Annotated in this window: 48 protein-coding genes, 1 pseudogene and 1 riboswitch; of the genes and pseudogenes, 21 read left to right on the top strand and 28 right to left on the bottom strand. The window is 70.3% G+C overall.

Features of this window, described 5'->3' with window-relative positions; genetic code table 11:
- The 3 genes from M878_RS84925 to M878_RS84915 all read right to left on the bottom strand — a co-directional run.
- On the bottom strand, positions 1–359 hold a 359-nt coding region (locus tag M878_RS84925), incomplete at its 3' end, for an EamA family transporter (RefSeq protein WP_023552295.1).
- Between the two features lie 189 nt (positions 360–548).
- Positions 549–1,553 (bottom strand): EamA family transporter, encoded by a 1,005-nt coding sequence (locus M878_RS84920; protein WP_023552292.1) that lies wholly within the window; start codon positions 1,551–1,553, stop codon positions 549–551.
- 70 nt (positions 1,554–1,623) lie between these two features.
- Positions 1,624–2,202 (bottom strand): Clp protease N-terminal domain-containing protein, encoded by a 579-nt coding sequence (locus tag M878_RS84915; protein ID WP_245238267.1) that lies wholly within the window; start codon positions 2,200–2,202, stop codon positions 1,624–1,626.
- Positions 2,203–2,438: 236 nt separating this feature from the next.
- On the opposite strand from M878_RS84915, the gene M878_RS84910 reads away from it, so the two are divergent.
- Together M878_RS84910 and M878_RS84905 are read left to right on the top strand one after the other, a co-directional pair.
- The gene (locus tag M878_RS84910) at positions 2,439–2,633 is read left to right on the top strand and encodes a hypothetical protein (RefSeq protein WP_167345787.1); all 195 of its coding nucleotides are present in this window, start codon (positions 2,439–2,441) and stop codon (positions 2,631–2,633) included.
- Between the two features lie 114 nt (positions 2,634–2,747).
- Positions 2,748–3,176, top strand: a complete 429-nt coding sequence (locus M878_RS84905; RefSeq protein ID WP_023552284.1) for a type II toxin-antitoxin system Rv0910 family toxin — start codon at positions 2,748–2,750, stop codon at positions 3,174–3,176.
- Positions 3,177–3,335: 159 nt separating this feature from the next.
- On the opposite strand, the gene M878_RS95260 is transcribed toward M878_RS84905, so the two are convergent.
- The 4 genes from M878_RS95260 to M878_RS84890 all read right to left on the bottom strand — a co-directional run bounded on the left by M878_RS95260 (position 3,336) and on the right by M878_RS84890 (position 7,423).
- Positions 3,336–3,962 carry a PadR family transcriptional regulator gene (locus M878_RS95260; RefSeq protein WP_031226750.1) on the bottom strand — a complete coding sequence of 209 codons (627 nt, stop codon included), beginning with the start codon at positions 3,960–3,962 and terminating at the stop codon, positions 3,336–3,338.
- A 482-nt stretch (positions 3,963–4,444) separates the two neighbouring features.
- Complete coding sequence (locus M878_RS92545; protein WP_245238438.1) at positions 4,445–5,074, bottom strand: tetratricopeptide repeat protein; 630 nt, start codon at positions 5,072–5,074, stop codon at positions 4,445–4,447.
- Positions 4,959–6,902: a tetratricopeptide repeat protein gene (locus tag M878_RS84895; protein ID WP_023552278.1), complete on the bottom strand. Its 1,944-nt coding sequence runs from the start codon at positions 6,900–6,902 to the stop codon at positions 4,959–4,961. The genes M878_RS92545 and M878_RS84895 overlap by 116 nt, the downstream gene beginning before the upstream one ends.
- Before the next feature lie 71 nt (positions 6,903–6,973).
- Positions 6,974–7,423: a hypothetical protein gene (locus tag M878_RS84890; protein WP_023552277.1), complete on the bottom strand. Its 450-nt coding sequence runs from the start codon at positions 7,421–7,423 to the stop codon at positions 6,974–6,976.
- A 354-nt stretch (positions 7,424–7,777) separates the two neighbouring features.
- Between M878_RS84890 and M878_RS84885 the strand changes: the two genes are divergently transcribed.
- On the top strand, positions 7,778–8,341 hold the full coding sequence (locus M878_RS84885; protein ID WP_031226746.1) for a DinB family protein: 564 nt from the start codon (positions 7,778–7,780) through the stop codon (positions 8,339–8,341).
- 811 nt (positions 8,342–9,152) lie between these two features.
- Positions 9,153–10,205: pseudogene (locus M878_RS84880) on the top strand (IS256 family transposase); the annotation flags it as partial.
- Between the two features lie 36 nt (positions 10,206–10,241).
- On the opposite strand, the gene M878_RS84875 reads toward M878_RS84880, so the two are convergent.
- A complete protein-coding gene (locus M878_RS84875; RefSeq protein WP_031226744.1) occupies positions 10,242–10,715 on the bottom strand; it encodes a hypothetical protein in 474 nt (157 codons plus the stop codon).
- A gap of 399 nt (positions 10,716–11,114) precedes the next feature.
- On the opposite strand from M878_RS84875, the gene M878_RS84870 reads away from it, so the two are divergent.
- Both M878_RS84870 and M878_RS84865 read left to right on the top strand, forming a co-directional pair.
- Complete coding sequence (locus M878_RS84870; RefSeq protein WP_023552267.1) at positions 11,115–11,930, top strand: class I SAM-dependent methyltransferase; 816 nt, start codon at positions 11,115–11,117, stop codon at positions 11,928–11,930.
- Between the two features lie 242 nt (positions 11,931–12,172).
- Positions 12,173–12,715, top strand: coding sequence for a hypothetical protein (locus M878_RS84865; protein WP_023552265.1), 543 nt, complete (start codon positions 12,173–12,175; stop codon positions 12,713–12,715).
- 87 nt (positions 12,716–12,802) lie between these two features.
- Here the strand turns inward: M878_RS84865 and M878_RS84860 are convergent, their stop codons facing one another.
- Positions 12,803–13,168, bottom strand: coding sequence for a MerR family transcriptional regulator (locus M878_RS84860; RefSeq protein ID WP_023552264.1), 366 nt, complete (start codon positions 13,166–13,168; stop codon positions 12,803–12,805).
- 117 nt (positions 13,169–13,285) lie between these two features.
- On the opposite strand from M878_RS84860, the gene M878_RS84855 reads away from it, so the two are divergent.
- Both M878_RS84855 and M878_RS84850 read left to right on the top strand, forming a co-directional pair.
- Positions 13,286–13,741, top strand: coding sequence for a hypothetical protein (locus M878_RS84855; RefSeq protein WP_023552262.1), 456 nt, complete (start codon positions 13,286–13,288; stop codon positions 13,739–13,741).
- A 45-nt stretch (positions 13,742–13,786) separates the two neighbouring features.
- Complete coding sequence (locus M878_RS84850) at positions 13,787–14,599, top strand: PhzF family phenazine biosynthesis protein (RefSeq protein WP_031226741.1); 813 nt, start codon at positions 13,787–13,789, stop codon at positions 14,597–14,599.
- 8 nt (positions 14,600–14,607) lie between these two features.
- Here M878_RS84850 and M878_RS84845 read toward each other — a convergent pair whose 3' ends face one another.
- Together M878_RS84845 and M878_RS84840 are read right to left on the bottom strand one after the other, a co-directional pair.
- A complete protein-coding gene (locus M878_RS84845; protein ID WP_023552258.1) occupies positions 14,608–15,408 on the bottom strand; it encodes a CPBP family intramembrane glutamic endopeptidase in 801 nt (266 codons plus the stop codon).
- A 172-nt stretch (positions 15,409–15,580) separates the two neighbouring features.
- The gene (locus M878_RS84840; RefSeq protein ID WP_023552256.1) at positions 15,581–17,116 is read right to left on the bottom strand and encodes a glutamate-cysteine ligase family protein; all 1,536 of its coding nucleotides are present in this window, start codon (positions 17,114–17,116) and stop codon (positions 15,581–15,583) included.
- Positions 17,117–17,687: 571 nt separating this feature from the next.
- Here M878_RS84840 and M878_RS84835 point away from each other — a divergent pair.
- Both M878_RS84835 and M878_RS84830 read left to right on the top strand, forming a co-directional pair.
- Entirely contained in the window at positions 17,688–18,287 is a 600-nt protein-coding gene (locus tag M878_RS84835) for a hypothetical protein (RefSeq protein ID WP_023552254.1), read from the top strand.
- A 290-nt stretch (positions 18,288–18,577) separates the two neighbouring features.
- Positions 18,578–18,784 carry a DUF5999 family protein gene (locus tag M878_RS84830; RefSeq protein WP_023552252.1) on the top strand — a complete coding sequence of 69 codons (207 nt, stop codon included), beginning with the start codon at positions 18,578–18,580 and terminating at the stop codon, positions 18,782–18,784.
- Between the two features lie 121 nt (positions 18,785–18,905).
- Here M878_RS84830 and M878_RS84825 read toward each other — a convergent pair whose 3' ends face one another.
- The 3 genes from M878_RS84825 to M878_RS84815 are packed head-to-tail and all read right to left on the bottom strand — an operon-like array spanning position 18,906 to position 22,032.
- Positions 18,906–19,736 (bottom strand): carbohydrate ABC transporter permease, encoded by an 831-nt coding sequence (locus M878_RS84825; protein WP_031226738.1) that lies wholly within the window; start codon positions 19,734–19,736, stop codon positions 18,906–18,908.
- Positions 19,733–20,728 (bottom strand): carbohydrate ABC transporter permease, encoded by a 996-nt coding sequence (locus M878_RS84820; RefSeq protein ID WP_023552248.1) that lies wholly within the window; start codon positions 20,726–20,728, stop codon positions 19,733–19,735. Before M878_RS84820 ends, M878_RS84825 begins: the two co-directional genes overlap by 4 nt.
- 8 nt (positions 20,729–20,736) lie before the next feature.
- On the bottom strand, positions 20,737–22,032 hold the full coding sequence (locus tag M878_RS84815) for an extracellular solute-binding protein (RefSeq protein WP_023552246.1): 1,296 nt from the start codon (positions 22,030–22,032) through the stop codon (positions 20,737–20,739).
- A 276-nt stretch (positions 22,033–22,308) separates the two neighbouring features.
- Here M878_RS84815 and M878_RS84810 point away from each other — a divergent pair, with 276 nt between their 5' ends.
- The 3 genes from M878_RS84810 to M878_RS84800 all read left to right on the top strand — a co-directional run bounded on the left by M878_RS84810 (position 22,309) and on the right by M878_RS84800 (position 26,404).
- Entirely contained in the window at positions 22,309–22,839 is a 531-nt protein-coding gene (locus tag M878_RS84810) for a universal stress protein (protein ID WP_023552244.1), read from the top strand.
- A 780-nt stretch (positions 22,840–23,619) separates the two neighbouring features.
- Positions 23,620–24,177, top strand: coding sequence for a hypothetical protein (locus tag M878_RS84805; protein ID WP_023552242.1), 558 nt, complete (start codon positions 23,620–23,622; stop codon positions 24,175–24,177).
- Between the two features lie 271 nt (positions 24,178–24,448).
- Positions 24,449–26,404, top strand: coding sequence for an APC family permease (locus tag M878_RS84800; protein ID WP_023552240.1), 1,956 nt, complete (start codon positions 24,449–24,451; stop codon positions 26,402–26,404).
- A 59-nt stretch (positions 26,405–26,463) separates the two neighbouring features.
- Here the strand turns inward: M878_RS84800 and M878_RS84795 are convergent, their stop codons facing one another.
- Positions 26,464–27,045: a DUF1707 SHOCT-like domain-containing protein gene (locus M878_RS84795; RefSeq protein WP_023552238.1), complete on the bottom strand. Its 582-nt coding sequence runs from the start codon at positions 27,043–27,045 to the stop codon at positions 26,464–26,466.
- Positions 27,046–27,170: 125 nt separating this feature from the next.
- Here M878_RS84795 and M878_RS84790 point away from each other — a divergent pair, with 125 nt between their 5' ends.
- Entirely contained in the window at positions 27,171–27,566 is a 396-nt protein-coding gene (locus M878_RS84790) for a TOBE domain-containing protein (protein ID WP_031226737.1), read from the top strand.
- A gap of 79 nt (positions 27,567–27,645) precedes the next feature.
- Here M878_RS84790 and M878_RS84785 read toward each other — a convergent pair whose 3' ends face one another.
- On the bottom strand, positions 27,646–29,256 hold the full coding sequence (locus M878_RS84785; protein ID WP_023552235.1) for a helix-turn-helix domain-containing protein: 1,611 nt from the start codon (positions 29,254–29,256) through the stop codon (positions 27,646–27,648).
- Between the two features lie 211 nt (positions 29,257–29,467).
- Here M878_RS84785 and M878_RS84780 point away from each other — a divergent pair, with 211 nt between their 5' ends.
- Both M878_RS84780 and M878_RS84775 read left to right on the top strand, forming a co-directional pair.
- On the top strand, positions 29,468–30,292 hold the full coding sequence (locus tag M878_RS84780; protein WP_023552233.1) for an FAD binding domain-containing protein: 825 nt from the start codon (positions 29,468–29,470) through the stop codon (positions 30,290–30,292).
- Positions 30,289–33,027, top strand: coding sequence for a molybdopterin-dependent oxidoreductase (locus tag M878_RS84775; protein WP_023552231.1), 2,739 nt, complete (start codon positions 30,289–30,291; stop codon positions 33,025–33,027). The genes M878_RS84780 and M878_RS84775 overlap by 4 nt, the downstream gene beginning before the upstream one ends.
- On the opposite strand, the gene M878_RS84770 is transcribed toward M878_RS84775, so the two are convergent.
- Complete coding sequence (locus tag M878_RS84770; RefSeq protein WP_023552230.1) at positions 32,942–33,430, bottom strand: molybdopterin-dependent oxidoreductase; 489 nt, start codon at positions 33,428–33,430, stop codon at positions 32,942–32,944. The two genes, M878_RS84775 and M878_RS84770, sit on opposite strands and share 86 nt — an antisense overlap.
- A 205-nt stretch (positions 33,431–33,635) precedes the next feature.
- Between M878_RS84770 and modA the strand changes: the two genes are divergently transcribed.
- The 4 genes from modA to M878_RS84750 are packed head-to-tail and all read left to right on the top strand — an operon-like array spanning position 33,636 to position 36,898.
- Positions 33,636–34,466 (top strand): molybdate ABC transporter substrate-binding protein, encoded by an 831-nt coding sequence (gene modA / locus M878_RS84765; protein WP_023552229.1) that lies wholly within the window; start codon positions 33,636–33,638, stop codon positions 34,464–34,466.
- A complete protein-coding gene (gene modB / locus M878_RS84760) occupies positions 34,463–35,323 on the top strand; it encodes a molybdate ABC transporter permease subunit (RefSeq protein ID WP_023552228.1) in 861 nt (286 codons plus the stop codon). Before modA ends, modB begins: the two co-directional genes overlap by 4 nt.
- 41 nt (positions 35,324–35,364) lie before the next feature.
- Positions 35,365–36,450 carry an ABC transporter ATP-binding protein gene (locus M878_RS84755; protein ID WP_031226734.1) on the top strand — a complete coding sequence of 362 codons (1,086 nt, stop codon included), beginning with the start codon at positions 35,365–35,367 and terminating at the stop codon, positions 36,448–36,450.
- A 28-nt stretch (positions 36,451–36,478) separates the two neighbouring features.
- Positions 36,479–36,898, top strand: a complete 420-nt coding sequence (locus M878_RS84750) for a TOBE domain-containing protein (RefSeq protein ID WP_023552226.1) — start codon at positions 36,479–36,481, stop codon at positions 36,896–36,898.
- Between the two features lie 55 nt (positions 36,899–36,953).
- On the opposite strand, the gene gcvP is transcribed toward M878_RS84750, so the two are convergent.
- Positions 36,954–39,839 carry an aminomethyl-transferring glycine dehydrogenase gene (gcvP, locus tag M878_RS84745; RefSeq protein ID WP_023552225.1) on the bottom strand — a complete coding sequence of 962 codons (2,886 nt, stop codon included), beginning with the start codon at positions 39,837–39,839 and terminating at the stop codon, positions 36,954–36,956.
- Between the two features lie 169 nt (positions 39,840–40,008).
- Positions 40,009–40,103: riboswitch (glycine riboswitch) on the bottom strand.
- Between the two features lie 119 nt (positions 40,104–40,222).
- Here gcvP and M878_RS84740 point away from each other — a divergent pair.
- Positions 40,223–40,597: a PRC-barrel domain-containing protein gene (locus tag M878_RS84740; protein WP_023552224.1), complete on the top strand. Its 375-nt coding sequence runs from the start codon at positions 40,223–40,225 to the stop codon at positions 40,595–40,597.
- Here M878_RS84740 and M878_RS84735 read toward each other — a convergent pair.
- The 10 genes from M878_RS84735 to clsA form a co-directional block, all read right to left on the bottom strand.
- Positions 40,519–42,078, bottom strand: coding sequence for a DNA polymerase IV (locus tag M878_RS84735; RefSeq protein WP_023552223.1), 1,560 nt, complete (start codon positions 42,076–42,078; stop codon positions 40,519–40,521). The genes M878_RS84740 and M878_RS84735 overlap by 79 nt on opposite strands.
- 112 nt (positions 42,079–42,190) lie before the next feature.
- Positions 42,191–42,835 (bottom strand): MerR family transcriptional regulator, encoded by a 645-nt coding sequence (locus M878_RS84730; RefSeq protein WP_078630478.1) that lies wholly within the window; start codon positions 42,833–42,835, stop codon positions 42,191–42,193.
- A 228-nt stretch (positions 42,836–43,063) separates the two neighbouring features.
- The gene (locus M878_RS84725; RefSeq protein ID WP_026253112.1) at positions 43,064–43,537 is read right to left on the bottom strand and encodes a bifunctional nuclease family protein; all 474 of its coding nucleotides are present in this window, start codon (positions 43,535–43,537) and stop codon (positions 43,064–43,066) included.
- A gap of 86 nt (positions 43,538–43,623) precedes the next feature.
- A complete protein-coding gene (gene ftsR, locus M878_RS84720; protein ID WP_031226731.1) occupies positions 43,624–44,361 on the bottom strand; it encodes a transcriptional regulator FtsR in 738 nt (245 codons plus the stop codon).
- A gap of 43 nt (positions 44,362–44,404) precedes the next feature.
- Positions 44,405–45,235: a zinc-ribbon and FHA domain-containing protein gene (locus M878_RS95255; RefSeq protein WP_209445583.1), complete on the bottom strand. Its 831-nt coding sequence runs from the start codon at positions 45,233–45,235 to the stop codon at positions 44,405–44,407.
- Between the two features lie 190 nt (positions 45,236–45,425).
- Positions 45,426–46,256 carry a DUF881 domain-containing protein gene (locus tag M878_RS84710; protein ID WP_023552219.1) on the bottom strand — a complete coding sequence of 277 codons (831 nt, stop codon included), beginning with the start codon at positions 46,254–46,256 and terminating at the stop codon, positions 45,426–45,428.
- Between the two features lie 5 nt (positions 46,257–46,261).
- Positions 46,262–46,594 (bottom strand): small basic family protein, encoded by a 333-nt coding sequence (locus M878_RS84705; protein ID WP_003988855.1) that lies wholly within the window; start codon positions 46,592–46,594, stop codon positions 46,262–46,264.
- A complete protein-coding gene (locus M878_RS84700) occupies positions 46,591–47,508 on the bottom strand; it encodes a DUF881 domain-containing protein (protein WP_031226728.1) in 918 nt (305 codons plus the stop codon). Before M878_RS84700 ends, M878_RS84705 begins: the two co-directional genes overlap by 4 nt.
- Before the next feature lie 122 nt (positions 47,509–47,630).
- Positions 47,631–50,126 carry a mannose-1-phosphate guanyltransferase gene (locus M878_RS84695; protein WP_023552217.1) on the bottom strand — a complete coding sequence of 832 codons (2,496 nt, stop codon included), beginning with the start codon at positions 50,124–50,126 and terminating at the stop codon, positions 47,631–47,633.
- Positions 50,127–50,240: 114 nt separating this feature from the next.
- A complete protein-coding gene (gene clsA / locus M878_RS84690; protein WP_023552216.1) occupies positions 50,241–50,849 on the bottom strand; it encodes a cardiolipin synthase ClsA in 609 nt (202 codons plus the stop codon).
- Between the last annotated feature and the right edge of the window lie 107 nt (positions 50,850–50,956).

Raw genomic sequence — 50,956 nt, 5'->3', positions numbered from 1 at the left:
ATGAGCACCGGGCCCGCGCCGAGGGTGACGACGGTGGCCACGGCCAGTCCGGTGGACTCCACGGCGGCGAAGTAGGCGGTCTGGAACACCGCGAGCCCGAGGCCGGTGGCCAGGACCCGGCCGGCCCTGCGGGCCAGGGGTTCGGTGGTGGCCGGGCGGACGCGTGGGCGCAGCCCCCGTCCGGCGAGCAGCAGGAGCAGGCCCAGCGCGCAGCGCCAGAAGGACAGCCCGAAGGCGCCCATCTCGCTGGTCCGGTAGACCAGGGAGGCGGCGGCGCCGGCGGTGCCCCAGGCGGCGCCGGTGATGATCAGATAGAGCAGGCCACGCCCGACGGGCAGGCCGGAAGCAATGTTCGACAAGGGAATTTCTCCGCAGAAGCGCACACGACGGTACGGAAGTTCGAGGGCGACCCGTTTGAGCGGGGCGCGCGGACTTCATCTGCGGGCAGCACCGTCCGGCCCGGCGCACTTGCGCCGGGCGGGTGTCCCGGAGGCCCGCCTCAGGCGGCCGGGGGCGGGAGAACGAGCGTGGACGGCATGACCGGCACCTTAGGCAGCCGTACCGCGCGCTGACAACTCCCGCTCCGCGCCGCCCGCGGCCACCGGCTCGGCGGAACCCTTGACGGGCGCCGAGGACTGGGCGATGAACGCGCCGAGCAGGACGACGGCGCCGCCCGCCATCTGCGGCAGGGACAGGTGCTCGCCGAGCAGCACCCAGGCCAGCACGGTCGCGATGACCGCCTCCAGGCAGGCGACGACGCCGGCGACTTGCGGAGACAGCCGCCGCACGGACAGCACCCCGGTGACGTACGCGACGACGGTGGCGATCAGCACGATCCAGCCCAGCAGGGCGAGGGCCGGTACGGCGGTGCCGTTCATGTCCGCCGAGCCGGTCAGCACCGACCAGCGCATGGTCCAGGGGCGGGCGACGACCGTCAGGACGAGGGCGCCGACGAGCAGACCGTAGGCGATGACGCCGAGCGGGTCCGGTGCCTCGTCGCCCGCGTCACCGCCGTGGTCGGCCAGGACGAAGTAGCCGACCTGGCAGCAGGCGGCGCCGAGCGCGAGCAGCAGGCCGAGCGCGTCGAAGCTCAGCCCGGACCAGACCTCCACGACACAGGCGAGGCCGCCGGCCGCGAGGACCACGCCGAGCGCGGCGGCACGCGTCACGGGCCGCCGTTGCACGAACCGCACCCAGCCCAGCACGAGTGCGGGAGCCAGGTACTCGATGAGCAGGGCCACACCCACCGGGATCCGGGAGAGCGCGGCGAAGTAGCAGGCCTGGACACCGGCGACGGCGAGCAGTCCGAACCCGGCGAGCAGCGCGGGACGGCGGCGCGGCAGCGCGCGGTGCCGCACCGCGAGCGGCAGCATGACCACGGCGGCGCCGGCCACTCGCAGCCAGACCACGTGGAGCGGGTCGAGGCCCGCCTCGATCAGCGGCTTCGCGGCCACTCCGGACCCGCCGAACGCGAGTGCCGAGGCGAGCGCGAGACCGAGCCCGACGCCCTTGCCGCGGCTGCCCTGACTGCTCTCTGACGTCTGCACCGGCACATGATGACAGGCGGCGACATGAGCGTCATCCCCTATGACACCTGTCTCAGGGGCTGGACGTGCGACGCCGTCAGCGCACCGGATCGCCGTCGCCGGCGCACTCCTCGGCACCGGCCGCGAGCCGGGTGTTCAGGTCGCGGATGCCGGCGCGTTCGAGCACCTCGACGGCCCGGGACCCCGGGTCCGCGGTGAGCGCGGCGAGGAGATCGACGCCGGTGACGCGGGACTCGCCGCGAAGGCGCACACGCTCACGGGCGCCGGACAGTGCGGCGGCCGCGGCGGGCGACCAGCCGGCGGTGTCCTTGGGTTCCCGTGCGCCGGCGCCAGCCGTGGCGGACAGGACGGCGAGCGCGCCGGAGTCCTCCACGCTGCCCTGCCAGCGCAGTCCGTAGCCGATGCTGCGCTGCACCAGGTAGCCCAGGAGCCGGGCGAGCTGCGGCGGACCGCCGACGGCCGCGCGGACCTCGGGGTCGTGTTCCAGGAGGGAGTGCAGCAGATGGGCGGTGTCGATCTGCCGGTCCCCGTCCCGCACGGCCCGCCGGCGGGCACCGGCGACCACCGCCGCCAGCTCTGCGCCGAGCGCGGCATCGTCGTCCAGGTGCGCGGCCACCTCGTCATGGGCGGTCCGGCGGGCAGTACGGGGTTGCACATCCCCCACCCCATCAGCCTCAACGGGCCGAGTCATCCACGACGGGAACCATCTTCGCGTCCCACACAGAGTGGACATCGACGATCTGCATCTCATCCTTACGGAGGAGATTTGGCCTTACGGAGGAGATTTGGCCTTACGGAGGAGATTCAGCCGATCCCGGCCGGGGGGCGCGCGTCGCCTTGCCATGCGCCCCGCACGCAACCGCCCCGCGCGCCCGCACGTCCCACACCGACATGAAGAACGTGTGCGCGTGCTGGCTCGTGGCGCTGCCGGCGGTCGACGGCAAGCAGTACGTGTACCGGGTCTACGCACCCGCGGACGCCCTGCTCGCGGACCTGTTCTGGGAGGCCTGGCACTGCCACGACGAGAGCGCCCTGCCGCGCGCGTGGGATCTGTTCGACGCGGCGGTGATACGGCGGGTGGGCTGACCCGGGTCAGCCCACCGCCATTCTGACGGTTCATCAGTATTGAATGTTCGCGCCCCTGCGGCTACGTTCCGCGACACCGTAGCCCGCTACGCCCGATTCCGAAGGGGTGGTCGCATGGCCGAAGTCAGCGCGGAGGCACGCATCCAGGCGCCGGCCGAGAAGGTGTGGGCCCAGCTCACCGACTGGTCGTCGTACGGGGAGTGGAACGCCACCCACACCAGCTTCCCCAAGGGCGGCCCGGAGACCCTGGCTGTGGGCGGGACGTTCCAGGAGAACATGAAGCTGATGGGCTTCCCGGCCGAGGTCGACTGGATCATCGAGGAACTGGAGCCGGCGCGGGTGTTCGCCATCCGCGGCAAGGGCCCGATGGCGGTGACGGTCGCCACCCGCTACACCCTCACCCCCGACGGCGACGCCACGTCCGTGCGCATCGACGGCGAGTTCACCGGCGCCGCCGTCTCCCTGATGGCGGGCAAGCTGAAGGACTCGGCGACGGCCGCCCTGAACGAGTCGCTGCGCAAGCTGGCCGGCCTGGTGGTCTGAACCCGGGCGGGCCGGGCATACGACGGCACCCCGGCGGGCCGGCCATGCGAAGGTGCCCCTGGCGGTCCCGGCCGCGCGAAAGCGCCCCTCGCGACCTCGGGCACGCGAAGGCGCCCCGCACGGATCACCGTGCGGGGCGCCTCACCGCGCCCGCGAGCCTCAGTGCTCGTCGGCGAGGATCAGGTACAGCTTCTTGCGGGCCTCGTTGATGACGGCCAGCGCCTTCTCGCGCTGTTCCTTGCTGCCGGTCTTCCAGACCTGGCCGAAGGCCTCCATCAGACCGAAGCCGGCCTGGCGGATCTCACTCAGGGCCTCCCAGTCGACCCCGCGCGAGGCCTCCTCCCAGGGCGCGTCCGGCCCCTCGTCGGCGGCGGTGCGCCCGTCCTCGGTGAGGGCGAACAGCTTCTTGCCGCCCTCGGTCTCGCTGGCGATCAGGCCCTCGTCCTCCAGCAGCTGGAGCGTCGGATAGACCGAGCCGGGGCTCGGCTTCCACGCACCGCCGCTGCGTTCGGCGATCTCCTGGATCATTTCGTAGCCGTGCATGGGGCGGTCCTTGAGCAGGGCCAGGATCGAGGCCCGGACGTCACCGCGCCGCGCCCGACCCCGCGGGCCACCACGTCCCCTGGGCCCCCAGGGGCCAGGCCCGAATCCGGGTCCGCCGGGACCGAACCCGGGACCACCCGGACCGAAGGGCCCGAAGGCGGCCCGTCGCCCGTCGAATCCACCCATGCCCCGCATCCCGGGGCCCTCGTGCCGATGTCCACGCTCGAATCCGTGGGTACGCATCGCGATCACTCCATTCCATCGCTGATCTGTCACGTCTGCATCGCGTATCGTTCGCGATGCCTCAACGATATATCGGAACCGATCGCATGACAACACCCTTCCAGGAGCCCGTCGTGTCCCATCTCCATCGCGCTGGTCCCCGTCTCAAGTGACCTGGTCCGATTTCGTCATAGCGGACCAGGTCACCCGAGACGCTGTCTGGGCATGGGAATCAGCGGTGGGCGTTGATCATTCCGCCGACTCGCAGGCCAGGTCAGCATGGGCGTACCGGAGGTCTTGCCGAGCGCGGTCCGGCCGCCCTTCAGTTCGGGCACGTACGGGTTCGGGGGCCAGGAGGTCGTCGTTGCCGGACGGTTGCGTGGCCCGGGAGTGTACGGGAAACGGCGGTGCCCGAGTTCTTGAGCACCAGGCCTCTTTGACACCGATTCTCGGGGCGCGTTCCGGGCTCCAGCGAGCCCGGAACGGCTGTTTACCGATCTTGTTCAGGAATCGGTCGAATCCTCAACGCCCGAAGCGCCACTGCCTTCTTCGGCTTCCAGGTTGGTCAGGTGCTCGGATGCGGCCTTCGCCTCGGCCGCGCCGAGGCGGCGATAGATGCCGACGGCTTCGCGTAGTTCCTCCAAAGCGGCCGTGCGGTCACCAAGGCGCTCGTGGCATCCGGCTGCCCCTTCCAGTGCCCGCGCCTCGTCCAGCGGACTGCGGATCTGACGGGCCAGCTCCAGCGCCTGCCGGTACGCGGTAAGGGCCTCTTGCGGTCTGGTGGACTCGGCCAGGAGAGCGCCCAAACTGTTCAGTACCTCCGCCTCCCCCTGACGGTCGCCAACCTCCCGGAACAAGGCCAGGGCCTGCCCCAGCGGGCGGGTGGCCTGCTCGTAGTCGCCAGTCAGGCACCACACGCGGCCCAGATCATTGAGGGCGTGGGCCTGCCCGTACCGGTTGCCGAGCTCCTCATAGAGGGCCAGAGCCCGCTCCTGGAGGCGGGTCGCTTGCACGTAGTCACCGGTCGCGTACCGCACACGGCCCAGATCGTGGAGGGCATGGGCCTGCCCGAGCCGGTATCCGAGCTCTTCGAACAGGGCCAGGGCCCGCTCCTGAAGGCGGGTCGCTTGCACGTAGTCGCCAGCCACGTATCGCACGCGGCCCAGATCGCGGAGGGCGTGGGCCTGCCCGAGCCGGTATCCGAGCTCCTCGAACAGGGCCAAGGCCCGCTCCTGAAGGCGGCTGGACCAGCTGATAGTCGCCGGTCAGATATCGCACGCGGCCCAGATCGTTGAGGGCGTTGGCCTGTCCGAGCCGGTTGCCGAGCTCTTCATACAGGGCCAGAGCCCGCTCCTGGAGGGGGGTGGCCTGCACGTAGTCGCCGGCCATGTACCGCACGCGGCCCAGCTCGTTGAGAGCATTGGCCTGTCCGAGCCGGTTGCCGAGCCCTTCATACAGGGCCAGAGCCCGCTCCTGGAGGCGGGTTGCTTGCTCGTAGTCGGCAGCCAGGTACCGCACACGGCCCAGATCATGGAGGGCGGTGGCTTCACCGAGCTGGTCGTTGTTGTGGTGAGCCGTGGCGGCGGCGCGCTGGTGGAGGGTGGCGGCCTGGGGCCAGGGGCCGTCCTGGAGCAGGAAGGCGGCGATGGCGGCCGTCAGGTGGACTGCGCGGGGTGCCTGCTGGTGGGTGGCGGTGTCGATGCAGGCGAGGAGGTTGTCGCGTTCGGTGCGTAGCCAGGCCAAGGCGGCGGCCCGGTCGGGAAGATCAGGCGCCGTGGCTTGCCGTTCGGCAGGTGGGCTGCCGGGGCGGGAGGTACGGGCCAGGTGCTGGTCGGCACTCTGCGCGGTGTGCTGGTAGTACTCCAGGAGGCGGTCGATCGCCTGGGCGCGGTTGTCGGGCGTGTCGTGTTCGGTGGTGAGGGTGCGGGCGTAGGCGCGGAGGAGGTCGTGGGACTGGTAGCGGCCGGGGGCGGTCTCGTCGAGGAGGTGGGCGGTGTAGAGAGCTTCCAGGCGGCGCCGGGTGGCGGCCAGGGGGGCGTCGTCAAGGGCGGCTGCCGCGTAGGCGTCGATGTCGGGTCCGGGGTGCAGGCCGATGCGCCGGAAGAGGCGTTGCTGGTCGGCGGGGAGGTCCCGGTAGGAGAGGGTGAAGGCGGTGTACACGGCGCGGTTGTCGCCGTCATCGAGTTCGCCCAGGCGGTCCTGAGCTTCGGCGAACTCGGCGGCGAACCGGGCGAGGGACCACGTGGCCGGGTCCTTGTGGCGCAGCCGGCCGGCGAGCAGGACGATCGCCAGCGGCAGATACCCGCACAGGCATACCGTCTCGGCGACCGCGTCCTGTTCGCTGCTGTCGGTGGGGGCGCGGCGGGAGCGGCTGGTGAACAGCTCGGCCGCCTCGTCCGGGGTGAGCGGGGCGAGGGACACGGGGTCGGCTCCGTCCAGGGCGATCAATCGGCGGCGGCTGGTGACCAGGGTCAGGCAGCCGGGACTGGCCGGCACGAGCGGCTGGATCTGGGCGTGCCCGGCCGCGTCATCGAGCACCAGCAGCACCCGTTTGCCGGTCAGCTGGTCACGCCACAGGTGCGAGCGGCCCTCCAGGCTGCGGGGCAGGTGGCGTGGGGCGATGCCCAGGCCGGTCAGCAGCACCGCCAGCACGTCGACGGGTTGCGCGGTGGGCAGATCGGGGGTGTGGGCATGCAGATCGTAGAAGAACTGCCCGTCCGGGAAATGCTCGGCCAGCAGGTGCGCGGCGCGAGTGACCAGGGCGGTCTTACCCACCCCCGGCATCCCGTCCACGGTGTGGATGTTCACCACCCGTCCCGGCCCGGCAGCCGCCAGCAGCCGCTCCAGCTCACGCCGACGCCCGGTGAAACCCACCACATCCTGGGGCAGGCCGCGGGTAACCACCGGCCGGGCTGGCAGCGGCGCCTCCTGCCGGTACAAGTACAGGTCGCGGGCCGGCATGTTGAGCTCCCCCGGCCCGGCGATCGTGGCGTGCTGCTCGACGTGCGCGGATGGCGGCTGCCCGGGCGGGGTCAGGCTTTTGGGTCCGTGGCGCCCGTCGTGCCACGGTTGTCGTTGATGTTGATGGTGTGTCCGGCCACGTAGTGGCCCGTGCCGCCGTGCACGGTCTGGACGACCTTGTACGCTTCCCGCTCACCGGGCTCCAGCGCCGGGAGCAGTTGCTCGTCCAGGATCCGCCGCAGCTGAGCCGCCGCCTGCGGGTCGCGTTGCAGCAACGCACCGAGCTGTGCCCGCCACGTCATCTCCAGCCCTCGCAGCATCTCCGCCGGGGCGTCCTCCGCGCGGGCGTCCAGGACCTGGGTGTGCAAGGTCTCCAACTCGTTGCCGATCCTTTCGGCGCGTTCCGGACGTACCCTGCGCCACAGGGCGACCAGGCCGTCGCGGGCCTGCTGCCAGGCATCGGTGGCCATCGCCCCGACCAGAGCCGACGACGCCGCTGTCGCCAGCGCGATCTCGTCCATCCTCATCCCCCCGGATCCCGCACGCCGTCGTGGACTACGGCCAGTGTGCCGCAGTACTACCTGTTGGGCCACGAGCCAACAGGCATCGAACACAGCCCGAACAGCCCCACCCCGAAGCACACCGGGCCTCCGCCGCCCGTCGGTCGACGCAGACAACGGCCCCGCTCACGGACCAGATCAATTGAGACAGGACACGTCGTGACCTGTGTCAGTGGGTGTTGATCGATTGCCAGCGAAGGCCGATCAATTGACTTCTGTGCCCATTAGGGATGACTGACTGCGGGGTTTGTGACAGTGGAGGATGACCGCAGACGGCGACGATCACTCTGCTCGACGGGTCTGTAGTGTGCGGCAATGACAAGAAGCGAGCGGCTCGCGGAGCAGTTGGACTGGTACTGGCGCAAGAACCTGCGGCCACGGCTGGACGGCATTACCGACGAGGAGTACCTCTGGGAGCCGGTGCGCGGCTGCTGGAGCATCCGCCCACGTGGCACGTCGGCCGCACCGGTGTCGGAAGGTTCGGGGGAATGGACGATGGACTCCGCGTCCCCTGCCCCGGTGCCGGCGCCGGTGACCACCATTGCCTGGCGGCTGGCGCACATCATCGTCTCGTGCCTGGGCTATCGGGTCGGATGGTACTTCGGCGGCCAGGACGTCGACTCCCAGACATTCGCCTACGCGGGGACCGCTGACGAGGCGCTGAAACAGCTCGATGAGATGTATGGGAGATGGAACGCGGGGGTCCGCAAGCTCTCGGACGCTGACCTGGACAATCCGCCCACGGTGGGTCCCGAGCGGTTTCCCATGGAGAACAGGGTCCTGCACGTCAACAGGGAGCTGATCCATCATGGCGCCGAGATTTCCCTGCTGCGCGACCTCTACCGCTGGCAGGACGGAGCCGTACCGCACCGAATATGACTTTCGGTAACCGGCGATCGAGCTTCGGAAACTCACGTGGACTCCGTGACGCTCCATGGCTGCTGCCGATGGGCCTCACGATCTTTAAGCGCCGTTCTGCGCAGCTAGAAGGCGCTGGCATCCCGGGCGAGCCCCACGCCAGGGCCTTCTAGCTGCATGTTCGAAGTTGGCGAAGCTTCCATGAACATCACCAAGGCCGCCTCCCACCGCGCTCAACCTTCGGTGAGACTACTCAACCTTCGCTACGTTCTTCTTCGGGACAGGACAGCGTCGTCTTCCGTCGCCGATATGCCTTCCGGCGGCAGCGCTGGGAGCATGTTCGGCGCTGTGACCTGCCGCTTCCTTCTGGCATAGGGCCTGAACAGACTGGGCAGTGCGGTGATTCAAGGGATTCGTTGCGGGTCGGAGCGAGGGCGTCAACCCTCGCCCCGACCGTTTTGGGTGGAGCCGCAGGTCCCGGCAACGGGACGGGGCTCGGGGTTGTCGCCGCACGTTGCTCTCCGGATGACCGGTAGGCCCGCTGACGGCATCGGGCTGAACACGTGCGGCGTCGTGACTGTCCGCGCCCGGGAGGCAGCGGTTGCCCGCAGACTTCGCATGTCCCCAGGGGTGTCGGTGTCGGGTTCCGGGGTTGGGCCGGTGGGGGAGTTGGGAGCGGTGGTGTCGTCCGCCAGCGATATGCCGCTTGTCGGCAGCGTTGAGAACAGGTGCGGCGCCCGCTCTTGGCAGCGTTCGGCGGCAGGGGGACTTCGCAGATCAGACAGGCCGGTGATGAGTCGGCCTGTGGTCCGGAAGGTGCTTCGGGCTGTTCCGTGCGTCGCTGTTGCCGTTCGAGGCAGGCGGCTCGTCGCAGGCTGACGACCTGAAGATCCCGAAGGTGCGCACCGGCTCGTTCTTCCCCTCGCTGCTGGAGCGGCGCCGCCGCATCGACCGGGCCCGTTCGCCGTGGTGATCACTCGGTGCGGACAGCGGGATCTCCAAGTCGGAGGTGTCACGGATCTGCGGCGAACTCGATGCCGAACTCAAAGCATTCAAGGAACGGCCGCTGGACCACACCGTCTTCCCCTACGTCTTCCTGGACGCCACCTACTGCAAGGCCCGCGTCAACCACCGGATTATGTCCCACGCCGTGGTCATCGCGACCGGCATCTCCGCCACCGGCCACCGCGAGATCCTCGGGCATGGGGGTCCCCCTGCTCGAGCGGAGCCGAGAGTGGGGGAGGTCGGCGACAGCGAGTCGAAGCCGTTCTGGACGAAATTCCTGCGCAGTCTGCGGGCCCGCGGCCTGGAGAACGTCCAGCTGCTCATATCCGACAGCCACAGCGGGCTGGTGACCGCGATCCGCACCGTCTTCCTCGGCGCGGCCTGGCAAAGGTGCCGGGTTCACTTCGTGCGGGACGTCTTCAGCGTGATCGAGAAGGCTTCCGCAGAGATGGTCGCCGCGACCATCCGCACCATCTTTGCGCAGACCACCGCCGAGGCCGTCCGCACCCGACTGGACGTGGTCGCCGACATGCTCGGACGACAGTTCCCCCAGGTCAAACCCATGCTCTTGGACGCTGCGACGGACATCACCGCATTCGCGGACTTCCCGCCGGCGCATTGGAAGAAGATCTGGAGCACCAATCCCCTGGAGCGGCTGAACCGGGAGATCAAGCGGCGAGCCGACGTCGTCCAGGTCTTCCCCAACCCCGCCGCCCTCGACCGGCTCGCTGCCGCGGTCCTGGCCGAACTTCACGATGAGTGGCAGGTCTTCGACCGCCGCTACCTCTCCGAAGGCTGCATGGCCGAACTCTTCACCACCAAACCGACCGGTGACGACCGCCAGCTTTCCCCGCCCGAACTGAATCAGCTCGCCAGGTGACTACACCACCTCATGCCTCACGGGACGTGACCGGGCTCAGAGGGCTCGCAACGAATCCTTTCTGATGCCCAGGTCTTCCCGGGCTCGCTCGTGGTATGTGTTCAGACGCTCGTGGAGGTCGCCGACCACGGGTGGAGGCTCGTGCGTGCGCGCCAGTTTGAGCATCTCCCACAGGGCCACATTGACTTCATGGGCTGCCTCGATGGCTGGAGGATCCGCCAGCATCACGAGCGCTTCGAAGAGAGCTGAGCGTCTGCGCTCTCCTTCCTCCATCGCTGCCATGAACTCCTTGTGAGTCTCTGAGCCTTCCTCGGCCAGCCGAGAGTGTTTGGAGGCGTCAGCGACCTCCTTCACGCACGCGGCGTACTCGATGTAGGTGTCCAGCTTTCGTTGGTCCCAGCGGGTCGCCATCGTGCGCTGATGCTTCGCACGTTCGGCCATGGTGACGGACAGATACGAAGTCAGGGCTCCGACGAGTACGCCCATCAGCGTCACTATCTGACTGATCATGGCCGCGACCGTATCGTCAACTGATCAAGGCGGGGCAACCGCCGCAGGGGCCGTGCGGGCCGGACGGCTGGGAAGGACCGCTACACCACTCGGCGGGACACCACCCGATGTTCTCAACAGCACGCCGAACATGCCCAGACCGATGCCGCCAGCGAGCACGTCGCCAACAGCTCAGACACGTGCTCGCAGCGCTGCCGCCAGAAGGCATACCGGCAGCGGAAGGCGCAGCCGGCCTCCGCGCAGGTGATCGATTCCAAGGGTCTGGTGGTCGTAGGCGGTCAGTGCGCGCATGACCGGCTGGCCGCGCATGAACCTGGCTCCACTCATCCGCCCCCCTTAAAACCGATCATCTAGGCTGGCGCGGTGACTGATGAGCAGGAGCGGGTGCAGCCGTCGGGAGTGTGGGCCACGGCGGTGGGGGTGGCCAGGGTGCGGGCGCTGGAGACCGAGCGGGAGAACGCGCTGTTCCGCGACCCACTGGCACAGGCCTTCGCAACCGCCGGCGGCCTATGGCCCTCCTCACCACCGCTGCCAGATGACGAGGCCGCGCGCCGCCGCCGGCTGGCCGTGTCGTTCTCCATCGTCATCAGGACGAAGTTCCTCGACGACCTGTTGCAGCAGGCCTCCGCGTCCGGGGTCCGGCAGGTCGTGCTGCTCGGCGCCGGTATGGACAGCCGGGCCTTCCGGATGGACTGGCCCGCGGGCACCCGGCTGTTCGAGGTCGACACCGCCGCGCCACTGGACTTCAAGGCTTCGGTGCTGCGCCAGGAGCGGGCCGTCGCACGCTGCGAGCGGATCACCGTCGCAGTGGATCTGCGTGAGGACTGGCCAGGCGCGCTGGCCGCCGCAGGGCACGACCCGGCGGTGCCGACCGTGTGGATCGCCGAAGGACTGCTGATCTATCTGCCCGAGGACGCGGTGGAGCTGCTGCTGGCCCGGATCAGCGCGCAGTCGGTGGCAGGCAGTCGGATGGGGCTGACGTTGGGCTCGCGGGGCGTGATCGAGCGCTTCGGCGCGGACGCCGAGCCGGGATCGGCGGCGTCCATGTGGGTCTCGGAGATGCCCGACGACCCGGTCGGCTGGCTGGCCGGGCACGGCTGGGAGGCCGACACCCACACCCTGCGCGAGCGCGCCGCCGCCTACGGCCGCCCGATCAGCACCCCGCCGCAGCGCGAGGAGCGTCCCGGCGGACTGATTTCGGCGGTCCGCCGGTAGAGCGCCTCCGGGCGGTCAAACTGCAACGGCAATCGGTCGAGGTTCACTGTCACAGGACAGCCCGTCGCACATCTCGTCCCCGAAGAGGACTCCTCGTCTCGAAGGACGGCTCCTCGTCTCGGAGGAGGACCCCGCTCCCGTCGCCCGGCCGAGCACACCGTGCGGGTCTCGTACCGGCGGCTCATACGAGTGCGCCGCTCAGGCTGGCGAAGAGCGTCGAGGAGTGCCCGAGGATCATTCCCATGAGCCTTCACCCGCCCTCCACTTCCGCCAACTCCGCATCGGCACCGCCCCGTTGGGCCGTCTGGGCCGCGCATCTGACCACGCTGCTGGTCCTGCCGAGCGGGCTGTGGCGCATCGCGTTGGTACCCGGATGCCCCGGCGGCTACACGGCGACGGGCTTCGGGGCCTTCGAGACGTTCGAGGCCAAGGCGTGGATGCTGACACTCAGCATGCTCTGCGAGCTGGCCGCTTTCCTGACGATCGGCCTGGTGCGGCCGTGGGGCGAGGTCGTCCCGCGCTGGATACCGCTGATCGGGGGGCGAAGGGTGCGTCCCCTGGCCGCCGTCGTCCCTGCCGCCCTCGGCGCGGCGGCTCTCACCGTGATCTGGGCCGACGTCCCGTGGTGGTGGACGTATCCGCACGAGGACATGACGCCCACCGGCCATCTGGTCGTAGGCCTTCTCTACCAGCCGCTGGTCCTCTGGGGTCCGCTGACCGCGGCCGTCACGCTCTCCCACCACCGCCGCCGTCGCCCCGCACGGCATCGGGCGACGGCAGCCTGAGGGGTCTCCGTCCGGCATGTCCCTCCCGACGTGCAGTTGCCCGCTCGCTGCCCGCTCCCCGCGCGGGAACACGCTCGCCTGGGCCTCTCAGACCGTCTGTTCCGCCGCCCGCAACGGGCACCCCGTGCTCACGCGGGAGGTCAGGTCCGCGCGGAGTGCGGTCAGTTCGGCCATGCGCGCGTCGATGACCCGGATCTTGTCCTCGAACAGGGCGGACAGGGCCTCGGCACTGTCCGGGGCGTCGCGCAGCTCCTCACCGTGCCGGGCGATCTCGGCCAGGGTGAAGCCGAGCGCCTGCGCAGTGCGGACGTAGCGCAGCCACACCACGGTCTCCGGCGGGAAGTCGCGGTAGCCGTTGGGCAGCCGGTCGCCGTCGAGCAGGCCGATCTTCTCGTAGAAGCGCAGGGTGTCCTTCGACAGCCCCGTACGCGCGGCCAGTTCTCCGATACGCATGACTCCCCCGCCGCTTGGTCCCCACCGGCTCGCTCGACTTGACCTTGGAGCGTACTCCGCTGTCTAGCGTGGGCGGCGCCCGAGTGAGCCCGTCCCAGGAGCCCCGAGGAGCCTCCGATGCCCGCTGCTTCCCCTGTCTTTTCCCCTGCTTCCCCCGCCTATCTGCGCCTCGTCCGCACCAGCGGCTGGTACGACCTGATCGTCACGGCCGGTTTCGCGACGCCCTGGACGTACGCGTTGCTGCATCGCCTGCTGTCGGCCGGCGGCGACGCGGTCGGTCTCGGCGCCCTGCCCGCGCTCACCCCCCTGCAGACCCTGTACGCCAACCTGATGGGCTCGGTCGTGGTGGTCTGGTCCGTCCTGCGTGTCGTACGACCGCTGCCCCTGCACGGTCTGCTCGACGGCACCGCCCGTGCCCTGTTCTCGCTGTGGCAGGCGTACGCGCTGGCGCACGGCGGGCCCGAAGTGCTGTGGCCGTTCCTGGTGCTGGAGGTGTCGTTCGGCGTCGCCCAGCTCGCGCCGTGGGCGTGGGCGCGGGCCGCCGGCGTCCGGGAAACGTGCCAGGACTCGTGAATTGGCCTTGTGCCGAGGGCCGTCGCAGCCACTAGCGTCGGCGTCATGCGCATTCGAATCGTGGACGCCTTCACCGACCGCCCCTTCGCCGGCAACCCGGCCGGAGTCCTGCTCCTCGACGACGTCTTCCCGGCCGACGACTGGCTCCAGAACGTCGCCATGGAGGTCAACCACGCCGAGACGGCGTTCGCCCACCGGCTACCCGGGGGCGGCGAGGCGGACTGGGCGCTGCGCTGGTTCACGCCCGTCGCCGAGGTCGCCATGTGCGGGCACGCCACGCTCGCCACCGCCCACGTCCTGCACACCACCGGCGCCCACGAGGGCCCGGTGCGGTTCACCACCCGCAGCGGCGTGCTCATCGCCACGCCGGCCGCCGACGGCTCGATCACCCTCGACTTCCCGACCGCCCCGCTGACCCGGGTCGAGGTCCCGGCCGGGGTCGCCGAGGCGCTGGGTGCCGAGCCCGTCGCCGCCTTCGACACCGGCGCGAACGTCGGTGACCTGCTCGTGGAACTGGCCGACGAGAAGACCGTCCTCGGCCTCGCGCCGGACCACAGGTCACTCGGCGCCTACTCCTCGCGCGGCGTCATCACCACCGCCCGTGCCGAGGACCCGTCCCGCGGCTACGACTTCGTCTCCCGCTGCTTCTTCCCGAACGTCGGCATCGACGAGGACCCGGTCACCGGCAGCGCCCACACCGCGCTTGCCCCGCACTGGTCGGCGCGCCTCGGCCGCGACAACCTCACCGGGCTGCAGGCCTCCCGCCGCACCGGCCTGGTCCGCACCGGTCTGCGCGGTGATCGCACGCTGCTCACCGGCCGCGCGGTCACGGTCATCGAGGGCGAGCTGCACGCCTGATACGGCGCTCAGGCCGTCGGCAGCCAGCCCACCTTGCCCGCGAGGAGGGCGTAACCGACGAAGGCGCCGATGTCGAGCAGGGAGTGCGCGACGACCAGCGGACCGACCCGCCCCCAGCGGCGGTACAGGTACACGAACACCACGCCCATGACCATGTTTCCGAGGAAGCCGCCGACGCCCTGGTAGAGGTGGTACGAGCCGCGCAGGACCGCGCTGGCCACCAGAGCGGTCCCCGGGCTCCAGCCCAACTGGCCCAGCCTGCGCAGCAGATAGCCGACGACGATGACCTCTTCGAGGACCGCGTTCTGCAGGGCGGACAGGATCAGTACCGGGTACTTCCACCACACGTCCGGCAGCGCCTCGGGGACGACCGTGAGGTTGAAGCCGAGGCCGCGGGCGGCCAGGTAGAAGGCGATCCCGGTGCTGCCGATCACCGCCGCGATCCCGGCGCCCCGGGCCAGGTCGGGCCAGGGGCGGGTGCGGTCGAAGCCGAGGGTGCGCAGGCCCGCGCCCTCGCGCAGCAGCAGGTGGGCGACCAGGGCGACGGGGACCAGCGCGGTGGCGATGCCGAACAGCTGCCAGGCCAGGTCCAGCCAGGGGCGGCCGGGCGCGGCCGAGGCGTTGAGGGTGGCCGCCTGGTTCTTCAGGCCGCCGGGCTTGGTGACCGAGCCGATGAAGCTGATCAGCGCGGAGACCCCGCTCGCCCCCAGCGAGAGCCCGAGCACGAGCAGAGTCTCGTCCCGCAGGATCCGCCGCGGGTCACGCTCGCGCGCCCCGGATGCGGTCACCGAGTCAGCCTCCACCTGCACCCCTGCCTCCCTGCGGCTCACGGGCCCCTGGCCCACCTTCGCCCCGCAAGGATCGCAGAAGCAGATGTGCGGACGGCGTACCGGGCCGCCGCACACGAGCAGCCCCGGCACACCTCACCACGCCAGACGTTCTTTCCGCCAGGACGGCGGGGTCCGCCGGTCTGTACGACGCTCAACCCAGGTCGGCAAAACCCAGCGGAGCGACCCGCTCAGGCAACCCCACCGGCCATGTGTGCACCGGCTCCCCCACATGCATCAGCTCGGCGTACCTCCGCGTCGTGGCGGCGAGCGCGCCGTCACGGTTCAGCCCCTGCTCCAGCGCCCGATGGAAGGTGGCCGCCTGCCAGGACGCCCCGTTCACCCGGCGCCGGCAGCGCTCCTCGATGACGCCCAGGTACAGGTCGCGGTCGGCCGCCTCCACACCCCACGCGTCCAGCCCGGCCGCGGCCAGCGGCAGCAGCTCGTCGCGGATCAGGGTGACCGCGTCGACCACTCCCGTGCCGCCGTAGCGCCCTCGCCGGGGCCATACGAACCGCGCGTCGATGCCGTACCGGCACGCGGTGTCGAAGTTGGCCTCGGCCGCGGCGAAGGGCAACCGGGTCCACACCGGCCGGGACTCCTCGGCGAGGGCGCGGACCAGGCCGTAGTAGAAGGCCGCGTTGGCGATCACATCGGTGATGGTCGGCCCGGCCGGCAGCACCCGGTTCTCCACCCTGAGGTGCGGGACGCCGTCCGCGATGCCGTAGACCGGCCGGTTCCATCGGTAGATCGTGCCGTTGTGCAGCACCAGTTCGGCGAGTCCGGGCGTGCCGCCGGCCGCGACGACGTCCAGCGGCTCCTCGTCGTCGCAGATCGGCAGCAGGGCCGGGAAGTAGCGCAGGTTCTCCTCGAACAGCTCTTGCGCGGAGCTGATCCACCGCTCGCCGAACCAGGTGCGCGGCCGTACGCCCTGTGCCTGCAGTTCGGGCGGGCGGGTGTCGGTGGACTGCAGGAACAGCGGGGGCCGGGACTCGCGCCACAGCTCGCGGCCGAACAGGAACGGCGAGTTGGCGCCGACGGCGATCTGCGCTGCGGTCGCCACCTGCGCCGCGTTCCACACGTCCGCGAACCGTGCCGGGGTGACCTGCAAGTGCAGCTGTACGGAGGTGCACGCGGCCTCCGGGACGATCGACTTGGACGTGCACACGAGGTGCTCCACGCCCTCGATGTCGAGCCGGAAGTCCTCTCCGCGCGCGGCCACGATCTGGTCGTTGAGCAGGGTGTAGCGGTCGACCTCGGAGAGGTTGGCGGAGACCAGGTGGTCGCGGTCGAGCGTGGGCAGGATGCCGATCATGACGATGCCCGCGTCCACCTCACCGGCTTTGCGATCGGCGTAGGCGAGCGAGATGCGCAGTTCCTCGGCGAGCCGGTCGAATACCCGGCCGCCCAATCGGTGTGGGGCGATGTTGACTTCCAGATTGAACATGGCGAGTTCTGTTTGGAAATCGCGGCTCGCGATGCGCTCCAGTACCTGCCCGTTCAACATTTTCGGCATACCGTCGGGTCCAGCGAGATTCAATTCGATCTCGACTCCCATGAGGTTCTTGGGGCGGTCGAATCTCTTCTCGCGCAACAGCCGCTCCAGTCCCGTGAGGCACTTCTGGAGCTTTTCGCGGTAGCGCTGGCGATCGGACAGGTCGAACTGCCCTGCCACGACCTTCTCCCCCATCGAAGTGTCCCTCCTCGGATGGGCGGGCCGACGTTCCGGCCGCCGGGCTCCCGGTCAGTGGGGGGATGATGCCCAGCCGAAGCGATCGATAACGTCCCGTGCGAGCGCGGTGCCCGCTACTCTGTCGGAATGTTCCCCGCGGCACATTCACGGGGCATGCAACAGTCCGCATCTTCGAGTTCCCCGAACTCCTCGTGAAAAACGCCGACGACGTTCGGCCGACCGCTACCCGCGCGTATGGCGAGGTCAGCGGTGGCGCACCGGTCAGGGAACCGGGAGAAGTCCCGCAAATCGACGGCGTATTACCGCCTTGCGTCACTCCCGGAAATCGGATAGACGAAACAACGGCCGAACGGACGTCGTATAAACTTCGCCCACAAGGCAGAAGGCTGACGCCCTCGGTCCTGGTTCCTGCCGTGTTCAGGCCGTCCTGGTGACGGGCGGCAGGCCCGAGCCGCACCCATGCTCACCGACCGGGCCTTCACCCTTTTGGCCTTGCGTGAGCAGACAGCGTCGTCCGCCCCACCCCTCCTCGCGCCGCCGCGCCTGTCGAATGAGAGAGGCGACCCATATGCCGCTGCACGTGCCCCCTGCCCCCGCGCCCGCCCTGCGTTCCGTCCTCGCCGCCCTCGGCTCACCCACCGCGGTCCGTGAGGCCCGCACCCCCTCCCTGCGTGCCGCGCAGGGCCCGACGACACCCGAACTCCCGCTGCCCGTGCATGTCCTGGACCGGATCACCGCGCAGGGCCTGTCCGCGACCCGGCTGGCCGGCTGGCGCTTCCTGATACGGTCCGGCGAGCGTGCGGTGGCCGCGGCCGAGACCATGCTCACACCCGACGGCTGGGCCTTCTCGCACTTCTTCGAGGGTCCCTACGTCACCTCCACCGAGCGCGCCGTGCAGCAGGCCGAGACGCTGCAACAGCCCTACCAGGCCAGACTGCTGTCGGTACCCGGTCTGTACATGCTCACCCTGTGGCTGCACGGCGACACAGGCGCCGACGGAGCCGAGGGGCATCCGGCCGACACCGATCTGCTCGTCCCGCTGGCGCCGGCTCCGCCCGGCATACCGACACACCGCCCGTTCCCGGTCACGGAGTTGCTGCCGGTGCTGACCCAGCGCGCGACTCCGGTGCCGCTGCTGGGGCCACCGGTGCTGGGCTCGCCCGCCTGAGGACCGCGCGACGGCCGCGTCGTACCCCGCTTGCCCGGAAGGGGAGCGGGGTACGTTCATGTCAGGGCGTCTGGCAGCCTGTATGGACTAGCCCCATCCGGCCACTGCGAACCACCCAAAGGGACAGTGCACTTGGACTGAACCGTCCGCCCGGGTGACGCGTCATGAACCTGTGAGAAGCGGTGCCGCGAAATCCCTGCGGAATGACGCCCAGGGGGCAACACTGGGTTCCGACCGACTTATCACCACGGGGGATGGCCATGACCACGACAGAGCGAAAGATCCCACCCATGTGCCAGCACCAGCCGCCGTGTCCACCAGCCGAGTCCGCCGACCGGGAGTCCGCCCGTCTCGTGGCGCACCACCCGGAGCAGGGATGGAGTCTGCTGTGCAACGGCGTCCTGCTCTTCGAGGACACCGGTGAGCTGCTGCCCGACGGCCGGATCATCGGTCCGCACCGCCCGCCGGGTGCGGACCAAGTGATGACCGCCGCCTGAGCGGAGGACGAGCGACCTCCAGGGGCCGGCCGCACCCGTCTGGTGCGCACCGGCCCCGACGCGTGTCCGGGGGTGGTCACGGTCGGTGACCGCACATCGGCGGAGCGCCTCGTACGGCGGCTCACCCCTTGGTGGCACCCGCGGTGAGACCGCCGACGAGCTGGCGTTCGGCGACCGAGTAGAAGGCCAGGGCGGGGACCATGGCGAGCACGAGGTAGGCGAAGACGCGCGCGGTGTCGGCGGAGTACTGGCCCTGGAACTGCTGCACCCCGATCGGAATGGTCCACCAGGTGGAGTCGGTGAACACCAGCAGCGGCAGAAAGAAGTTGTTCCAGCTGGTGACGAGGGCGAGGACGGAGACCGTGCCGAGCGCCGGCCGGGCCATCGGCAGCAGTACCCGCCAGAAGAACCCGAGCGGTCCGCAGCCGTCGAGCGTGGCCGCCTCCTCCAGCTCGCCCGGGATCTGCCGGAAGAAGCCGCGCAGGATGATGATCGTCATCGGCAGCCCGAACGCGGCCTGCGGAAGGATCACACCCAGCGGGTTGTCCAGCAGCCCCAGCGACCGCAGCAGCAGGAACAGCGGCAGCGCCGCCACCGCGAACGGGAACATCAGCCCCATCGTGAACAGCGTGAACAGCGCTTCCCGGCCCCGGAAGGCGAAACGCGCGAAGGAGAAGGCGGCGAGCGCGGAGACCGCGACGACGAGCAGCGTCGTACCGACCGCGATCAGCGTGCTGTTGCCGACCAGCCGCCAGAAGGAGCCCGAGCCGAGGATGTCGCCGTAGTTGGCGAACACCCAGGGGCTGGGCAGTCCCACCGGGTTGCGGGACAGCTGGTCGGTGGACTTGAAGCCGGAGAGCAGCGCGTACAGCAGCGGTACGGCCATCACCGCGCCGACCGCCACCAGGACCACATGCCCAGGCAGCGTACGGCCCCTGCGGCGGACGCTCATGTTCCCGCTCCCCTCATGTTCGTGGTGGCCCCTTCGAGGTCGCGGCGCAGGACGAACCGCTGGTAGGCGAGGGCGAAGACGAGACTGATGGCGAACATGACCACGCTGATCGCGCTGGCGTAGCCGACCTGGTAGCGCTTGAAGCCGTACTGGAACATGGTCACGGCCATCGTCTCGGAATGGTGGTCGGGGCCGCCCGCGGTGACCACCCACACCAGGTCGAACAGCTGGATCGACCCGATCACGGACAGGAAGACACTGATCCGCAGGGTGGGCGCGAGCAGCGGCAGGGTGATGTACCGGAAACGCTGCCAGGGGTTCGCGCCGTCGACGATCGCCGCCTCGGTCAACTCGGCGGGCAGGGCCTGGAGTCCGGCCAGGTAGAGCATCATGTGGAAGCCGAAATACTTCCATGTCATGACGAGGAAGAGCGTGGCCAGCACGGTGGAGGTGCCGGCGAACCACTGGCCGCCGAGCCCGCCGAGGCCGATGGCCTTGAGGACATGGTCGGCCAGACCCTCGTCCGGAGCGAAGATGATGCTGAACAGCACGCCGGTGACGGCCTCGGACAGCACGTACGGCGCGAAGAACAGCATCCGGTACACCGCCCGGCCGCGCACCTTCTGGTTGAGCAGCACGGCCATGGCGAGCGCGAACGGCAGCTGCAGCGCCAGCGAGAGCACGACGAGCAGCAGACACCGCCACAGGTCGCCGAGGAACACGGGATCCTGCAGCAGACGGCTGAAGTTGTCGGTGCCGGTGTAGTCCGACGGCATCCCGAAGCCGCCCCAGCGGAAGAAGGACGCGTACAACGCGAACAGGATCGGCAGCAGCACCAGGACGCCGAAGAGCGCGAGGGCGGGCAGCTGGAGGCCGACGGCGGTGAGCCAGTGCAGGGTGCGTCGCCGAGCGGCGTGCGTCACCGGGGCCGCCGGGACGGCGTCGGGTCCCGTCCGTCCGCTTCGCTCGTCCGGGAGGAAGGTAGAGGTCATCGCGCGCCCTACTGCTCGTCCTTCGCGGCCTTGGTGAGCGACTCCGTGACCTGCCGCGGGGACTTGGACCCGGCGATCAGCCCGGCCACGCTGTCGTTGACCTGCTGGCCGAGGGCGGGGGCGTAGGCCTGGTCGAGATAGAGCTGGAAGCCGGTGGCGCCCTTCAACCGGGCCTGTACGGCCTTGACGCGGGGGTCGGTGAGGGCGCTCTCGGCCGCCGGTACGACCGGCAGGACGCCGGTCTTCCGCACCAGTTCGCGGTCGGTGGTCGCGGAGGCGAAGAACTCCAGGAAGTCCACGGCCGCCTGCGGGGCGCCCTTGCGCAGGGCGTGGCCGCCGCCTCCGCCGAACACCTCGGTGATCCTCCCGGCGCCGCCCTCGACCTCGGGGAACGGGAAGAAGCCGAGGTCCGCGCCGAGCCCCTTGCCCGCGTCCGCCTCCACGACGGGCGCCCACTGGCCCATGAGTTCCATGGCCGCCTTGCCGTTGCCGACGGTCGCCGCCTGCCCGGTCGGGGAGGAATAGGCGGCTCCGAGGAAGCCCTTCTGGAAGGGCTGGAGGCCGACGAGGTCCTTCAGGTGCTGCCCGGCCTGGACGAATCCGGCGCCGCCGAAGTCCCTGTCGTCGTTGGCCTTGTGCAGGGCGTCCACGCCCGCGGTGCGCATCGCGAGGTAGGCCCAGTAGAACATGCCGGTCCAGCTCTCCTTGCCGGCCAGCGCGAGCGGGGTGATGCCGGCGGACTTGAGCTTCCGCACGGCGTCCAGGAAGGCGCTCCAGGTGGTCGGGGGCGCGCCGATGCCGGCTCTCTTGAAGAGCGCCTTGTTGTACCAGAAGCCGACCATGCCGATGTCGAACGGGATGCCGTACAGCTTGTCGCCGAGGACGTACGGCTGCCTCGCCACCGGCAGCAGGCCGTCGGCCCAGGGCTCGGTGCGGTCGGTGAGGTCCTCGACCAGCCCCGCGTCCACCTGCTGCCCCAGCACTCCGCCGCCCCAGGTGTGGAAGATGTCCGGCAGCTTCCCGGAGGCGGTCAGCGCGGTCATCTTCGACTTGTAGGCGTCGTTCTCCAGCTGGACGATCTTGATCCTGACCTTGGGGCTCTGGGCCTCGAACCGCTTGGCCAGGTTCGCCCAGACGGACTTGGCAGGCTCCGTGGTCGAGATGTTCCACCACTCGATCGTGGTCGTCCCCGAGGACGACCCTCCGTCCGAGTCGCCGCCGCAGCCGCTGAGCGCGGTCACACCGAGACCGGCTGCGACGGAGGCCGCCAGAAAGCCGCGGCGGGACAGTGCGGGGTCGCCCATCGTGTGCTCCTTCGAAACTTTCGGAGTTGCCCATGGAGAGGGTGCTGACCGAGAAGAGCGGGCCACCTCATGTCGCTGCCCGCCCGCTGCAGCTAGAAGAGGTGCCGAAACATTCGCTTCAAATACCGAATGTTCCGAAAGGCGACTCTAGGAACGGGTGTCGGGAGCGTCAAGGTGTCGCGCAGGAGGTTGCGGGGCCCGGAAAGAGAGGGTCCGCCCGGCTGGTCGAATCGCCGGGACGGGAGTGGGATGGAAGGGAGGAAGCAAGGGGGAGTGATGTCCGGTTACGACGCCTCGGCGGCCGCTCGGGTGGTGGTCGGTGTGAGCGGCTCCCTTGGCAGCGTCACGGCCCTGCGGCGGGCCACCGCGCTCGCCCGCCGGCTGGGAGCGGAACTGTGGCCCGTGCTGGCCTGGGAGCCGCCGGGCGGTGACCCCGCCGCGCGCCGCTCCCCCGCCGCCGGTCTGCTGATCGAGGACTGGCAGCGGCTGGCCAGACAGCGGCTGACCGCGGTGCTCGACGAGATCTTCGGCGGAGATGCCCCCGGTGTGCCGATGCACGCGCTGGTCGTCCGCGGCGCTCCGGGCCCGGCGCTGGTGGCGACCGCGGACCGGGAGGACGACGTCCTGGTCGTGGGCGCGGGCCGACGCGGTCTGCAGCGCGCCTTCTCGGGCCGGGTCTGCCGCCACTGCCTGGCCCACGCGGTCTGCCCGGTCCTCGCGGTGCCCCCGTCACCGCTGGAGTCAGAACTGATGTCCGTGCACCGGCGGTACACCTGGCATCTGCGCATGGATATACGGGGGTTGTGACGGCGGCACTGGGGACGGCGCGCTCGGGAGGGCCGCACTGGAGGCGGTGGAGAGTTGGAAAAGCCACGCTGGGGCCTGTCCGGCGGATCCGGTCACGGGAAATCGACGGCGCCTCATCGGCGCAGGTGAGCGGGGGCGATGGGGGTGCCCCCACGCTCTTAGGGCAGTAGGGCAGGGCGTGCCGGCCCCCGCGTCCGCGACACGATCCGCCGGACAGGCCTTAGAGGCAGTACGGGTTTGGGAGGGCCTTGCCGGACGCAGCGCGAGCTCGGGGAGGCCGCCCTGGGGGTGTGGGGGCAGCGCACCGGGGAGCCCAGAGTCACGGCGCTGTCGGGCGCATCGGGGTCGCCTGGGTCGCAGGGTGCGCTGGGCTTGCCGGGTGCGTGGGCTGGCCGGGCGCACTGGGTCGCAGGGTGCGTGGGCTGGCCGGGCCCACTGGGGCCTCGGGCCCGCTGAGGCAGACCGAGCGCACTGGGGCCTCGGGCCCGCTGAGGCAGACCGAGCGCACTGCCGTCTCCGGGCACACTGAGTCCCCAGGCGTGCTGAAGCCACGGGGCGCATGGGAATCCCGGGCACGCTGAAGCCACGGGGCGCATGAGGATCCCGGGCGCGTTGAGGTCGCCGGGTGCACTGAGCCCCCGGAGGCGCGTTGCGGTCGCGGTTCCCCTGTGCGCTTGGGTGCCGTTGTGCGCTTGGGTTCCGTCAAAATGCGTACGCCGGCCGTCAGGATGCCGTCAACGGACGCTCCGGCGGGGCCAGGGGCTGTCTAACGTCTCAGCCATGGAGCGCCGCGACGACACACCCATCCGGTCCACGGGCTCGCCCCCGGCCGGAACCGTCGGTGTGGCGTACGACCGCGACTGGCGAGCGGATGTGCGCGCGGCACTTCGCTGTGCCGGTGCGCTGCTCGGGCTGTTGCTGCTCGTCGACTGGGCCGCCGGTTCCCTCACATGGTGGCGCGGCGCCCTCTGGGTCGTGCTCGCGCTGCTGTTGCTGCTCGTCCTGTTCCCGGTACGGGTGTCGGCCGGTGCGGGCTGGCTGGCCGTGCGGCGCCTGCTGGTCACCCGCCGGGTCCGTACCGATCTGCTGACCGCGGTGCGCCCGCTGGACGGCGTCGCGCAGCGCCTGATCCTGCGTGACGCCCTCGGCAACCGGGTCGAGGTCGACCCCGGGGTCCTGATCCGCAATCCGAACCTGTGGTACCTGCTCGACGAGGGCGTACGGGTCTCCGAGGCGGCCGGCACCCTGCTGTGCGGCACGACGGCCCTGCACCGCCTCGCCCGCCGCGTCGACAGCGAGACGGCCCTGTGTGTGTTCCGGGTCTCCGGCATGGACTGATGAGGTGGTGTTTCCGGCGCTCTGACAGGGTGACACTCGGTGGCCGTCCCTGGGTCGACGCCCCGACGATTACCCCGAACGGCCGTGTTCCCGGCATACCTCTCCGGCCTCACGTTCTTGATGCGGCTCTGCCCCTTCCGGGCCATTCTTAACGCAAGTTTGACGCCTCCCGCGCCCGGATCCATGGGCCCAGACGTCACTCTCTGCATACGCTGGTGCCGCCGTCCGCGTGATGGCTGGAAAGAGCTGAGCCGCACACAGGAGCACGCCGATGGCCACGACCGAACACCCCCCACCCAGTCGCTTGCGCAACTGGATGCTGGAGGGGCTGGCCGACATGGGCAAGCACGGCGGCCACACCGGGCCCCACGCCGAACCCGAGCCCCCGCACAAGGGCCAGCGCTGGTGGCGCGTGATGTGCCTGACGGGTGTCGACTACTTCTCCACCCTCGGCTACCAGCCGGGTATCGCGGCGCTCGCGGCCGGGCTGCTCTCCCCCATCGCCACGCTGGTCCTCGTCGTCGTCACCCTGGCGGGCGCCCTCCCGGTGTACCGCCGGGTGGCGGAGGAGAGCCCGCACGGCGAGGGTTCCATCGCGATGCTGGAGCGGCTGCTGTCCTTCTGGAAGGGCAAGCTGTTCGTCCTGACGCTGCTGGGCTTCGCCGCCACGGACTTCCTGATCACGATCACTCTGTCGGCCGCCGACGCCTCCACCCACCTCATCGAGAACCCGCACCTGACCAGCGTCCTGCACGGGCAGCAGATGGTGATCACCCTGCTGCTGGTCGCTCTGCTGGGCGCGGTGTTCCTCAAGGGCTTCCTGGAGGCCATCGGCGTCGCGGTCGCCCTGGTGGTGGTCTATCTCGCCCTGAACGCCGTGGTCGTGGTCGTCGGCATGTACCACGTGCTCACCGCCGGGCACGTGGTCACCGACTGGACCAGCGCCCTGACCACCGAGCACGGCAACGTCTTCGCCATGGTCGGCGTCTCCCTCCTGGTCTTCCCGAAACTCGCCCTCGGTCTGTCCGGTTTCGAGACCGGCGTCGCTGTGATGCCGCACGTCCAGGGCGACCCGGACGACACCGAGGAGAAGCCGACCGGCCGTATCCGGGACACCAAGAAGCTGCTGACGGCCGCCGCGCTGATCATGAGCGTGTTCCTCATCGCCACGAGCTTCATCACGACCGTGCTCATCCCGGCGGACGAGTTCAAGACCGGCGGACAGGCCAACGGACGAGCCCTGGCATTTCTGGCCCACGAGTACCTCGGCGGCGCTTTCGGCACGGTCTACGACCTCTCCACGATCGCCATCCTGTGGTTCGCCGGCGCCTCCGCCATGGCCGGCCTGCTGAACCTCATGCCGCGCTATCTGCCCCGCTACGGCATGGCCCCGCACTGGGCCCGCGCCGTGCGCCCGATGGTGATCGTCTTCACCCTGGTCGCCTTCCTGGTCACCTGGCTCTTCGACGCCAACGTCGACGCGCAGGGCGGCGCCTATGCCACCGGTGTGCTGGTGCTGATGTCCTCCGCGGCGATCGCGGTGACCATCGCCGCCCGCAGGGCCGGGCAGCGCGGCTGGACCATCGGCTTCGCCGCCGTCTCGGCGGTCCTGCTCTACGTCACCGTCGTGAACGTCATCGAGCGCCCGGACGGTGTGAAGATCGGCGCCTGCTTCATCGCGGGCATCATGCTGGTCTCCTTCCTGTCGCGCCTCGCCCGTGCCTTCGAGCTGCGCGTGACCCATGTGACGCTCGACCCGCTGGCGGAACGATTCATCAGAGATATGGCCAGCCGCAAGATGCGGTTCATCGCCAACGAGCCGGGCAACCGCGACAAGGCCGAGTACCGCGACAAGATCGAGCAGATCCGCGCCGACAACGACATGCCCGAGCAGGAGGACTTCGTCTTCGTCGAGGTCACCCTGACCGACCCCTCCGAGTTCGAGGCGGGCATGACCGTGCGCGGCGAGGTGCTGCACGACCGCTACCGCGTGCTGACCCTGGAGTCCGCCTCCATCTCCAACGCCCTGGCGGCCCTTCTCCTGCATGCCCGCGACATGACGGGCTGCACCCCGCACATCTACTTCGAGTGGACCGAGGGCAATCCGTTCGCCAACTTCCTGCGCTTCTTCCTCTTCGGGCAGGGCGAGGTCGCCCCGGTGACCCGTGAGGTCCTGCGCGAAGCGGAACCGAACCGAGTCCGCCGACCGCGCGTGCACACCGGCTGAAACCCGGCGGGCCTCGACAGGGGCTCGCCCTCCGCCGGCCCCCCCGTGCGCCGCGTGGCCTACCTGCCGAACCACCGCCTGGGCGGCCGTGCCTCCAGCCGCCCCATGCTGAGCCGGCCGTGTATCTCCACGCGGAGCACGACCGGGGCCCCCGGATCGCGGGCCGGGCGCACCTTGGTCTTGCCGTAGCCCATCACCAGCGAGTCGGCGTCCACGACCACACCGGGCCGGGTGATCAGCCGCAGGGTGCCACCCGTCATGTCCAGGTCGATACGCAGGGTGTCGTGCGTGATCACCGCGCTGGAGAAGTCGAGGGTCACATGCCCCCAGACCGAGGCGATCCCCATCCGGCGCGGCACCACCCAGCCGTCCGCACGCACGGTGGAGGCGCCCTGCTGCTCGATCCGGACGACGTCCTTGGCCGCAGGTGCCGCACCGGCCTCCTCCGGAAGGTCGGCGGTGAGCACCGCCAGCTCGCCGAGCGTGCGCGCCGACAGCGCGGCCGCTACGCGCTCGTCCAGCTCCTCGGCCGTGATCCGGCCGTCTCCGGCGGCGCCTGTCAGCACGTCCACCACCCGGTCCCGGTCCGCGTGCGAGGCGCGCAGCCCGGACGACGTCTCCGTGGGCAGCTCGGCCGCCATTCCCTCACCCCGATTCAGAACGTCCCCTCAGGGAGCCGAAATCACAGACTAACGCCATATCGCGTTATACCCAACGGCCAACCCCAGGTCCACGGTTCCGAGGGGGTGGCCCTATCGTGACCGGCATGCAGTCCTACACGATCGGCCAGGCGGCACGGCTGCTCGGCGTGAGCCCGGACACCGCCCGCCGCTGGGCCGACGCGGGCCGGGTGGCGACCCATCGCGACGAGTCCGGGCGGCGGCTCATCGACGGCGGGGACCTCGCCGCGTTCTCCGTCGAACTGGCCAGGGCGGGCAGCGGCGAGGAAGACGCCCCTTACACCTCCGTCCGCAACGCGTTTCCCGGCATCGTCACGGCGATCAAGCTCGGTGACGTCGCCGCCCAGGTGGAGATCCAGGCGGGCCCGCACCGGCTGGTGTCGCTGCTGACCCGGGAAGCCGTCGAGGAACTGGGCCTGGAGGTCGGCATGGAGGCCACCGCGCGCGTGAAGTCCACCAACGTGCACATCGACCGCGTCTGACCCGTCACACCCCTGCCCTCACCGGCACGCCCCGCCCTCACCGGCGCATCAACCGCTCACGCCGGCACATCAACCGACCTCACCGGCACATCAGCGCCGCCCACAGATCCAGCCGGTCCCGCAGCCGGGACAGGTCGCGCCCGGTGAGCCGCTCGATGCGTTCCACCCGGTAGTGCACGGTGTTGACGTGCAGATGCAGCTCCTGGGCCGTACGCGCCCAGGAGCCGTCGCAGGCCAGGAAGGTCTCCAGGGTGCTCAGCAGGGCGGCGATGGCGGGCCGGTCGCTCTCCAGCAGCGGGCCGAGGACCTTGCGGCTGTAGGCGGCGCGCACATCGGCCGGAACCCCCGTGAGCAGGGAGTCGAGAGTGGTGAGGGAACCGGCGTCGATCAGGCGGGAGGCGCCGGGCGCGGTGCTGCGGGCCGAGGTGAGGGCGTAGCGGGCCTGCGCCAGCGCGCCGCCGAGACCCTCGGGTTCCGTCGCGGGCACCCCGATGCCGCCGTGCAGCACGATGCCGGGCGCACAGTCGGCGACCAGCGGCCATACCTCGTCCGCCAAGCCGTCTGCCCAGCCGTCCGCCAGCCCACCGGAGAGCACCGCGAAGGCGCACCCGTCCGGCAGCCGCCCCACGACGACCGCCACGGCGGAAGTCCCCTCACCCTCGTTCGCGCCGCCGGCCGGCTCCGCCCCGGCGGCGCCGCCCGCCTCCACCAGATGCCCGGCCACCTCGGCCAACGCCCCCTCGGCGAGCAGCACTTCGCCCACCGCCGACTGCGGCGCCCCCGGCGGTCGTATCGCCGCGTCCGCGACGATCACCTGATACCGCCCCGCCTCCGGGAGCCCGCACCGGCGCAGCGCCGCCTCCACGGCCGCGTCCTCCCGCTCGCCCGGAGCGGCCAGCAGCGCCCCGAGTTCGTCCGCCGCGCGCGACCCGGCCGACGGACGCCGGGCACCGGCCTCCTGACAGCGCGCCAGTACGGCGGCGACCTCGTGCAGCATGCGCGGTGGGGCACCGTCGGGATCGGGCAGGTACAGCAGCCAGCGCTCGTACGCGGACACACCGCCGGCGTCGACGGAGGCGGTCACCCCGGACCCGCCCGCGACGAGTGCGACCGCCTCCCGGGCCGGCACGGCCGCCGTGCCCGCCGTGGCCGCGACCGTCCGCCCGGACGGGGTGAAGACATACGCGGCGGTCCCGCCGAGGTGGGCGAAGGCCGCGGTGAGTACGGCGTCCGGCCCGGCCTCCTGAGCGAGCAGCCGGCTCAGCCGTACGCGGGTGTTCTCCGGCAGCGCGTGATGCCGGCTCAGCCCGCCCCACTGGCGCAGATACACGGTGTCCGTGATCGACCGGAACATGATGTGCGCCGGCACCCCGGCCACCGGCACCCGGTGCCGTACGCAGGCCTCGACCAGGTCGTGCGGCACGCTTCCATGGGTCTCCTCGCCCGCGAGCAGCGCGGCCGCCCCCGCGTCCTTGAGCGCCGAGACGAACCGCTCCGCCTTGCCGGAGGCGCCGTCGGGCGACCACCACACCAGCCCGCTGAGCACCACCTCGCCGGGCCGCACGAACCGGGCCGGGTCCTCCAGGTCCGTGACGGTCACTCCGCTGATTTCACGCCTCAGCAGCGCGTCCTCCGCCCACAGCAGGCGCAGGCCGAGGGAGGCGTCCCCCAGGAGGTGTTCGACGTGCATGTGCTGGCTCCTCGTGCGGCCGCCGGGCGGCGAGCAGACCGCCTGGCATCTCGCATTCGCAAGCCGAGTGCGAGAGGAGACATCTTAAATGCAAGCTTCTGGCAGCGGAATGCCTCTTGGTGGATCCTCCAGCGGGAGCTGCCGTGGGGTCGGAGTTTCCGTGCTCCGCACCAGTCGTCCGGGCCGGTTCCCCGTTGGTTCACTTTCGGCCATGGACCTGAACACGGTGGTCGAGATACGAGACGCCAGGCGGCCGGCGCCGTGGCGGCCGGGGGACGCCTGGCTCGGCGGCGGAACGTACCTGTTCTCCGAGCCCCAGCCGCACCTGCGGCGCCTGGTGGACCTGAGCCGGATGGGCTGGACACCCGTGCGCCGCCACCCGGACGGCTCGCTGGAGCTCGCCGCCACCTGCACCATCGCCGAACTCTCGTGCTACGCAAGGGACTTGATCGCCCCCGCCGCTCCCCTCTTCGAGCAGTGCTGCCGGGCGTTCCTCGCCTCGTTCAAGATCTGGAACATGGCCACGGTCGGCGGGAACCTGTGCAACGGTCTGCCGGCCGGTCCGATGATCTCCCTCACGGCCGCTCTCGACGGGGAGTGCCTGCTGATCGCCCAGGACGGCACCCTGCGCCGGGTCCGGGTCGCCGACTTCGTCATCGGAGCGGGCCGCAAGGACCTCGCCGCGGGCGAGCTGCTGCGCTCGGTCACCCTCCCCGCCCGCGCCCTGGCCTGCCGTACGGCGTTCCGGCAGACCTCTCTGTACGGGTTGGGCCGCTCGGCCGTCCTCGTCATCGGCACACTCGACCCGGTCGACCACTCGGTCGCGATCACCGTCACCGCCGCCACGGTCCGCCCGATACGGCTCTGGTTCCCGCTGGCCCCGACGGCTGCGGCGCTGCGCGAGGCGATCGACGGGGCGGTCGCGGACGGCGAGTGGTTCGACGACATCCACGGACTGCCCGAGTGGCGGCGGCACATGACGTTCCGGCTGGCGGAGGAGATACGCCGCGAGCTGGTGGAGGAGGAGTGGCGATGAAGGTGGACGTCAACGGCCGGACCTTCGAGGAGGAGCCCCGGCCCGGCCAGTGCCTGCGCACCTATCTGCGCGAACGCGGGTGGTTCGGGGTGAAGAAGGGCTGCGACCAGGGCGACTGCGGCGCCTGCACGGTCCATGTCGACGGCAGGCCCGTGCACAGCTGCCTGTACCCGGCCTTCCGGGCCGACGGCCACCGTGTCACCACCGTCGAGGGTCTGGCCTCCCCGGACGGCGAACTCCATCCCGTCCAGCAGAAGTTCCTCGACGCCCAGGGCTTCCAGTGCGGCTTCTGCACTGCCGGCTTCCTGATGACCACGGCCGCCCTCGACGAGGACAAACTGGCCGACCTGCCACGGGCGTTCAAGGGCAACCTGTGCCGCTGCACCGGCTACCGGGCCATCGAGGACGCCGTACGCGGGGTGAAGAACGTGGAGGCGCCCGCGCCCGGCGAGTCCGTCGGCCGCAGTCTGCCCGCCCCGGCCGGACCTCAGGTCGTCACCGGCACCGCCCGCTACACCTTCGACATCGACGTGCCCGGCGTGCTCCATATGAAGCTGCTGCGCTCCCCGCACGCCCACGCCCGCATCCTCGCGATCGACACCTCCGCCGCCCTGCGTGTCCCGGGCGTCCAGGCCGTGTTCACTCACCACGACGCCCCGGAACGGCACTTCTCCACCGCCCGCCACGAGCACCCCGAGGAGGACCCGGACGACACCCGCGTCCTCGACGACACGGTCCGCTACGCCGGCCAGCGCGTGGCGGCCGTCGTAGCCGACAGCGAGGCGTCCGCCGAGGAGGGCTGCCGGCGGATCGAGGTGACGTACGAGGAGCTGCCCGCCGTACTCGACCCCGAGGAGGCCATGCGGCCGGGGGCTCCCGTGGTCCATGACAAGGACGCGGGAGCGGCCCGGATCTCCCGCCCGCAGAACAACGTCGTCGGCGAGGCACACGGCGAGATCGGCGATGTCGAAGCGGGCTTCGCCGAGGCGGACGTCGTCTACGAGGAGACCTTCCGCACCCAGCGGGTCCAGCACGCCAGCCTGGAGACACACGGCGCGGTCGCCTGGATCGACGAGAACGGCCGGCTCACCGTCCGTACCAGCTCCCAGACCCCGTTCCTCACCCGTCGCGCCCTGTGCGCGCTGTACGACCTGCCCGAGGAGCAGGTCCGCGTGGTAGCGGGCCGGGTCGGCGGCGGGTTCGGCGGCAAGCAGGAGATGCTGGTCGAGGACATCGTGGCGCTCGCCGTACTGAAGCTGCGCAAGCCGGTGAAGCTGGAGTACACGCGCGCCGAGCAGTTCTACGGCGCGACCACCCGGCACCCGTTCACGATCAGGGTGAAGGCGGGCGCCCGCCGTGACGGCACGCTCACCGCCCTCCAGCTGCGCGTCGTCGCGAACACCGGCGCCTACGGCAACCACGGCCCGGCCGTGATGTTCCACAGCGTCGGCGAGTCCATGGCCGTCTACCGCGCCGCGCACAAGCAGGTCGACGCCTACTCGGTGTACACGCACACCGTCCCGGCGGGCGCCTTTCGGGGCTACGGCCTCGGCCAGGTGCTGTTCGCGGTGGAGTCCGCGCTGGACGAACTGGCCCGCCGGCTCGGCCTGGATCCGCTGGAGTTCAAGGCTCGCAACATCATCGGCCCCGACGAGCCGATGCTCACCCCGGGCGGCCACGAGGAGGACCTGCACATCGCGAGCTACGGCCTCGACCAGTGCCTGTCGATCGTGCGCAGAGCACAGTCCCAGCCCGGTGAACCCGCCCCCGAGGGCTGGCTGCTCGGTGAGGGCGCGGCCCTGGCGATGATCGCGACCGGGCCGCCCGGCGGCCACCTCGCCGACGCCAAGGCCACCCTGCTGTCCGACGGCACCTTCGATCTGGCCGTCGGCACCGCCGAGTTCGGCAACGGCACCACCACCGTGCACAAGCAGATCGCGGCCGGTGAACTCGCCACCACCGTCGACCGGATCACCATCCGCCAGTCCGACACGGACGTCGTACGACACGACACGGGCGCCTTCGCCTCCACCGGCACGGTCGTGGCCGGTAAGGCCACGCTGCGCGCCGCCCGCGCCCTCGCCGGCCAGCTGCTGGACTTCGCCGCCGCCCATCTGGGCGTGGCACGCGCCGACTGCCGGCTCGCCGAGGAGGCCGTGCTGCACCCCGGTGGACGCCTGCTGCTCAAGGAGGTGTACGCGGCCTCCCGGGCTGTCGGCCTGGAGCTCGCCGCCGACGGGCACTTCGGCGGCACCCCGCGCTCGGTCGCCTTCAACGCGCACTGGTTCCGGGTGGCGGTCGATCCCGGCACCGGCGAGATCCGCATCCTGCGCAGTGTGCACGCGGCCGACGCCGGCAAGGTGATGAACCCGATGCAGTGCCGGGGCCAGGTGGAGGGCGGGGTCGCCCAGGCGCTCGGCGCCACGCTCTTCGAGCGGGTGCTGCTGGACGAGCGGGGCGCGGTCGACACGGCCGCCTTCCGCCGCTACCGGCTCCCGCAGTACGCCGATGTGCCGCGCACCGAGGTGCACTTCATGGAGACGGCCGACGCCATCGGCCCGCTGGGCGCGAAGTCGATGAGCGAGAGCCCCTTCAACCCGGTCGCCCCGGCCCTGGCGAACGCCCTGCGGGACGCGACGGGCGTGCGGTTCACCGAGGTGCCGCTGCTGCGTGACCGGGTGTGGTGGGAGCTGGCGCTCCGCAGCGATAGGCGCCGTCCACCCGGATCGCCGTGATCCCGCTGATGTGCCGCGCCCCGCACCGGTCCTGCGGGAGCACCAGCTGGGGCCCGGCCGCATCCAGCGGGGTGTCGTCGATGCGCACGCCGAGCAGGACCGGCGCGTCCGCGAAGTCAGGGTCGATCTCGGCCCAGGACAGCACGGCGTGGTGGCCGTCGGTGCCGGTGACGGCGATGAGGAAGCGCAGCCGGTCCTTGCGCCGCGCCGGGTCGAAACCGGGCCCCGCGTCGACCAGGACGTCGTACAGCCGGGGGCCGGCGAACCGGTGGTGCTGGATGCCGCTGGTCGCGCAATCGAAGCTGACGTCCACCCGGTGCTGCGGCCAGCGGAGCAGGTCCGGCACGGTCAGCCGGACGGGCCGGGCCAGATCGCCGGTCAGGTCGAGTTCCGCGAGCGTCACCTGCGACCACCTCCCGCAGCACCGTACCCGCCGGAGCGCACCGTGCAAACGCACATGCGAGCCCCACATCACAAGTTCGCAGCTCATGCGAAGTGACAGGAGACTTAGAGCTGGCAGATGCGGCAGTATCATCGCGCACGGCCGGATCTCTCCCGGCCGCGACAGGGCGCGACAGTTGTTCCACAGAACGCGAGGAGTACAAGTGATGACCCGTTCCGTGCGCCGGACCCGGCGGATGCTGCAGCTGGCCGGTGCGGGAGCCGCCGCCCTGATGGCCCTCAGCGCCTGCTCCTCCTCGTCCGGCTCCGCCAAGTCCAAGGACACCTCGGCCTCGTCGGGGTCCTCGGCCTCGCCGAAGCTGTCCGGCTCGGTCACCGTGTTCGCCGCCGCCTCGCTGAAGGAGAGCTTCACGACCCTGGGCAAGGAGTTCGAGAAGCAGCACCCGGGCACCCACGTCAACTTCAACTTCGGCGGCAGCGACACCCTCGCGGCCAGCATCACCGGCGGTGCCCCGGCGGACGTCTTCGCCGCCGCCAGCCCGAAGACGATGAAGATCGTCACGGCCAAGAACGACGCGGTCGGGACCCCGGCCACCTTCGTCCGCAATCAGCTGGAGATCGCCACCGTGCCGGGCAACCCGCACAAGGTGGCCTCGCTGAAGGACCTCACCAAGTCCGGTCTGAAGGTCGTCCTGTGCGACAAGACGGTGCCGTGCGGTGCCGCCGCGCAGAAGGCCCTGGACGCCAGCCACCTCAAGCTCACCCCGGTCTCCTACGAGCAGGACGTCAAGGGCGCCCTGAACAAGGTGGAGCTGAAGGAGGCCGACGCCGCGGTCGTCTACAAGACCGATGTGCACGCTGCGGGTGACAAGGTGGGGGGCGTGGAGTTCCCCGAGTCCGCCAAGGCGATCAACGACTACCCGATCGTCCTGCTGAAGAACGCGCCGAACGCCGAAACCGCCAAGGCGTTCATCGCCCTCGTGCAGTCAGCCGAGGGCCAGAAGGTGCTGAGCCAGGCCGGCTTCCTCAAGCCGTGACCTCGCTTCACCAGTCCGGCGCCGCGACCGGCTCCCGCACGGGCCGGCCGCGGCGCCGCCGCGTCGGCACGGGGGGCCGACGCGGGGTGCCGTTGCCGCTGTTGCTGCCGGGCCTGCTGGCGCTGGCGTTCCTGCTGCTGCCCCTGGTCGCGCTCCTCATCCGCGCGCCCTGGGGCAGCCTGCCGGGCCAGCTGTCCAGTACCGAGGTGTGGCAGGCGCTCCAGCTCTCGCTGATCAGCGCCACCGCGGCAACGGCTGTCAGCCTCGTCCTGGGTGTGCCCCTGGCCTGGCTGCTGGCCCGTACGGACTTCCCCGGCCGGGGGTTCGTACGGGCCCTGGTGACCTTGCCGCTCGTGCTGCCGCCGGTGGTCGGCGGTGTGGCTCTGCTGCTGGCGCTCGGCCGCAACGGAGTGATCGGCAAGTGGCTGGACTCCTGGTTCGGGATCACGCTGCCGTTCACCACCGCCGGGGTCGTGGTCGCGGAGGCGTTCGTCGCGATGCCGTTCCTGGTCATCAGCGTCGAGGGCACTCTGCGCGCGGCCGACCCGCGCTTCGAGGAGGCGGCGACGACGCTCGGCGCGTCCCGCTTCACCGCGTTCCGCCGGGTCACCCTGCCTCTGATCGCGCCCGGCATCGCGGCGGGGTCGGTGCTGGCCTGGGCGCGTGCGCTCGGCGAGTTCGGCGCGACGATCACCTTCGCGGGCAACTTCCCCGGCCGCACCCAGACCATGCCCCTCGCGGTCTACCTGGCCCTGCAGAACGACCCCGACGCGGCGATCTCGCTGAGCCTGGTTCTGCTGGTGGTGTCGATCGCGGTGCTGGCCGCGCTCAGGGACCGCTGGATGACAGGAGCGTGATCATGGCAGCCGGACCGGACCGTGTGCGAACGTACAGCCCCATGACCGACATCGACGCCCCCAAGGCCGACCTGCGCAGAATGGGCGACGAGGGACTCGACGCCCACCTCGTCGTCGACCGTGGCTCCTTCCGGCTGGACGTGACCCTGGCGGCGGCCCCCGGGGACGTCGTCGCCCTCCTCGGCCCGAACGGCGCAGGCAAAACCACCGCCCTCCGTGCCCTGGCCGGTCTCGTCCCGCTCACCGACGGACACCTCAGGCTGGACGGCGCCTCCCTGGACCGCACTTCCCCGGAGTCCCGCCCCGTCGGCGTGGTCTTCCAGGACTATCTGCTCTTCCCGCATCTGTCCGCGCTGGACAACGTGGCCTTCGGGCCGCGCTGCCAGGGCGTGCCCAAGGCCGAGGCGCGTGCCCAGGCCGCCGCGTGGCTGGACCGGATGGGTCTCGCCGGCCACGCGGGCGCCAAGCCCCGCCGGCTCTCCGGCGGGCAGGCCCAGCGCGTGGCTCTCGCCCGTGCCCTGGCCACCCACCCCCGGCTGCTGCTCCTGGACGAGCCACTGGCCGCCCTGGACGCCCGTACCCGCCTGGAGGTCCGCGCCCAACTGCGCCGCCATCTGGCCGAGTTCGAGGCGGTCGCCGTCCTCGTCACGCACGACCCGCTGGACGCCATGGTGCTCGCGGACCGACTGGTGGTCATCGAGCACGGCCAGGTCGTCCAGGAGGGCACCCCCGCCGACATCGCCCGCCACCCGCGCACCGACTACATCGCCCAGCTCGTCGGCCTCAACCTCTACCGGGGCCGGGCCGAGCGGCACACGGTACGACTCGACACGGGTCCCCGGATCACCACCACGGAAGACCTGTCGGGCCCGGTCTTCGTGGCGTTCCCGCCCAGCGCCGTCACCCTGTTCCGGGACCGGCCCACCGGCGCCAGCGCCCGTAACCTCTGGCGCTGCGAGGTGACCGGCCTGGAGACGCACGGCGACCAGATCCGCGCCGACCTCGGCGGCGAGCTCCCCCTCGCCGCCGACCTCACCACGGTCGCCGCCGCCGAGCTCGATCTGCACCCGGGCGCCGCCGTCTGGGCGACGGTCAAAGCGACGCAGACGCACGCATACCCGGCCTGAGCGGGCGGGCGCCCTACCGTGGGTGCCCATGACCCTGAGCATCCGCAACCAGCTCCCCGGCACGGTCACGGCGATCCAGCCGGGCGAGGCCATGGCCACTGTCAAGATCCGGCTCGGCGGGGGACAGGACCTGACCGCGGCGATCACCCTGGAGTCCGTCCGGGATCTCGGCCTGTCCGAGGGCTCCGCGGTACGAGCCCTGGTGAAGTCCACCGAGGTCTCCCTCGCCACCGCGCCGATCGACCGCGTCTCGATCCGCAACCAGCTGCCGGGCACCGTCACCGACATCGCGGCCGGCGCCGCGATGGCCACCGTGAAGATCTCGATCGACGGCGGCTCGGTGACCTCCGCCATCACCAAGGAGTCGGCCACCGACCTCGGCCTCTCCACCGGCTCCGCCGTGGTCGCCCTGATCAAGTCCACCGAGGTGGCGCTGGCTACGGCATGACACGGCGAGGGCCCCGCCCGGAATCCGGACGGAGCCCTGGGGAGTCACAGCGGACTCAGTCCTCGTACGCGTCCAGCGGCGGGCAGGAGCACACCAGGTTGCGGTCGCCGAAGGCCTGGTCGATACGGCGCACCGGCGGCCAGTACTTGTCGGCCGCCGAGACTCCGGCCGGGAAGACGGCGTCCTCGCGGCTGTAGGCGTGCCTCCACTCACCGCCGAGCGCGGCCGCGGTGTGCGGGGAGTTCCGCAGCGGGTTGTCCTCCGCCGGCCACTCGCCCGAGCCGACCTTCTCGATCTCCGCGCGGATGGCGATCATCGCGTCGCAGAAACGGTCCAGCTCGGTGATGTCCTCCGACTCGGTCGGCTCGATCATCAGCGTGCCGGCCACCGGGAAGGACATGGTCGGCGCGTGGAAGCCGTAGTCGATCAAACGCTTGGCCACGTCGTCCACGCTCACGCCGGTCGCCTTGGTCAGCGGGCGCAGATCGATGATGCACTCGTGCGCGACCAGGCCCCCGGGGCCGGTGTAGAGGACCGGGTAGTGCGGCTCCAGCCGCTTGGCGATGTAGTTGGCGCTGAGCACGGCCACCTGGGTGGCCCGCTTGAGGCCCTCGCCGCCCATCAGCCGGACGTACGCCCAGGAGATCGGCAGGATGCCCGCGGAGCCCCAGGGAGCGGCCGAGATCGGGCCGACGCCGGTCTCCGGGCCCGCGGCGGGCTGCATCGGGTGGTTCGGCAGGTACGGCGCCAGGTGCGCGCGGACCGCGACCGGGCCGACGCCGGGGCCGCCGCCGCCGTGCGGGATGCAGAAGGTCTTGTGCAGGTTCAGGTGCGAGACGTCACCGCCGAAGTGGCCCGGCTTGGCGAGGCCGACCAGCGCGTTCAGGTTGGCGCCGTCGACGTAGACCTGGCCGCCGGCCTCGTGCACCTGGGCGCAGATGTCGGCGACGTGCTCCTCGAAGACGCCGTGCGTCGACGGGTAGGTGATCATCAGCACCGCCAGCTCGTCGCGGTACTGCTCGATCTTGGCGCGCAGGTCCTCGACGTCGATCTCGCCGTCCTCGGCGGTCTTGACGACGACGACCTTCATGCCGGCCATCACGGCGCTGGCCGCGTTGGTGCCGTGCGCGGAGGACGGGATCAGGCATACGACGCGCTGCTCGTCGCCGCATGCGCGGTGGTAGCCGCGTACGGCGAGCAGGCCGGCCAGCTCGCCCTGGGAACCGGCGTTCGGCTGCAGGGAGACCTTGTCGTAGCCGGTGACCTCGGCGAGACGTTCCTCCAGCTCGCGGATGAGCGTGAGATAGCCCTGGGCCTGCTCGGCCGGGGCGAAGGGGTGCAGCTGGCCGAACTCGGGCCAGGTGACCGGCTCCATCTCGGTGGTCGCGTTGAGCTTCATGGTGCAGGAGCCCAGCGGGATCATGCCGCGGTCGAGCGCGTAGTCGCGGTCGGCCAGCTTGCGCAGGTAGCGCAGCATCGCGGTTTCGGAGCGGTGCCGGTGGAAGACGGGGTGGGTGAGGTAGGCGTCGGTGCGCAGCAGTGCCTCGGGGAGGGTGTCCTCGGCGGTCGCGTCCAGCGCCTCGGTGTCGCCCTCGACGCCGAATGCGGACCAGACGGTGCCCAGCTGGGCGCGCGTGGTGGTCTCGTCGCAGGCCAGAGAGACATGGTCGGCGTCGACCAGGTGGAGGTTGACCCCGTTCTGCCGCGCGGCGGCGACGACCCCGGCGGCCTTGCCGGGTACGCGCGCGGTGAGGGTGTCGAAGAAGGCGCCGTGGACGATCTCCACACCGCCGGCCTTCAGCCCCGCCGCGAGGATGGTGGCGTACCGGTGGGTGCGGCGCGCGATGGTCTGGAGCCCCTCGGGCCCGTGGTAGACGGCGTACATCCCGGCCATCACGGCGAGCAGCACCTGCGCGGTGCAGATGTTACTGGTGGCCTTCTCCCGGCGGATGTGCTGCTCACGGGTCTGCAGCGCGAGCCGGTAGGCCTTGTTGCCGTCGGCGTCGACGGAGACGCCCACGAGGCGGCCGGGCAGGCTGCGTGCGAACTTCTCGTGCACCGCCATGTAGCCCGCGTGCGGACCGCCGAAGCCCATCGGCACGCCGAAACGCTGGGTCGTACCGACGGCGATGTCCGCGCCCAGCTCGCCCGGCGAGGTCAGCAGGGCCAGCGCGAGCAGGTCGGCGGCGACGGTGACCAGGGCGCCCAGCTCGTGCGCCTGGTCGATGACCGGCTTGATGTCCCGTACGGCACCGGAGGCGCCCGGGTACTGGATCAGCACTCCGTTGATCTCGCGCGCGGCTATGTCGGCCGGGATGCCCTCGCTGAGGTCGGCGACGACGACCTCGGCACCGGTCGGCTCCGCACGGGTCTGGATCACGGCGACGGTCTGCGGCAGCGCGTCCGCGTCGACCAGGAACAGGCCCTTCTTGTTCTTGCCCATGCGCCGGGAGAGCGCCATCGCCTCGGCGGCGGCCGTTCCCTCATCCAGCAGGGAGGCACCGGAGGTGGGCAGACCGGTGAGGTCGGCGACCACGGTCTGGAAGTTCAGCAGGGCCTCGAGCCGTCCCTGGGAGATCTCCGGCTGGTACGGCGTGTAGGCCGTGTACCAGGCCGGGTTCTCCATGACGTTGCGCAGGATGACCGGCGGCGTGAACGTCCCGTAGTACCCCAGCCCGATCATCGAGCCGAGGACCTGGTTACGCTCGGCGAGCGAGCGCAGCTCGGCGAGCACCTCGGCCTCGGTGCGGGCGCCCGGCAGGTCGAGGGCGTCGGCGTTCTTGATCACATCCGGGACCGCCGCGGCGGTCAGCTCGTCCAGCGAGCCGTAACCGACCTGCGCGAGCATCTTGGCCCGCGCCTCCTGGTCGGGCCCGATGTGACGCTGCTCGAAGGGAATACCCGCTTCGAGCTCCGAGAGCGGCATGCGATGGGCGGTCATTGCGGAGGCCTCCTGGTCTGACGCGACCTTCGAAGGGCACCACGGCGCGGGTACCCCGACGGCCTCCCCCTCTGTCATCTCAACCTGAGAGCTTCACCGGGTATGCCCCCGGCTTTCACCGTCGGTGAGGGCGGGAGTCGTCGACACCCGCCCTGCTTTCCAGAGTGACCTCGTCCGTGCGGTACGTGAGCCTGAGAGATTCCGGGGAGGAGTTGCTCCTTCGGCGCCTCCGAGGTGCTCGGAGGACTCTCCCGCACGGGGTCAGCAGCCGCTGTCAGCCTACCAGCGAGGTCAACGCCCGAGCCCTCGAGTGGCCGCCTCCTTGAATGTGCTCTTTTGTAGTGCTTACGGATGAGTTGCGACCAAGTGGAGGGAGAGGGACCGTGCTGACCGACATCGATCCGCGCAACCTGATCGGCCGCAAGGCGTTCGACCGCAATGGCACCAAGATCGGCACCATCGACGAGATCTACCTCGACGACGCGACCGGCGTGCCGGAGTGGGCGGCCATACGCACCGGCCTGTTCAGCCGGGACGCGTTCGTCCCCCTGGAACCGAGCGAACTGCTCAAGGACGGCACCCTCCACGTCCCCTTCGACCGCGCCCTGATCAAGGACGCCCCCGACTTCGGCGTGGGCCGCCACCTCTCCCCCGAACAGGAACTCCAGCTCTACCACCACTACGGCCTGGACGTGGCCCCACCTCCCCCGGTCCCGGACCACGACTTCGGCAAACTGGCGGGATCCGAGGAGGCCTGAGCCTCGACCGGGCCTTGAGCTCGGTCCGAGGCCCGGGCTTCGGCCGCGGGCTGTTCCCGGTCCTCGCCGCCCCCGCCCTCTTGCGGGGTCCGGGGCGGTGCCCCGCGCCGGTCGCTGCCCGACTGACCGGGACGGCCGAGCAGGTGGGCGGAATCCGCGACCAACGGCAACGGATCGGCAGACTCCAGCGCGGGATCCTCCACAAAGAACGTCCGCACCCGCCCCGGAGGGGACTGCGGAGTCTCGAACCGCACCGTCACCCGCCCCAGCCCACTCCCCTGCACCCACCCATGCCCGTGTTCGGCATGCCGCACATCCTGCCCGGCCCGCCAGTGCCGCTCGACAGGCTCCGCCCAGTCCTGAACGGCCTCGGCTGCGCCCTTCTCCGGCTCCTCCGCCACAGGCACCGGCACGGCCTGCGCGAACAGGTCCTCCTGTGTGTAGTCGGCGAGCCCGGACACCCCCACGCCCAGCAGCCGCACCCCTCCCGTGGTGTCCACGGAGTCCAGCAGCCGCGCGGCCGCCTCCCGGACCACCGCCGGATCGTCCGTGGGCCCTCTGAGCGTCTCGGAGCGGGTCAGCGTCGAGAAGTCGTACCGGCGCACCTTCAGCACGATGGTCCGCCCGGACAGCCCCGCCCCGCGCAGCCGCCCCACGCACCGGTCGGCCAGCCGCTGCACCTCCATTCCGATCCGCAGCCGGTCATGGATGTCCACGTCGTAGGTGTCCTCGACCGACACCGACTTCGCCTCGCGCTCGGCCACCACCGGCCGCTCGTCCTGGGCCAGGGCCATGGCGTACAGCGCGTGCCCGTGAGCCTTGCCGAGCAGCCGGACCAGCTCGTCCTCGCCCGCCTCGGCCAGCTCCTCGACGGTGGTGATCCCGGCTCTGCGCAGATGGTCCCCGGTGGCCGGCCCCACCCCGGGCAGGGTCCGCACCGGCATCGGCCCGAGCAGCGCCCGCTCGGAGCCCGGCTCGATGAGCACCAGACCGTCCGGCTTGGCCTGCTCGGAGGCGATCTTGGCGAGCATCTTGGAGGCGGCGAGACCCACCGAGCCGGTGAGCCCGGTGACCGCCCGGATGTCCGCGCGCAGCGTGATCCCGGCCACCCGCGCCGACTCCTCGTCCCAGGCCGTCCCGCCGGCCTCCAGGTCCACGAACGCCTCGTCCAGGCTGAGCGGCTCCACCAGCGGCGACAGCTCCCGCAGCAGCGCCATCACCTGCTCGCTGATCGCCCGGTACAGGGTGAAGCGCGGCACCAGATACGCGGCATTCGGTGCCAGCCGACGGGCCTGGGCCATCGGCATCGCCGAGTGGACCCCGAAGACCCGTGCCTCGTACGACGCGGTGGCCACCACCCCGCGCGGTCCTAGGCCGCCCACCACGACCGCCTTCCCGCGCAGGCTCGGCTTGGATGCCTGCTCCACCGAGGCGTAGAAGGCATCCATGTCGAGATGCAGGATCGTGGGCGCGTTTCTCACATCTCCGATGCTGCACCACGGCACTGACAATGCCCCGGCCCCGAAAGGCCCGGTGTCGGACCGCCGTACCGCTGCCGGATCGCCTTACGGGCGTCAGACCGCCGCAGCGGAGTCAGACCGCCCGGTTGCGGCGCCGTGCCAGCTCGTCGGCGGGGTTGTGCCCGACGAGGGTCTCGCCGGTGTCGATGCGCTCGCCGTGCAGCTGGGAGAGCGCGCTTTCCACATCCCGCCACACCACGCCGACGGCGATCCCGAAGATGCCCTGACCGCCCTGGAGCAGGGCGTGGACCTCGTCCGGCGAGGTGCACTCGTAGACCGTGGCGCCGTCGCTCATCAGCGTCATCCGCTCCAGATCGCGGAAACCGCGTTCTCTGAGGTGCTGCACGGCGGAGCGGATGTTCTGGAGCGACACGCCCGTGTCCAGGAAGCGCTTGACGATCTTCAGGACGACGACGTCCCGGAAGCTGTACAGACGCTGTGTGCCCGACCCGTACGCGGGCCGCACGCTCGGCTCGACGAGGCCGGTACGGGCCCAGTAGTCGAGCTGTCGGTAGGTGATGCCGGCGGCCGCGCAGGCCGTGGGCCCGCGATAGCCGATCTGTTCCGACGCCATGGACGCCGCCCCTCCGCCGTTCGGCACCGCCGTCGGCCGTTGCGGAGCGTGATCCACCGCGCTGCTGTGAACCGGGTACGGACCGCTCTCCCCGAGACCGCGCACGGGAGCACCCCCAGCCGTACCGTCGCCGCTGGTTCTCACGCCGACCTCCGTCCTTGACCTGCCTTCACGACGGTAGGCAGTCACCAGGGGTGCGTCAACGATCGCCACACTCGGCACGCCGAGTGATAATCACCCTAGGAGTGGTTTCCCGTGTCCCACCGCGGGGAAAGGCTAGCCGAATGCGTTGGCGGGGGGCCGTAGGACGCCCTCAATAGCCGGTGGCAATTGCCCGGGCACGGGACATCGGCGCGCACCGGGCGCTCGCTCTCACTGGCTGCTCGTGCCGAAGTCCTCGGGCGAGATCTGGTCGAGGAACTCGCGGAACTTCTCCACTTCGTCCTCCTGCTCGTCCGGGATGGCGATGCCGGCGTCGTCCAGCACCGTGTCGCTGCCGTAGATCGGCGTTCCGGTGCGCAGGGCCAGCGCTATGGCGTCGGAAGGACGGGCGCTGACCTCGACGCCGCTGGCGAAGACCAGCTCCGCGTAGAAGACACCCTCGCGCAGATCGGTGATGCGTACTTCGGTCAGCTCCTGGCCGACGGCCTCCAGCACGTCCTTGAACAGGTCGTGGGTCAGCGGCCTGGCCGGGGCCATGCCCTGCTGGGCGAACGCGATCGCCGTCGCCTCCCCTGGTCCGATCCAGATGGGGAGGTAACGGTCGCCTCCCACTTCGCGCAGGAGCACGATCGGTTGGTTGGAGGGCATTTCGACCCGGACACCTACGACATCGAGCTCGTTCACACAGCAACCCTAGGCCGTGCCCGGGATGTTTGGGTAGTCGGGCCGGGAACAGGTGCCCGATCCGGCCGCCGCCCGGCCCCGGCGTTTCACGGCAGCCGCACCCCGAGAGCGGTCTGGACCAGTGCCGCGTGCAGCTTCACCGTCAGCGCCGCCAGTTCCTTCGTACGCGCCTCGGCATGGGCCCTGGTCTGCGGGTTGCGATGGCGCTTCAGCGGGGCCACCACCTGATCCACAAGGCCCGCCTCGCGGTCGGCGGCCCCCTTCATCACCCGGAGGTGGCGTGGCTCGATCCCGAACCGGCCCAGTTCGGCCACCAACGAGGCCACGGTGACCGCCTCGGCGTCGTACGCCCCGTCCTCCAGGGGAGCGATCAGCCCGTACGACTCCCACTCCTTCAGCTCGCCCTCGTCGATCTCCGCGGCCGCCAGCAGCTCGGCCCTGCCCACCCGGGCCACCGAGGGTGCCCGCATCGGCTCCGGAGCGTCCTCCCCGATACGCTGACGTCCCACGACGGGCAGCTGGACGGCCTCGCCCTTCTCCATGGCGTCCAGATGCTCGCGGATCACCTTGAGCGGCAGATAGTGGTCCCGCTGCATCCTCAGCACATGGGCGAGGCGCTCGACATCCCCGGTGCTGAACTTGCGGTACCCCGAAGGGGTCCGCTGCGGCTCGATGAGCCCCTCGGACTCCAGGAAACGGATCTTGGAGATGGTGACTTCGGGGAACTCCTCGCGCAGCACGTTCAGCACCGTGCCGATGCTCATCAGCCCACTGTCCCTGGCGGCGGTACCGCTTCCGGCACCGCCGCTCGGTGTTTGAAGCATGGACCTTCCCTGGGGTCCCCCCGGACACCGGTCCGGGGGCGGGTCAGATGCCCTGCCGGCTCGCGTAGAACACCAGCCGGTACTTGCCGATCTGCACCTCGTCGCCGTTCGACAGAGCAACCTGGTCGATCCGCTCGCGGTTCACGTACGTGCCGTTCAGACTGCCGACGTCGGCCACCGTGAAGGAGCCGTCCGGGGAGCGCCGGAACTCCACGTGCCGACGCGAGACCGTGACGTCGTCCAGGAAGATGTCACTCTGCGGATGACGGCCGGCCGTGGTCAGGTCGCTGTCCAGCAGGAAGCGGCTGCCCGAGTTCGGTCCCCGGCGCACCACGAGCAGCGCCGAGCCCGGCGGCAACGCGTCCACCGCGGCCTGCGCCTCCGGCGACAGCATCGGCATCTGCGTCTGCCCGGTCACCTCGGAGTCGTAGGCTTCGAGACCCGAGATGGAGATCGTGGACGTCGTCTCCGCGGCGCGCTCCGGCACCGCTCCCGGGCGCAGCGGCGCGCCGCAGTTGGAGCAGAAGCGGGCGTTTTCTGCGTTGCGGTTACCGCACCTCGTACACACCAGGACCGACATGGACGGATCCTCCTGCTGCGGTTGCCCCGCAGGGGCGTTGGACGCGTACGGACCGGAGGCGAATCCTCCGCCCGCACCTGAGGCTGACGGCTGCCCGAAACCTATGCCGCCAGACTGGGCAGGGTCAACCGACGCCCCGCCCTGACCTCCGGAAATGTCACCGCCCGGACCAGCGAGCTGGTCCCGGAACAGCGGGCGCTGGCCCTCCGCGTCAGGCTGCGCGCGATGCCGAGCGGTCGCGTTGTCGCTGCCCTCTCGCGCGCTCTTGCCGAACAACTTCGCAAACAACTTCACGGGCGATTCCCCTTGACCGAAACAGACCCGCCCGTGGGGCAGGACGAACCCTGATTGCCTACACCGGCCGAGCCGGACATTCTCACAACGTCCGTATCCACCAGACAGTTTCCATCACGCGCCACCCCTTCGGTGCGCCGACCCCCCGCAACCTCATGCCCCTGCCGGACGTCCCCCATGCACCGCCGGTTCACTGGGAGGACGACCGAGCGTAGTCAGGCCGCTTCGCCTGTCGCAAGGCGTCCACGATGATCTTGTCCGACTGCTCGACCGTCACCGTGGCCTGCTCCTTCTCCAGCGTCTGCACCACGCCTCCCGGGATGTTCAGCGCGGGCTCCAGGTCCTGCGGCTTGCCGATGACCTGGAAACGATAGGGGGCGTTGATCTTGTTCCCGTCGACGGCGACGCTCTTGCCGGAATCCGTGAAGTAGGTGCCCGCGACCACCCGGACCCCGTTGACCTGGATCGCCTCCGCACCGGCCGCGCGCAGCTCCTGGATCGCGTCGAGCAGCATGTCCGCCTTGACCGTCCCCTTCGTGTCCTCGATGGTCATCGTGATGCCGGGACCCTGCGCCGCCACGGTGCCCGCCAGAATGCCGAGTTGCTTCTCCTTCTCGGCCGTCTGCCTGCGAGCCTCCGCGGCCTGGTCGGAGCTGCTCTGCAGCTCCTGGCGCTGCTTTTCGAGTCCCTGCTTCTCGTCCTCAAGACGCTGAGTACGCGAATCCAGTTCATCGAGGATGCGAACAAGATCTTCCTGGCGTGCGCCGCGCAGCGCGCTGTCACTGTTGCTGTTCGACGCCACCTGCACCGCGAGCCCGAAGCCGAGGCCGAACAGCAGCAGGGCGACGATGAGTTGGGCCCGGGTGACCCGCGGCGGCCACAGCCCCTTGACCAGCCGCTGCCGCCCGCTCAGCGGCGCCTGCGTCTTCTCCTCGGGCGCCGGCTCCGGTGCCCGCGCGGGCACCTCCTCGGGCAGTTCCTTGCGCAGCCTGTTCTCCGGCCGCTCGTTCTCCTCGCTCATCGGTGTCACGCCCGGAACACGTGGCGCCGGATCGCCGCAGCGTTGGAGAAGATCCGGATACCCAGGACCACCACGACACCCGTGGACAGCTGCGCGCCCACGCCCAACTTGTCACCGAGGAAGACGATCAGCGCTGCGACGACCACGTTGGACAGGAACGACACCACGAAGACCTTGTCGTCGAAGATGCCGTCGAGCATGGCCCGAAGACCGCCGAACACGGCGTCCAGCGCCGCGACCACGGCGATCGGCAGGTAAGGCTCGACGACCGCCGGAACCTCGGGCCGGACCAACAGTCCGGCCACCACTCCCACGACGAGGCCCAGTACGGCGATCACGATGTGCCCTTCTCAGTCTTCTCGGTGCTCGGCTGTGCTGTACGTACGATCACACTGGGTGCGGCGGGCAACCGCATGTCACCCTCCGTGGAGATGGTGGCGCGGATGCCGAAGTTCTGCTCCAGGGCGTGCAGGTACAGGCCGTCGTCGCCGTTCTGGAACTTGGTGCTCATCCGTTCCCCATCCCCCACCGCCAGCACCGTGTACGGCGGCACCAGCGGCCTGTTGTCGACCAGTATCGCGTCTCCCGCGGCCCTGATCGCGGACAGGGCGGTCAGCCGCTGGCCGTTGATGGAGACGGCCTCCGCGCCGGACTGCCACAGCCCGTTGATCACGCGCTGCATGTCCCGGTCGCGCACGCGGCCGGTGTCGGAGAACCCCGAGGTCTCCCGCGGATTGGTGCCGTCGCCACCGGTGCTGGCCTCTTTGGCGTCGTTCACGACGAGCTTGACGCCGGGCCCGTGGACCGCGGTGGCGCCCGACAGCACATCCACCAGATCCGCCTGCGTGCTGCCGCCGCTCGACTTCAGGGCCGCCCGCTGACGCGCGCTGACATCGTCACGCAGTTTGTCGACCGTGCCTTCGAGCTTGTCCGCCGCTGTGGTCTCACTGTCGACGCGGTCGATCAGCTCCTGGCGCTCCTTGGCCACCACGGGCGCCGCCGCCTGCGTCTGTGCCGCCCCCACGGTCACGACCAGCGCCGCGAGGACAAGGCCGGCGGCGAGGCCCAGCTTCGCCCTGAGGGTCTTGGGCAGCCCGCCCTCGCCCCGGGACTTCCTCCGGGCGGCGGCCTCGGCGTATCCGTCGTCGAGGCTGTGGTCCATGACGTTGGTGATCAACGACATGGAGGCGTCCGGGCGGTGCGCCTGCGTGGCGCTGCTCCGAACGGGGGGTTGCTGCGGCATGCCGCACATCGTCGCATGTCGCGCGCGGTTCCTCCGAATGGCCCCACCGGCGTGCCGGACAGGCCCCCTTGGGGACACTTGTCCGGCACGCGCGCGTGCGTGGATTTTGCCGTCCGAAGGCGTGTGCCGCCTTAGCGTCCGGCGCTGTCCACGACGGCCGACCACTCGTCGAGCAGCGCCTGCGCCGAGGCGTCGTCCGGCCCCTCGGCCCACAGATGGGTGACGGCCTCGGCCGGGTCGGGCAGCACCATCACCCAACGGCCGTCGGTCTCCACGACCCGCACCCCGTCCGTCGTGTCGACAAAGCGATCACCGGCAGCCTCGACCACCCGCCGCATGACCAGACCCTTGACCGCCCACGGCGTAGCCAGGTCCCGCTTCAGGACGTGCGCCCGCGGGATCCGCGCATCGATCTGGCTCAGCGTGAGCTGCGTGCGGGCCACCAGCCCGATCAGCCGTACGAAGGCCGCCGTGCCGTCGTAGACGCTGCTGAACTCGGGGACGATGAACCCGCCCTTGCCGTCACCGCCGAAGATGGTGCCCTCTTCGCCGCCCACGCGCGTGAGGTCGTCGGGCGAGGTGGTCGTCCACTCGACCTGGGTGCCATGGTAGGCGGCCACCTGTTCGGCGATCCGGGTCGTGGTCACCGGCAGCGCCACTCGCCCGCTGCGCCGCTCGGCGGCCACCAGGTCCAGCATGACCAGCAGCGCACGGTCGTCCTCGATGATCCGGCCCTTCTCGTCCACGAGCGACAGCCGCTCGCCCACGGGGTCGAACCGGACACCGAACGCGGCGCCCGAGGAGGCCACTATCTCGCCCAGCCGGACCAGACCGTTGCGCCGCATCTCGGCCGTCTCGGTGGGCCGGGCCTCGTCGAGACCGGGGTTGATGGTCAGCGAGTCCACGCCGAGCTTGCCGAGCAGGCTGGGCAGCACGAGCCCGGCACTGCCGTTCGAGGCGTCCACGACGACCTTCAGTCCGGAATCCGCGATCCCGGTCGTGTCGACATTGCGCAGCAGCGAGCCGGTGTACGAGTCGAAGACGCTCGCCGGGAAGTAGAGGTCCCCGATCTCACCGGGGAACGCCCGCCGGTACTCCTGGCGCGCGAACACCCGGTCCAGCTTGCGCTGACCACCCTGCGACAGATCGGCGCCGTTGCCGTCGAAGAACATGATGTCGACCGAGTCCGGCACCCCCGGCGAGGTCCGGATCATGATGCCGCCGGCACTGCCGCGCGCGGTCTGCTGCCGGGCCACGGGCAGCGGTACGTTCTCCAGGTCGCGTACGTCGATGGCGCTGGCCTGCAGCGCGGAGATCACCGCCCGTTTGAGCGCCCGGGCGCCTCGGGAGTGATCGCGGGCCGTGGTGACCGTGGAGCCCTTCTTGAGGGTCGTCGCATAGGCGCCGGCCAGCCGCACGGCCAGTTCCGGCGTGATCTCGACGTTCAGGATGCCGGACACACCCCGGGCGCCGAACAGCTGGGCCTGCCCTCTGGACTCCCAGATGACGGAGGTGTTGACGAAGGCACCGGCCTCGATGGTCTTGAAGGGATAGACCCGGACATTGCCCTGAACGATCGATTCCTCGCCGATCAGGCACTCGTCACCGATGACCGCGCCGTCCTCGATCCGCGCGGCCCGCATGATGTCGGTGTTCTTGCCGACGACACAGCCGCGCAGATTGCTGTGCTGCCCGACGTACACGTTGTCGTGCACGACAGCCTTGTGCAGAAAGGCCCCGCTCTTGACGACGACATTGGAGCCGACGACGGTGTGTTCGCGAATCTCGGCTCCGGCCTCGACCTTCGCGTAGTCGCCGATATACAGCGGACCGCGCAGTACGGCGTCGGGATGCACCTCAGCGCCTTCCGCGACCCACACGCCCGGGGAGATCTCGAAACCGTCGATGTCGACGTTGACCTTGCCCTCAAGCACGTCGGCCTGGGCCTTCACATAGCTCTCGTGGGTGCCGACGTCCTCCCAGTAGCCCTCGGCGACATAGCCGTAGATCGGCTTGCCGTCCTTCATCAACTGCGGGAAGACATCACCGGACCAGTCGACCGGAACATCGGGTTCGACGTAGTTGAATACCTCGGGCTCCATGACATAGATGCCCGTGTTGACAGTGTCGGAGAAGACCTGCCCCCAGGTCGGCTTCTCCAGGAATCGCTCGACCTTGCCTTCCTCGTCGACGATCGTGATGCCGAACTCCAGGGGATTGGGCACCCGGGTCAGACAGACCGTGACCAGCGCGCCCTTCTCCTTGTGGAAATTGATCAGCTCCGTGAGGTCGAAGTCGGTCAGGGCATCACCGGAGATGACGAGGAAGGCATCGTCCTTCAACGCCTCTTCGGCGTTCTTGACGCTTCCGGCGGTACCGAGTGGCTTCTCCTCATTGGCATACGTGAGCTCCATTCCGAGCTCTTCGCCGTCGCCGAAGTAGTTCTTGACGAGCGATGCCAGGAACTGGACGGTGACGACGGTCTCGGTGAGCCCGTGCCTTTTGAGCAGCCGTAGCACATGCTCCATGATCGGGCGGTTGGCCACGGGCAGGAGCGGCTTGGGCATGCTAGAGGTCATGGGGCGCAGGCGGGTGCCTTCGCCCCCGGCCATCACGACGGCCTTCATGTCGGAAGCGTCCTCCTCCAAGAGACGACGGTCTAGCCGACTTCACCCGTCCAGATTGTCCCGCACTTTTCCACCGCGGGCCATCGTGGCGCTACGTCCGGACAATCGCCGAGCTCAATCGGCCATGGCGTCCGCACGGACCAAACGGCGGACCTGTACCACGTAGAGCACTCCTGCCCACCAGTAGAGCGTTGTACCCCACCCGGCGAACGCCCATCCGAAAATAGCAGCGAGTGACGCGATCCAACCGTGTCCATCGCTAAGGAGCAGCAACGGGAAGGCGTACATCAGGTTGAAGGTGGCGGCCTTCCCGAGGAAGTTCACCTGCGGCGGCGGATACCCATGCCGGCGGAGGATGCCCACCATCACCAGGAGCATCAGCTCTCGTGCGAGCAGAAGGGCGGTCAGCCAGAGCGGGAGGATCCCCCGCCAGGTGAGTCCGACCAGCGTGGAAAGTACATACAGCCGGTCGGCGGCGGGGTCGAGAAGCCGGCCGAGACTGCTGATCTGATTCCAGCGCCGGGCGAGCTTGCCGTCGAGATAGTCGCTGATCCCGCTGAAGGCCAGCACCAGGAGGGCCCAGTGGTCGCTCTTGGGTCCCCCGAACTCGGGCCTGAGGATCAACCACAGGAAGAGGGGGACACCGACGAGCCGTGCCATGCTGAGGATGTTGGGGATGGTGAGGACCCGGTCCGTCTGGACACGCGTCTCCTGGACCTCCACCCGGGAGCCTCCTGTGCGAAAACGAGCCAACGATGCCCCTGACCTTACCTCAACGCAAAAAAGCTCCAGCCCCTGGGCAGTGCCCAAGGGCCGGAGCTGTAAAAGGA

The sequence above is a fragment of the Streptomyces roseochromogenus subsp. oscitans DS 12.976 genome, assembly GCF_000497445.1.
GTDB classification, from domain to species: Bacteria; Actinomycetota; Actinomycetes; order Streptomycetales; family Streptomycetaceae; genus Streptomyces; species Streptomyces oscitans.
The sequence above is the reverse complement of the archived record's forward strand: the minus strand, read 5'-3'. Positions and strand labels throughout refer to the sequence as shown.

Excerpts from the sequence above, each read along its gene's own strand:
- M878_RS84910 (WP_167345787.1), top strand. The coding sequence starts at position 2,439 with ATGAAGAACGTGTGCGCGTGCTGGCTCGTGGCGCTGCCGGCGGTCGAC.
- M878_RS84905 (WP_023552284.1), top strand. The coding sequence starts at position 2,748 with ATGGCCGAAGTCAGCGCGGAGGCACGCATCCAGGCGCCGGCCGAGAAG.
- M878_RS95260 (WP_031226750.1), bottom strand. The coding sequence starts at position 3,962 with ATGCGTACCCACGGATTCGAGCGTGGACATCGGCACGAGGGCCCCGGG.
- M878_RS84895 (WP_023552278.1), bottom strand. The coding sequence starts at position 6,902 with ATGCCGGCCCGCGACCTGTACTTGTACCGGCAGGAGGCGCCGCTGCCA.
- M878_RS84890 (WP_023552277.1), bottom strand. The coding sequence starts at position 7,423 with ATGGACGAGATCGCGCTGGCGACAGCGGCGTCGTCGGCTCTGGTCGGG.
- M878_RS84885 (WP_031226746.1), top strand. The coding sequence starts at position 7,778 with ATGACAAGAAGCGAGCGGCTCGCGGAGCAGTTGGACTGGTACTGGCGC.
- M878_RS84875 (WP_031226744.1), bottom strand. The coding sequence starts at position 10,715 with ATGATCAGTCAGATAGTGACGCTGATGGGCGTACTCGTCGGAGCCCTG.
- M878_RS84865 (WP_023552265.1), top strand. The coding sequence starts at position 12,173 with ATGAGCCTTCACCCGCCCTCCACTTCCGCCAACTCCGCATCGGCACCG.
- M878_RS84860 (WP_023552264.1), bottom strand. The coding sequence starts at position 13,168 with ATGCGTATCGGAGAACTGGCCGCGCGTACGGGGCTGTCGAAGGACACC.
- M878_RS84855 (WP_023552262.1), top strand. The coding sequence starts at position 13,286 with ATGCCCGCTGCTTCCCCTGTCTTTTCCCCTGCTTCCCCCGCCTATCTG.
- M878_RS84850 (WP_031226741.1), top strand. The coding sequence starts at position 13,787 with ATGCGCATTCGAATCGTGGACGCCTTCACCGACCGCCCCTTCGCCGGC.
- M878_RS84840 (WP_023552256.1), bottom strand. The coding sequence starts at position 17,116 with ATGGGGGAGAAGGTCGTGGCAGGGCAGTTCGACCTGTCCGATCGCCAG.
- M878_RS84835 (WP_023552254.1), top strand. The coding sequence starts at position 17,688 with ATGCCGCTGCACGTGCCCCCTGCCCCCGCGCCCGCCCTGCGTTCCGTC.
- M878_RS84830 (WP_023552252.1), top strand. The coding sequence starts at position 18,578 with ATGTGCCAGCACCAGCCGCCGTGTCCACCAGCCGAGTCCGCCGACCGG.
- M878_RS84825 (WP_031226738.1), bottom strand. The coding sequence starts at position 19,736 with ATGAGCGTCCGCCGCAGGGGCCGTACGCTGCCTGGGCATGTGGTCCTG.
- M878_RS84820 (WP_023552248.1), bottom strand. The coding sequence starts at position 20,728 with ATGACCTCTACCTTCCTCCCGGACGAGCGAAGCGGACGGACGGGACCC.
- M878_RS84815 (WP_023552246.1), bottom strand. The coding sequence starts at position 22,032 with ATGGGCGACCCCGCACTGTCCCGCCGCGGCTTTCTGGCGGCCTCCGTC.
- M878_RS84810 (WP_023552244.1), top strand. The coding sequence starts at position 22,309 with ATGTCCGGTTACGACGCCTCGGCGGCCGCTCGGGTGGTGGTCGGTGTG.
- M878_RS84805 (WP_023552242.1), top strand. The coding sequence starts at position 23,620 with ATGGAGCGCCGCGACGACACACCCATCCGGTCCACGGGCTCGCCCCCG.
- M878_RS84800 (WP_023552240.1), top strand. The coding sequence starts at position 24,449 with ATGGCCACGACCGAACACCCCCCACCCAGTCGCTTGCGCAACTGGATG.
- M878_RS84795 (WP_023552238.1), bottom strand. The coding sequence starts at position 27,045 with ATGGCGGCCGAGCTGCCCACGGAGACGTCGTCCGGGCTGCGCGCCTCG.
- M878_RS84790 (WP_031226737.1), top strand. The coding sequence starts at position 27,171 with ATGCAGTCCTACACGATCGGCCAGGCGGCACGGCTGCTCGGCGTGAGC.
- M878_RS84785 (WP_023552235.1), bottom strand. The coding sequence starts at position 29,256 with ATGCACGTCGAACACCTCCTGGGGGACGCCTCCCTCGGCCTGCGCCTG.
- M878_RS84780 (WP_023552233.1), top strand. The coding sequence starts at position 29,468 with ATGGACCTGAACACGGTGGTCGAGATACGAGACGCCAGGCGGCCGGCG.
- M878_RS84775 (WP_023552231.1), top strand. The coding sequence starts at position 30,289 with ATGAAGGTGGACGTCAACGGCCGGACCTTCGAGGAGGAGCCCCGGCCC.
- modA (WP_023552229.1), top strand. The coding sequence starts at position 33,636 with ATGACCCGTTCCGTGCGCCGGACCCGGCGGATGCTGCAGCTGGCCGGT.
- M878_RS84755 (WP_031226734.1), top strand. The coding sequence starts at position 35,365 with ATGACCGACATCGACGCCCCCAAGGCCGACCTGCGCAGAATGGGCGAC.
- M878_RS84750 (WP_023552226.1), top strand. The coding sequence starts at position 36,479 with ATGACCCTGAGCATCCGCAACCAGCTCCCCGGCACGGTCACGGCGATC.
- gcvP (WP_023552225.1), bottom strand. The coding sequence starts at position 39,839 with ATGACCGCCCATCGCATGCCGCTCTCGGAGCTCGAAGCGGGTATTCCC.
- ftsR (WP_031226731.1), bottom strand. The coding sequence starts at position 44,361 with ATGCTTCAAACACCGAGCGGCGGTGCCGGAAGCGGTACCGCCGCCAGG.
- M878_RS84710 (WP_023552219.1), bottom strand. The coding sequence starts at position 46,256 with ATGAGCGAGGAGAACGAGCGGCCGGAGAACAGGCTGCGCAAGGAACTG.
- M878_RS84700 (WP_031226728.1), bottom strand. The coding sequence starts at position 47,508 with ATGTGCGGCATGCCGCAGCAACCCCCCGTTCGGAGCAGCGCCACGCAG.
- M878_RS84695 (WP_023552217.1), bottom strand. The coding sequence starts at position 50,126 with ATGAAGGCCGTCGTGATGGCCGGGGGCGAAGGCACCCGCCTGCGCCCC.